Source organism: Aerococcus urinaeequi (assembly GCF_001543205.1).
GTDB classification, from domain to species: Bacteria; Bacillota; Bacilli; order Lactobacillales; family Aerococcaceae; genus Aerococcus; species Aerococcus urinaeequi.
Window position 1 is genome coordinate 1845481 of sequence record NZ_CP014162.1, and the last position, 57671, is coordinate 1903151.

General features: G+C 39.0%; 53 protein-coding genes, 1 tRNA gene, 2 other RNA genes and 1 pseudogene (2 of these 57 only partly in view). 48 read left to right on the forward strand and 9 right to left on the reverse strand.

The genetic code is table 11. The features are described from left to right. The 4 genes from AWM74_RS08525 to AWM74_RS08540 all read left to right on the forward strand — a co-directional run. Positions 1 to 33: the 3' end of a L7Ae/L30e/S12e/Gadd45 family ribosomal protein gene (locus AWM74_RS08525; RefSeq protein WP_016897462.1), read on the forward strand. 255 nt of this gene lie to the left of the window's left edge; the window shows 33 of its 288 coding nt (coding positions 256-288); its start codon lies off the left edge, out of view; its stop codon occupies positions 31 to 33. A gap of 80 nt (positions 34 to 113) precedes the next feature. Continuing rightward, positions 114 to 2375, forward strand: a complete 2262-nt coding sequence (gene infB / locus AWM74_RS08530) for a translation initiation factor IF-2 (protein ID WP_026465961.1) — start codon at positions 114 to 116, stop codon at positions 2373 to 2375. Between the two features lie 12 nt (positions 2376 to 2387). Next, positions 2388 to 2783, forward strand: coding sequence for a 30S ribosome-binding factor RbfA (rbfA, locus tag AWM74_RS08535; RefSeq protein WP_016897460.1), 396 nt, complete (start codon positions 2388 to 2390; stop codon positions 2781 to 2783). A gap of 440 nt (positions 2784 to 3223) precedes the next feature. Next, entirely contained in the window at positions 3224 to 4063 is an 840-nt protein-coding gene (locus AWM74_RS08540; protein WP_051218232.1) for a cell wall hydrolase, read from the forward strand. 226 nt (positions 4064 to 4289) lie between these two features. Here the strand turns inward: AWM74_RS08540 and AWM74_RS08545 are convergent, their stop codons facing one another. Together AWM74_RS08545 and AWM74_RS08550 are read right to left on the reverse strand one after the other, a co-directional pair. Next, positions 4290 to 4649, reverse strand: a complete 360-nt coding sequence (locus tag AWM74_RS08545; protein ID WP_026465962.1) for a DUF1304 domain-containing protein — start codon at positions 4647 to 4649, stop codon at positions 4290 to 4292. Between the two features lie 207 nt (positions 4650 to 4856). Next, positions 4857 to 4928: transfer RNA gene (locus AWM74_RS08550), tRNA-Arg, on the reverse strand. Between the two features lie 293 nt (positions 4929 to 5221). Here AWM74_RS08550 and clpP point away from each other — a divergent pair. From clpP to AWM74_RS08600, 9 genes and pseudogenes are all read left to right on the forward strand, one after another. Further along, on the forward strand, positions 5222 to 5818 hold the full coding sequence (clpP, locus tag AWM74_RS08555; RefSeq protein ID WP_003140760.1) for an ATP-dependent Clp endopeptidase proteolytic subunit ClpP: 597 nt from the start codon (positions 5222 to 5224) through the stop codon (positions 5816 to 5818). Between the two features lie 312 nt (positions 5819 to 6130). Further along, positions 6131 to 7168, forward strand: a pseudogene (locus AWM74_RS08565) (sugar-binding transcriptional regulator). 37 nt (positions 7169 to 7205) lie between these two features. Continuing rightward, complete coding sequence (gene gap / locus AWM74_RS08570; protein ID WP_026465964.1) at positions 7206 to 8219, forward strand: type I glyceraldehyde-3-phosphate dehydrogenase; 1014 nt, start codon at positions 7206 to 7208, stop codon at positions 8217 to 8219. A gap of 101 nt (positions 8220 to 8320) precedes the next feature. Next, positions 8321 to 9514 (forward strand): phosphoglycerate kinase, encoded by a 1194-nt coding sequence (locus AWM74_RS08575; protein ID WP_016897455.1) that lies wholly within the window; start codon positions 8321 to 8323, stop codon positions 9512 to 9514. Positions 9515 to 9563: 49 nt separating this feature from the next. After that, positions 9564 to 10316 carry a triose-phosphate isomerase gene (gene tpiA / locus AWM74_RS08580; RefSeq protein WP_016897454.1) on the forward strand — a complete coding sequence of 251 codons (753 nt, stop codon included), beginning with the start codon at positions 9564 to 9566 and terminating at the stop codon, positions 10314 to 10316. Between the two features lie 3 nt (positions 10317 to 10319). Further along, a complete protein-coding gene (gene gpmI, locus AWM74_RS08585; protein ID WP_026465965.1) occupies positions 10320 to 11852 on the forward strand; it encodes a 2,3-bisphosphoglycerate-independent phosphoglycerate mutase in 1533 nt (510 codons plus the stop codon). A gap of 92 nt (positions 11853 to 11944) precedes the next feature. Continuing rightward, complete coding sequence (eno, locus tag AWM74_RS08590) at positions 11945 to 13246, forward strand: phosphopyruvate hydratase (RefSeq protein ID WP_016897452.1); 1302 nt, start codon at positions 11945 to 11947, stop codon at positions 13244 to 13246. Between the two features lie 287 nt (positions 13247 to 13533). Beyond that, positions 13534 to 15174 carry a peptide ABC transporter substrate-binding protein gene (locus AWM74_RS08595; RefSeq protein WP_026465966.1) on the forward strand — a complete coding sequence of 547 codons (1641 nt, stop codon included), beginning with the start codon at positions 13534 to 13536 and terminating at the stop codon, positions 15172 to 15174. 197 nt (positions 15175 to 15371) lie between these two features. Further along, positions 15372 to 17045 (forward strand): peptide ABC transporter substrate-binding protein, encoded by a 1674-nt coding sequence (locus AWM74_RS08600; protein WP_026465967.1) that lies wholly within the window; start codon positions 15372 to 15374, stop codon positions 17043 to 17045. A gap of 414 nt (positions 17046 to 17459) precedes the next feature. On the opposite strand, the gene AWM74_RS08605 is transcribed toward AWM74_RS08600, so the two are convergent. Continuing rightward, positions 17460 to 17834: a DUF3899 domain-containing protein gene (locus AWM74_RS08605; protein ID WP_003143091.1), complete on the reverse strand. Its 375-nt coding sequence runs from the start codon at positions 17832 to 17834 to the stop codon at positions 17460 to 17462. A 61-nt stretch (positions 17835 to 17895) separates the two neighbouring features. Between AWM74_RS08605 and opp3b the strand changes: the two genes are divergently transcribed. From opp3b to AWM74_RS08665, 12 genes are all read left to right on the forward strand, one after another. Continuing rightward, on the forward strand, positions 17896 to 18840 hold the full coding sequence (gene opp3b, locus AWM74_RS08610) for an oligopeptide ABC transporter permease (RefSeq protein ID WP_034258165.1): 945 nt from the start codon (positions 17896 to 17898) through the stop codon (positions 18838 to 18840). A gap of 1 nt (position 18841) precedes the next feature. Next, positions 18842 to 19882: an oligopeptide ABC transporter permease gene (gene opp3C / locus AWM74_RS08615; protein WP_026465969.1), complete on the forward strand. Its 1041-nt coding sequence runs from the start codon at positions 18842 to 18844 to the stop codon at positions 19880 to 19882. A 14-nt stretch (positions 19883 to 19896) separates the two neighbouring features. Then, positions 19897 to 21078: an ABC transporter ATP-binding protein gene (locus AWM74_RS08620; protein ID WP_026465970.1), complete on the forward strand. Its 1182-nt coding sequence runs from the start codon at positions 19897 to 19899 to the stop codon at positions 21076 to 21078. After that, positions 21071 to 22012, forward strand: coding sequence for an ABC transporter ATP-binding protein (locus tag AWM74_RS08625; RefSeq protein ID WP_026465971.1), 942 nt, complete (start codon positions 21071 to 21073; stop codon positions 22010 to 22012). The genes AWM74_RS08620 and AWM74_RS08625 overlap by 8 nt, the downstream gene beginning before the upstream one ends. A 105-nt stretch (positions 22013 to 22117) precedes the next feature. Further along, the gene (gene secG, locus AWM74_RS08630; RefSeq protein ID WP_003143098.1) at positions 22118 to 22351 is read left to right on the forward strand and encodes a preprotein translocase subunit SecG; all 234 of its coding nucleotides are present in this window, start codon (positions 22118 to 22120) and stop codon (positions 22349 to 22351) included. Between the two features lie 158 nt (positions 22352 to 22509). Continuing rightward, a complete protein-coding gene (locus AWM74_RS08635; protein ID WP_026465972.1) occupies positions 22510 to 23268 on the forward strand; it encodes an alpha/beta hydrolase in 759 nt (252 codons plus the stop codon). A 4-nt stretch (positions 23269 to 23272) separates the two neighbouring features. Further along, positions 23273 to 25783 (forward strand): ribonuclease R, encoded by a 2511-nt coding sequence (gene rnr / locus AWM74_RS08640; RefSeq protein WP_026465973.1) that lies wholly within the window; start codon positions 23273 to 23275, stop codon positions 25781 to 25783. Between the two features lie 28 nt (positions 25784 to 25811). Then, on the forward strand, positions 25812 to 26285 hold the full coding sequence (gene smpB, locus AWM74_RS08645; protein ID WP_016897442.1) for an SsrA-binding protein SmpB: 474 nt from the start codon (positions 25812 to 25814) through the stop codon (positions 26283 to 26285). A gap of 242 nt (positions 26286 to 26527) precedes the next feature. Then, a complete protein-coding gene (locus AWM74_RS08650) occupies positions 26528 to 28498 on the forward strand; it encodes a fructose-1,6-bisphosphatase (RefSeq protein ID WP_026465975.1) in 1971 nt (656 codons plus the stop codon). A 19-nt stretch (positions 28499 to 28517) separates the two neighbouring features. Further along, positions 28518 to 29246 carry a histidine phosphatase family protein gene (locus AWM74_RS08655; protein WP_026465976.1) on the forward strand — a complete coding sequence of 243 codons (729 nt, stop codon included), beginning with the start codon at positions 28518 to 28520 and terminating at the stop codon, positions 29244 to 29246. A 76-nt stretch (positions 29247 to 29322) separates the two neighbouring features. Then, entirely contained in the window at positions 29323 to 30093 is a 771-nt protein-coding gene (locus AWM74_RS08660; RefSeq protein WP_026465977.1) for an NRDE family protein, read from the forward strand. Positions 30094 to 30187: 94 nt separating this feature from the next. After that, positions 30188 to 30379, forward strand: a complete 192-nt coding sequence (locus tag AWM74_RS08665) for a glycine zipper domain-containing protein (RefSeq protein WP_034258169.1) — start codon at positions 30188 to 30190, stop codon at positions 30377 to 30379. A 157-nt stretch (positions 30380 to 30536) separates the two neighbouring features. On the opposite strand, the gene AWM74_RS08670 is transcribed toward AWM74_RS08665, so the two are convergent. After that, on the reverse strand, positions 30537 to 31334 hold the full coding sequence (locus AWM74_RS08670) for a PTS sugar transporter subunit IIC (RefSeq protein WP_051218235.1): 798 nt from the start codon (positions 31332 to 31334) through the stop codon (positions 30537 to 30539). Between the two features lie 245 nt (positions 31335 to 31579). Continuing rightward, positions 31580 to 32851: an amidohydrolase family protein gene (locus AWM74_RS08675; RefSeq protein ID WP_026465978.1), complete on the reverse strand. Its 1272-nt coding sequence runs from the start codon at positions 32849 to 32851 to the stop codon at positions 31580 to 31582. A 378-nt stretch (positions 32852 to 33229) separates the two neighbouring features. On the opposite strand from AWM74_RS08675, the gene ssrA reads away from it, so the two are divergent. The 17 genes from ssrA to AWM74_RS08760 all read left to right on the forward strand — a co-directional run bounded on the left by ssrA (position 33230) and on the right by AWM74_RS08760 (position 47656). After that, positions 33230 to 33594, forward strand: a transfer-messenger RNA (tmRNA) gene (ssrA, locus tag AWM74_RS08680). 315 nt (positions 33595 to 33909) lie between these two features. Beyond that, positions 33910 to 34134, forward strand: a complete 225-nt coding sequence (locus tag AWM74_RS08685; RefSeq protein ID WP_026465979.1) for a CsbD family protein — start codon at positions 33910 to 33912, stop codon at positions 34132 to 34134. A 248-nt stretch (positions 34135 to 34382) separates the two neighbouring features. After that, a complete protein-coding gene (locus AWM74_RS08690; RefSeq protein WP_026465980.1) occupies positions 34383 to 35330 on the forward strand; it encodes a nucleoside hydrolase in 948 nt (315 codons plus the stop codon). Between the two features lie 10 nt (positions 35331 to 35340). Then, positions 35341 to 36051 (forward strand): DNA alkylation repair protein, encoded by a 711-nt coding sequence (locus tag AWM74_RS08695; RefSeq protein ID WP_034258173.1) that lies wholly within the window; start codon positions 35341 to 35343, stop codon positions 36049 to 36051. Positions 36052 to 36148: 97 nt separating this feature from the next. Continuing rightward, positions 36149 to 36493, forward strand: coding sequence for a hypothetical protein (locus AWM74_RS08700; RefSeq protein ID WP_003142778.1), 345 nt, complete (start codon positions 36149 to 36151; stop codon positions 36491 to 36493). Between the two features lie 1082 nt (positions 36494 to 37575). Next, positions 37576 to 37800, forward strand: a complete 225-nt coding sequence (locus tag AWM74_RS08705; RefSeq protein ID WP_003142776.1) for an acyl carrier protein — start codon at positions 37576 to 37578, stop codon at positions 37798 to 37800. Between the two features lie 45 nt (positions 37801 to 37845). Then, positions 37846 to 38802 (forward strand): enoyl-[acyl-carrier-protein] reductase FabK, encoded by a 957-nt coding sequence (gene fabK / locus AWM74_RS08710; RefSeq protein ID WP_026465982.1) that lies wholly within the window; start codon positions 37846 to 37848, stop codon positions 38800 to 38802. A 79-nt stretch (positions 38803 to 38881) separates the two neighbouring features. Next, complete coding sequence (gene fabD / locus AWM74_RS08715) at positions 38882 to 39814, forward strand: ACP S-malonyltransferase (protein WP_026465983.1); 933 nt, start codon at positions 38882 to 38884, stop codon at positions 39812 to 39814. Between the two features lie 3 nt (positions 39815 to 39817). Further along, positions 39818 to 40564, forward strand: a complete 747-nt coding sequence (gene fabG, locus AWM74_RS08720) for a 3-oxoacyl-[acyl-carrier-protein] reductase (protein WP_026465984.1) — start codon at positions 39818 to 39820, stop codon at positions 40562 to 40564. Between the two features lie 12 nt (positions 40565 to 40576). Further along, positions 40577 to 41818: a beta-ketoacyl-ACP synthase II gene (fabF, locus tag AWM74_RS08725; protein WP_026465985.1), complete on the forward strand. Its 1242-nt coding sequence runs from the start codon at positions 40577 to 40579 to the stop codon at positions 41816 to 41818. A 3-nt stretch (positions 41819 to 41821) separates the two neighbouring features. Continuing rightward, complete coding sequence (gene accB / locus AWM74_RS08730) at positions 41822 to 42334, forward strand: acetyl-CoA carboxylase biotin carboxyl carrier protein (RefSeq protein WP_026465986.1); 513 nt, start codon at positions 41822 to 41824, stop codon at positions 42332 to 42334. Positions 42335 to 42357: 23 nt separating this feature from the next. After that, positions 42358 to 42831, forward strand: coding sequence for a 3-hydroxyacyl-ACP dehydratase FabZ (gene fabZ, locus AWM74_RS08735; protein WP_026465987.1), 474 nt, complete (start codon positions 42358 to 42360; stop codon positions 42829 to 42831). Between the two features lie 52 nt (positions 42832 to 42883). Beyond that, positions 42884 to 44254 (forward strand): acetyl-CoA carboxylase biotin carboxylase subunit, encoded by a 1371-nt coding sequence (gene accC, locus AWM74_RS08740; RefSeq protein ID WP_026465988.1) that lies wholly within the window; start codon positions 42884 to 42886, stop codon positions 44252 to 44254. A 27-nt stretch (positions 44255 to 44281) separates the two neighbouring features. After that, positions 44282 to 45181, forward strand: a complete 900-nt coding sequence (gene accD, locus AWM74_RS08745; protein ID WP_026465989.1) for an acetyl-CoA carboxylase, carboxyltransferase subunit beta — start codon at positions 44282 to 44284, stop codon at positions 45179 to 45181. 1 nt (position 45182) lies between these two features. After that, positions 45183 to 46013 (forward strand): carboxyltransferase subunit alpha, encoded by an 831-nt coding sequence (gene accA / locus AWM74_RS08750; protein WP_051218237.1) that lies wholly within the window; start codon positions 45183 to 45185, stop codon positions 46011 to 46013. A gap of 180 nt (positions 46014 to 46193) precedes the next feature. Continuing rightward, complete coding sequence (locus AWM74_RS08755) at positions 46194 to 47204, forward strand: hypothetical protein (RefSeq protein ID WP_026465991.1); 1011 nt, start codon at positions 46194 to 46196, stop codon at positions 47202 to 47204. Positions 47205 to 47236: 32 nt separating this feature from the next. Then, a complete protein-coding gene (locus AWM74_RS08760; RefSeq protein ID WP_026465992.1) occupies positions 47237 to 47656 on the forward strand; it encodes a ribonuclease HI family protein in 420 nt (139 codons plus the stop codon). A gap of 126 nt (positions 47657 to 47782) precedes the next feature. On the opposite strand, the gene AWM74_RS08765 is transcribed toward AWM74_RS08760, so the two are convergent. The 3 genes from AWM74_RS08765 to gpsB all read right to left on the reverse strand — a co-directional run bounded on the left by AWM74_RS08765 (position 47783) and on the right by gpsB (position 49853). Continuing rightward, the gene (locus AWM74_RS08765; RefSeq protein ID WP_026465993.1) at positions 47783 to 48937 is read right to left on the reverse strand and encodes a THUMP domain-containing class I SAM-dependent RNA methyltransferase; all 1155 of its coding nucleotides are present in this window, start codon (positions 48935 to 48937) and stop codon (positions 47783 to 47785) included. 115 nt (positions 48938 to 49052) lie between these two features. After that, positions 49053 to 49414, reverse strand: an RNA gene (gene rnpB, locus AWM74_RS08770) — RNase P RNA component class B. Positions 49415 to 49451: 37 nt separating this feature from the next. After that, positions 49452 to 49853 carry a cell division regulator GpsB gene (gpsB, locus tag AWM74_RS08775; protein ID WP_026465994.1) on the reverse strand — a complete coding sequence of 134 codons (402 nt, stop codon included), beginning with the start codon at positions 49851 to 49853 and terminating at the stop codon, positions 49452 to 49454. A 211-nt stretch (positions 49854 to 50064) separates the two neighbouring features. Between gpsB and AWM74_RS08780 the strand changes: the two genes are divergently transcribed. The 5 genes from AWM74_RS08780 to dtd all read left to right on the forward strand — a co-directional run bounded on the left by AWM74_RS08780 (position 50065) and on the right by dtd (position 55126). Continuing rightward, positions 50065 to 50556: a hypothetical protein gene (locus tag AWM74_RS08780; protein ID WP_026465995.1), complete on the forward strand. Its 492-nt coding sequence runs from the start codon at positions 50065 to 50067 to the stop codon at positions 50554 to 50556. Continuing rightward, a complete protein-coding gene (gene prmA, locus AWM74_RS08785; RefSeq protein WP_026465996.1) occupies positions 50543 to 51502 on the forward strand; it encodes a 50S ribosomal protein L11 methyltransferase in 960 nt (319 codons plus the stop codon). The genes AWM74_RS08780 and prmA overlap by 14 nt, the downstream gene beginning before the upstream one ends. A 1-nt stretch (position 51503) precedes the next feature. Further along, positions 51504 to 52268, forward strand: coding sequence for a 16S rRNA (uracil(1498)-N(3))-methyltransferase (locus AWM74_RS08790; protein ID WP_026465997.1), 765 nt, complete (start codon positions 51504 to 51506; stop codon positions 52266 to 52268). Between the two features lie 110 nt (positions 52269 to 52378). Further along, a complete protein-coding gene (locus AWM74_RS08795) occupies positions 52379 to 54634 on the forward strand; it encodes a RelA/SpoT family protein (protein ID WP_026465998.1) in 2256 nt (751 codons plus the stop codon). A 42-nt stretch (positions 54635 to 54676) separates the two neighbouring features. Beyond that, complete coding sequence (gene dtd / locus AWM74_RS08800) at positions 54677 to 55126, forward strand: D-aminoacyl-tRNA deacylase (RefSeq protein ID WP_026465999.1); 450 nt, start codon at positions 54677 to 54679, stop codon at positions 55124 to 55126. 100 nt (positions 55127 to 55226) lie between these two features. Here dtd and AWM74_RS08805 read toward each other — a convergent pair whose 3' ends face one another. After that, a complete protein-coding gene (locus tag AWM74_RS08805) occupies positions 55227 to 56582 on the reverse strand; it encodes an N-acetylmuramoyl-L-alanine amidase family protein (RefSeq protein ID WP_026466000.1) in 1356 nt (451 codons plus the stop codon). 417 nt (positions 56583 to 56999) lie between these two features. Between AWM74_RS08805 and hisS the strand changes: the two genes are divergently transcribed. Continuing rightward, on the forward strand, positions 57000 to 57671 hold the 5' portion of the coding sequence (gene hisS, locus AWM74_RS08810; protein WP_034258176.1) for a histidine--tRNA ligase. It continues 621 nt past the right edge of the window; the window shows 672 of its 1293 coding nt (coding positions 1-672); its start codon is at positions 57000 to 57002; its stop codon lies off the right edge, out of view.

The following is a 57671-nucleotide window of genomic DNA, read 5'->3' on the forward strand; positions in this document are numbered from 1 at the left end:
GACCGCGGGTTTGTGAAAAGCTTTAAAAAATAATTTAGATTTTTACGTATATTTTTACATCAAATAGGAGAGTAAAAAGTATGAGAGATTAGTAGAATAAGGAAGGTGATGACATGTCAAAAAAACGTGTCTACGAAGTTGCTAAGGAAATTGGCATATCAAGTAAAGAGTTATTGAATGCTGCAGAAAAAGCAGGTTTTAAATATTCAAGCCATATGGCATCAATGACTGATGACGAAGTAAACAAGCTAAAAAGTAGCTTTGCAAATAAATCAGCAGGTAAGGAAGACAACAACAATCAGCCAGCGAAAGCAGCTGAAAGTCAACCAACTAAGAAAGCTGAAAATAAGCCTGCAGGAAAAGGTTCAGCTAAATCAGAACCTGCTAAAGCAAACGCTAAGCAAAACCAGCACCAAAACAAGTCGCAAAATCGCAATAACCCAGCAAAAGAGAATAAAAATATGAATAATCAAAAAAATAATTTTAAAAATAATAGCAATAACAAAAACGGCGGATTTAAAGGTAAAGGCAAAAAAGGGAAAAAAGGTCGTTTTAACAATGACCAAAACCGCCCTCAAGGCAACCCAGTACCACCAAGAAAGAATAAGCCACTTCCAGAAAAAGTGGAATATACTGAAGGTATGACTGTAGCGGATATTGCTAAAAAAATTCACCGTGAGCCAGCTGAGATTATCAAAAAACTATTCTTGATGGGTGTGCCAGCTACACAAAACCAAGCGTTAGATAAAGATGCTATCGAGTTAATTCTTGAAGAATATGGTGTAAAGGCTGAAGAGAAAGTTATTGTTGACCAAGCAGACTTTGAACATTACTTTGAAGAAGCTAAGAATGCAGACGAGAAAGATTTAGAAACTCGTCCAGCAGTTGTAACCATCATGGGGCACGTTGACCATGGTAAAACAACTTTACTTGACTACTTACGTAACGCTCAAGTTGTAGACGGCGAAGCGGGCGGTATCACACAACATATCGGTGCCTACCAAGTACGTGAAAATGACCGTTTAATTACTTTCCTAGATACACCAGGACATGCGGCCTTCACGACAATGCGTGCGCGTGGTGCTGATGTAACGGATATCGTTATCCTTGTAGTAGCAGCTGATGATGGTGTAATGCCACAAACCGTTGAGGCGATTAACCATGCCAAAGCAGCGGGTGTACCAATTATCGTTGCAGTAAACAAAATCGATAAACCAACAGCTAATCCTGATCGAGTAATGCAAGAGTTAACTGAATATGGCCTAATTTCTGAAGAGTGGGGCGGGGACACAATCTTCGTAAATATCTCAGCTAAATTTGGTCAAAATGTAAGTGACTTACTAGAAATGATTTTATTAGTTTCAGACGTAGAAGAATATAAAGCTGTACCAAACCGTTTAGCTTTAGGGTCTGTAATCGAAGCGCGTCTTGACCCATCTAAAGGTGCTATTGCGACATTATTAGTTCAAGAAGGGACATTGCGTGTTGGGGATCCAATTGTTGTTGGTGATACACATGGACGTGTCCGTGTAATGACTAATGATACTGGTCGCCGTATCAAGCAAGCTGGCCCATCAACACCAGTTGAAATCACTGGTTTACAAGAATCACCACAAGCTGGTGACCGCTTTGTAGCCTTTGATGACGAAAAAACAGCCCGTGCTGTTGGTGAAGAGCGTGCGAGCCGTGCCTTACAAGAACGTCGTCAAGCAAATCATGCTGTAACCTTAGACAACTTATTCGAAACGCTACAAGAAGGCGAATTGAAATCAGTTAATGTCATTATCAAAGGGGACGTTCAAGGTTCTGTTGAAGCCTTAGCTGGAAGCTTGAAAAAAATCGAAGTTGAAGGTGTTAAAGTAAATATCGTTCACCAAGCAGTTGGTGCAATCAACGAGAGTGATATTACTTTAGGTCAAGCATCACAAGCCTTAATCATTGGTTTTAACGTTCGACCTACACCACAGGCTAAATTACAAGCAGATGCAGATGAAGTAGAAGTACGTCTATACAACATCATTTACGATGCAATTAATGACGTAGAATCAGCGATGACAGGTATGTTAGACCCTGAATTCGTTGAAGAAGTAACTGGTACTGTACAAGTTCGTGAAACTTACAATGTATCTAAAGTAGGAACAATTGTTGGTGGTTACGTATTAGATGGTACAATCTACCGTAATTCACAAGTTCGTATCATCCGTGATTCAATTGTCATCTATGATGGTCAATTAGGTTCGTTACGTCGCTTTAAAGATGATGTGAAAGAAGTATCTCGTGGATTTGAACTAGGTCTTACAATTGAAAACTACAACGATATCAAAGTAGATGACGAAATTGAAGCATATCGTATGGTTGAAGTGAAGAAAAAATAGAGGTGATACACAATGGCAAAATTTAGAGCTGAACGTGTAAGTCAAGAGATCCTTCGCGATGTTAATGATATATTGAGAAAAACTGTTAAAGACCCCCGCGTTGAAGGTGTTACAATTACTGATGTAGAAGTTACTGGTGACTTACAGCAAGCAACTATTTTCTACACTACATTGAGTGAATTAGCCAGTGAACGTGAAAAAGCGCAAAAAGGTTTGGAAAAATCTAGTGGTTTAGTTCGTTCTGAAATTGGTAAACGCCTAAACATCTATAAAACACCAGAAATATTCTTTGAACGTGACCGTTCAATTGAATATGGTAACCATATCGACCAATTGTTAGCACAATTAAACAAAAAAGACGATTTTGATAGCATGTCTGACGCTGAGTCAGATAAGTTAGTCGATTAATAAGTAGAAAGGCCCCGGGAATTATAGCAAGTATGCTGTAATTCTTGGGGCCTTTTTTGTTGTTTGTGAGGTTGATTTTTAGAATAAATCTTCGAAATGTGGTGCGAAAATGCTGATATATAGACCTTTAGCGTGGTGAAATATACCTATTTTTCAAAAAATAATTGTTACATACAATGTCATAAATATAACTTATTAAAATATGCAAGAATTGATGAAAGTGCTGTAAATGTTGTCATACTGGGAAAACGTTGAATTGTAACAATTGAGATGAAAATATTAAAAATTACAAAACATTTCAGTCCATTTAAAGCCCCTTAACGAATAGGGTTATAGGGTTTTCTTTTGAATCCATACCGTGTAGTATATTGCGTGTAGTCGAAACAGTGGCTAAATAAACAGCTAAGCAACAGCTAAACAAATAAGGAGTTTTACTTAACATGAAATTTAACAAAACAATTTTAGGAACAACATTTGCATTGTCAGCATTATTTGCGACAGCAGGATTTAACACTGAAGAAGCAAAAGCAGCGGAATGGACAGCGCGAAGCGTTGAAGAAGTTTCAGCTGATATGGAAGCAATTGATGAATCAACATCTGAATATACTGTAGTCTACGGTGACACTTTATCTGTGATCGCTAACGCAGTTGGTGTTGATGTGAACACATTAGTACAAATCAACGAAATTGAAAATGCTGATTTAATCTTCCCATCTAACTCTATCTCATTCACTAAAAATGACGAAGGTGAAGTAGACGAAGTTGTTGTTGAAGATGCTAACAAGAAAAAAGAAACTTACAAAGTAGAAGAAGAAACAGTTGAAAAAACTGAAACTGAAGAAGTAGCAGAAGAAACAACTGTAGAACCAGTTGCATACGAAGCTGAAGAAGAAACAGCAACTGTACAAGCAACTTCATATGAAGCAGAAGAAACAACTGAAGAAACATCTTCAACTTCTTCCTACTCAGCAGCAGAAGAAATCCCTTACCAAGTATTACAAGTAGTAGAAACTGAAGCAGGTCCAAGCTACTCTGAAAAAGCAGCAGTATTCTCTGTAATCCTTAACCGTGCAAACTCAGGTAACTGGGGTGGTACTTCATTTTCAGCAGTAGTTAACGCATCTGGTCAATTTGAAGTTGTTTCAAACGGTATGGCAGCTAGCGCTACAGTATCAGAACAAACTTACCAAGCTGTTAACGATGTATTAACTAACGGTGTAACTACATCAGCTGAATCATTCCGTGCTTCAGGTGACGGCGTGACAAACACATTCTTCTAGTTTAAATTCAAATACAATAAACAAAAAAATCGGGAGAGCTCCCGATTTTTTGTTTATTATTTTTTTCAAGATCGATATTAAAGAGTATTGGTTTGTTTAGTTAAGTTTCATCGTTCTAATAATACAAAAACCACCTAATTATTTGTTTACGAATAATGCGTTAAAAAATAGAGAGTTAAACTAGGATTCAAATGATTATCTAACGTGTATTACTCTGTGCATTCTATTATAGAAAGGTTGAGAATAAGGCTAAAATAGATAGTCCACCTTGTGTCAATATAATTTTTTTACTACTAGTGAAGCTACCATATGTGGCCACTAAAATAATGTAGACAAATATCATACGAACAATCTCAATAGAAGCGCTACTGAAAAATAATGCATATAATAGCCCTAAACCAATGAGACCATTATATATTCCCATATTTTTAAATAAGGTATTCAATGAACTTCCTTTCAACTCATCTCTTTCCATATTAAATATTCTACTTGTTTGGGCTGACGTGGTAGTAATAGTTTGTATATACATGATATAAAAGAATTCTAAAGCGACTAAAAGAGTTAATATAGTTGTTGTAACTGACATGGTTAATCTCTCCCCTTAACTGACGAAGTAATCTTCGTTTTTTAAATATAAAACATTTTTATGAATTTTCAAAGGATTAATACGTGCAATGTTAAGCTATATAAACATGAACACTAAAGAAGGGAAATTAAAGAATTCTATAGTTTAAGGGTAAAAAAAAAGCTGTAACTCATAAATAGCAACAACCTAATAATTTTTTTATTTGAATGCGCCCGGAGGGAATCGAACCCCCATCATAAGAACCGGAATCTTATGTGATATCCATTACACTACGGGCGCAAATTTTTGTATATTTTGCTTAAAAAACAATAACAGGATTATTATAGCCTAGTTTTTAGTCAAATTCAAGCGTTTATAGGAATCTGGTGGCATCAATTATTCTTAACAATTGATAATGTCTTAGGTATTAACTAGAGAAAATGTCTCGTTTTCAAGTCATGAAGGCCAGCTATTGGGCAGAATGAACCTTCTATGCTAAAATGATAAGGCAAATCAAAAAAGTTATATTTGTTGACCAATTTTGACCATAAAGGTATAATACCAATATACAAGTTTAAAAGGAGGACATTTAAATGAATTTAGTACCAACAGTTATTGAACAATCTTCTCGCGGTGAACGTGCTTATGATATTTACTCTCGTTTATTAAAAGACCGTATTATTATGTTGAGCGGGGAATTCAATGACGATTTAGCCAACTCAATCATTGCCCAATTATTATTCTTAGATGCACAAGATCCAGATAAAGATATCTACCTATACATTAATTCACCAGGTGGTTCTATCACTTCAGGTATGGCAATCTATGATACTATGCAATTCGTACATGCAGATGTACAAACAATTGTAATGGGTATGGCTGCATCAATGGGGTCATTTATTGCGGCCGCCGGAACTAAAGGTAAACGTTTTGCTTTACCAAATGCTGAAATCTTAATCCACCAACCATTAGGTGGTGCTCAAGGACAAGCAACTGAAATTGAAATTGCTGCACGTCACATCTTGAAAACAAAAGAAAAAATGAACCGTCTATACTCTGAAATGACTGGTCAACCTGTAGAAGTGATCGAACGCGATACCGACCGTGACAACTGGTTAACTGCAGAAGAAGCTTTAGAATATGGTTTATTAGATCAAATCATGACTAAAAACGATGAATTAGAAAAATAGTTAACCAATTTTAAGTCTAGAGAAGTGGGGTAAAACCTGCTTCTTTTTCTTTAAGGCGTTCGATATAGCCCGTGGAAATGTCCTTAAATATATATTCTTTGTAGGGCGTAATAGCTGTCATGGCGTATAGAAGAAAAGTGGGCTTAAAAGCTTGCAAGCGGATAAATTTATTGGTATGATTACTTTTGTAGAGAGATATGATTCGAAGGGATCAAATTTTTTTACCGGAGGGTGGTCAAAAAAAGACGCGCTGGACAATAAAAGTCCAAGTGTTTTTGCACTCAACGTTTTTGTACTAGGAAAGTGGGGACTATGGACGAATTATTTAAAAGTATTACTGAAGTAGTGCCGGAAGTTCAGAAGACCTATTTTGAGAGAATTAGTGTATTACAGCGGATTTTCAAAGATGGTCCGATTGGTCGGAAGGGACTAGCTGAAAAGTTAGGAATTACCGAACGACCGCTACGTACAATTACAGATGTTTTGAAACAACAAGGTCTCATTGATTCTTCTCCCGCAGGTATGACAATTACGCCAAAAGGGGAACGAGCAATTGCTACAGGTCAAGACTTGTGGCGTGATACAAATAAAATTCACCTACAAGAAAAATATTTGGCTGATGTGCTCAACATAGCAGATGCTCGAATTGTTTCAGGAGATATCGACCAAGATCAACATATTCTGTTTGAAATGGGTCTACAAGTTTCAAAATACTTAGACACGAATTTACCAGCGGGGAATCATACGATTGCTGTTACTGGTGGTTCAACTATGCTAGAGGTGAGTGAACATGTTCAATTAGCACCTTCTGCTGACAGACACTTTACTGTTGTCGCAGCCAGGGGTGGGATCGGAGATGCTTCAGCAACCCAAGCCAACACAATTAGCGATATTCTAGCGCAAAAGTTATACGGTCATAATATTTCCTTATATGCTCCTGAGAATTTATCTGAGGTGGCAAATATGGCTTTAATGAATGATCCTGTGATTCAATCAACTTTAAAGCGGTTAAAAGAGGCTAACATTTTACTTTTTAGTGTTGGTAATGCTAAAATAATGGCAAGGCGTAGGGGACTTGATTTAGAAAGTTCATCTAAGATTAAGAGTAACCACGCTGTAGGGGAAGTGTTCGGGTGTTTCTTTGATAAAGAAGGAAACATAGTCCATTGAATCCCTAGAATCGGTCTTCAGCTTGAAGACTTGGCAGATATTGATTTGCCAATTCTGATTGCTGGAGGCAGTGTAAAAGCAGAAGCAATACAGGCTTTTGCGAAACTCGCACCTAAACAGTTAGTCATTATAACTGATCAAGGTGCCTCAAATATGGTTTTAAATGGGGAATCCCATTAAAATAATTTTGTATTCCATTAAGGAGGAATTTTGTAGTATGGCAATTAAATTAGCAATTAACGGTTTTGGTCGTATCGGTCGTTTAACTTTACGTCGTATCTGGGAAGAAAATGAATCAAATGTAGAAATCGTGGCAATCAACGATTTAACAGACAACGAATTCTTAGCTTACCTATTAAAATATGATACAGCTCACGGTACTTTTAACCACGATATCGAAACTACTGAAAATGGTATTTCAATCGATGGTAAAGAAATCACTGTATACTCTGAACGTGACGCAAACGATTTACCTTGGGGTGACTTAGGTGTTGATATCGTTCTAGAATGTACTGGTTTCTACGCTACAAAAGAAAAATCTCAAGCACACATCAACGCTGGTGCTAAAAAAGTTATCATCTCAGCTCCTGCTGATGCTGAAACTAAAACAATTGTTTACGGTGTAAACGAAGATATCATCGAAGCTGAAGATAAAATCATCTCTGGTGCTTCATGTACTACTAACTGTTTAGCTCCTGTAGTTAACGTGTTAGAAAAAGAATTCGGTATCAAACATGGTTTAATGTCAACAATCCATGCTTACACTTCTACACAATCATTACAAGATGCACCTAACGGTAAAAAAGGTAACTACCGTAACGGTCGTGCAGCTGCAGAAAACGCTATTCCAGCATCTACTGGTGCAGCTAAAGCTGTAGGTCGCGTTATTCCTTCAGTTAACGGTAAAGTTGATGGTACTGCTATCCGTATTCCTATCGTTACTGGTTCAATGACTGAGTTCTACTCAACATTAAACACTAAAGTTACAGTTGAAGAAGTTAACGCTGCTATGGAAAAATACGCTAACCCATCATTCTTATACAACACTGATGAAATCGTATCTTCTGACATCGTTGGTGTTCCAGCTGGTTCAATCTTCGACGCAACTCAAACTAAAGTTATCGAATCTGAAGATGGCCAATTAGTTAAAACTGTTGCTTGGTACGATAACGAAGCTGGTTTCGTTTCTCAATTCGTACGTTTAATCGAATTCTTTGCTGCTAAACAATAATTCATTGTTTAAAAGTAAAATCAGTTGAATTTGGGCGGGAAGCTTCGCGCTTCCTGCCCTTTTTTATTGGTTAACAACTTAAGATAAGGAGTGCTATTTTAATGGCTAAGAAAACTGTAAAAGACATCGATTTAAAAGGTAAAGTAGTTTTAGAACGTGCTGATTTTAACGTTCCAATGGACAAAGACCTTAATATTACTGATGACAACCGTATCGTTCAAGCATTACCAACTATTGAGTATATTCTTGAGCAAGGTGGTCGTTTAGTATTATTCTCTCACCTTGGTAAAGTGAAAACAGAAGAAGACAAAGCTTCTAAATCTCTACGCCCAGTTGCAGAACGTTTATCTGAAAAATTAGGTAAAGAAGTTACTTTCGTAGCGCAAACTCGTGGTCAAGAATTAGAAGATGCTATCGCTAACCTTAAAGATGGCGAAGTATTAATGTTTGAAAACACTCGTTTCGAAGATGTAGACGGTAAGAAAGAAAGCAAGAACGATCCTGAATTAGGTAAATACTGGGCTTCATTAGGCGACGTATTTGTTAATGACGCATTCGGTACTGCTCACCGTGAACATGCTTCTAACGTTGGTATCTCAAATAACACAGAAGCTGTTGCCGGTTTCTTAATGGAAAAAGAAATTCAATTCTTGGGCGATGCTGTTAACGAACCAAAACGTCCATTCGTTGCAATCTTAGGTGGTGCGAAAGTATCTGACAAGATTTCAGTAATCGAATCGTTACTAAACAAGGCTGACAAAGTCTTAATCGGTGGTGGTATGGCTTATACATTCATGAAAGCTCAAGGCTACGAAGTTGGTGGCTCTTTACTTGAAGAAGACAAAATTCCATTGGCTAAAGACTTAATTGAACGCGCAGGCGACCGTTTAGTATTACCAGTTGACTTTGTTGTAGCTGATGCTTTTGACAACGATGCAAACACTGATGTTGTTGATGTTGATGGCATTCCAGCTGACTGGCAATCACTTGACGTAGGTCCTAAGACTGTTGAGTACTACGCAGCACAAGTTGCAGACGCGAAAACTGTTGTTTGGAATGGCCCAATGGGTGTATTCGAAATGCCAAGTTTCGCAAAAGGTACTAACGGTGTTGGTGAAGCTATCGCTAACTTAACTGATGCTACAACTATCATCGGTGGTGGGGACTCTGCTGCAGCTGCTTACCAATTAGGTTTAGCTGACAAATTCTCACACATTTCTACCGGTGGTGGGGCATCATTAGAATTCTTAGAAGGTAAAGAATTACCTGGTATCGCTGCAATCGCGAACAAATAATTTTCGTAAATAAATTGAGTAAAACTTTTCGTAAAGGAGTTTTTAATATATGCGTAAGACATTAATCGCTGGTAACTGGAAAATGAATAAAACAGCTACTGAAGCCCACGAATTCGTTGCTGCACTTAAAGAAGGTTTCCCGCAAACGGATGCTGAATCTTTAATCGCACCACCAGCAATCTACATTGAAAAATTAATCGAAGAAGTAGCAGGTACTGACATCCAAATTGGTGCACAAAATGTTCACTTTGAAGATGATGGTGCTTTCACAGGCGAAATTTCTCCGCTTGCTTTAGAAGCATTAGGCGTACCTTACGTTATCATCGGTCACTCAGAACGTCGTGAATTATTCGGCGAAACTGATGAAGATGTACGTAAAAAAGCAGCAAGCATTTTCAGCCACAACATGACACCAATCATTTGCTGTGGTGAAACTTTAGAAACTCGTGAAGCTGGCCAAGAAAAAGAATGGGTTAGTGGACAAATCCGCGCTGCTCTTGAAGGTTTAACTGCTGATCAAGTTGCACAAGCTGTAATTGCTTATGAACCAATCTGGGCAATCGGTACTGGTAAAACAGCTTCTGCTGATGATGCACAAGATATGTCAGCACACATCCGCGATTTATTATTTGAAATCGCTGGTAAAGAAGCAGCAGACCAAACACGTATTTTATACGGTGGTTCTGTTAAACCAGCTAACATTGCTGAATTGCTTGAAAAAGAGGACGTTGACGGTGCGCTCGTAGGAGGAGCTAGTCTTGATGTTACTTCTTACATCGCATTATTAAATGGAGGTAAATAACACATGTCTAAATCACCCGTAGCTATTATTATCTTAGATGGATTCGGTTGGAGAGAAGAATCATATGGTAATGCTGTAGCACAAGCAAACAAACCAAACTTTGACCGTTACTGGAATGAATTTCCACATGCTACAATGAAAGCTTCTGGGTTAGACGTTGGGTTACCTGATGGACAAATGGGTAACTCTGAAGTTGGCCATACAAATATTGGTGCTGGCCGTATTGTATACCAAAGCCTAACTCGAATCGATAAAGCTATTGAAGATGGTGAATTTGCTGAGAATGAAGCATTAAATGGTGCTTATACTCATGTAACTGACAACCATTCAGCTTTACACATCTTCGGATTATTATCTGATGGTGGGGTACACAGCCACTTACGTCATATCGAGGCATTGATTAAAGATGCTAAAGCTAAAGGTGTTGAAAAATTATACCTACACGCTTTCTTAGATGGACGTGACGTTGATCCACATGCAGCGCCAGGTTATATTGAATCACTTGAAAAAGTAATGGCCGAAGAAAACTTAGGTCAAATCGCTTCAATTTCTGGACGTTACTATGCAATGGACCGTGATAACCGTTGGGAACGTGTACAAAAAGCTTATGATGTTATCTTTAACGGTAAAGGCGAAACTGGCAACAACGCAAATGAAGTTGTAAATGCTAACTACGCTAAAGACGTTACTGATGAATTCGTTGAGCCAACAGTAATTGTTGATGCTGAGGGCAAACCAGTAGGCCAAGTAGCCGATAATGATGCTATCATTTTCGCTAACTTCCGTCCTGACCGTGCTATCCAACTTTCAGACGCTGTAACAGCAACTGAATGGGATAACTTCGATCGTGGGAATGTACCAACAAACGTTAAATTTGTATCAATGACTAAATACAAAGATACAATTCCAGCTGATATTGCTTTTAAACCAATCGCATTGAAAAATGTTCTTGGCCAAGTGTTATCAGATAATGGCTTAAACCAATTACGTATCGCTGAAACTGAAAAATACCCTCACGTGACATTCTTCATGAATGGTGGGGCAAATGACGAGTTTGAAGGCGAAAAACGTATTTTGATTAACTCACCTAAAGTAGCGACTTACGACTTAAAACCTGAAATGTCTGCTTACGAAGTAACAGATGCATTAGTTGATGAGATTGAAAATGACCGTCAAGATGCGATTATCTTAAACTTCGCTAACCCAGATATGGTAGGTCACTCTGGTATGTTAGAGCCTACTATCAAAGCGATTGAGGCTGTTGATGAATGTTTAGGTCGCGTTGTGGATGCCTTATTAGCTAAAGACGGTAAAGCCATCATCTTTGCTGACCACGGAAACGCGGATACAGAATTAAATGAAGATGGTTCACCAAATACAGCGCATACGACAGTACCAGTGCCATTAATTGTCACTCAAAAAGGTATTGAATTACGCACTGATGGTCGTTTAGCCGATGTTGCGCCAACAATGTTAGATCTATTGAACGTTGACCAACCAGCTGAAATGACCGGTGAAACTTTAATTAAGCACTAAACAATGAATATCCGTGTCTACCAATCGGTGGGTATGGTATAATATGAATGTAACAAATTTAAAAATTATTTTGAATTTAAAGGAGAGAAATTATGTCTGCAATTACTGATATTTATGCACGCGAAGTCTTGGACTCACGTGGTAACCCAACTGTAGAAGCTGAAGTTTACACTGAAGCTGGAGGTTTTGGTCGAGGAATCGTTCCTTCTGGAGCTTCAACTGGTGAACATGAAGCCGTTGAATTACGTGACGGAGACAAAGAACGTTACTTAGGTAAAGGTGTTCAAAACGCTGTAAACAACGTGAACAACGCTATCGCTGATGCAATTATCGGACTTGACGTAACTGATCAAATCGGTATTGACGCTGCTATGATCGAATTAGATGGTACAGCTAACAAAGGTAACTTAGGTGCTAACGCTATCTTGGCTGTTTCAATCGCTGCTGCACGTGCTGCTGCTGATGAATTAAACATCCCGTTATACAACTACTTAGGTGGTTTCAACGCTAAAGTATTACCAACACCAATGATGAACATTGTAAACGGTGGTTCTCACTCAGATGCACCAATCGCTTTCCAAGAATTCATGATTATTCCAGCTGGTGCTTCTTCATTTAAAGAAGCTTTACGTTGGGGTGCTGAAACTTTCCACGCATTGAAAAAAATCTTATCTGGCCGTGGTTTAGAAACTGCTGTTGGTGATGAAGGTGGATTCGCTCCTCGTTTTGACGGTACAGAAGATGCTGTTGAAACTATTATCCAAGCAATCGAAGCTGCTGGTTACAAACCAGGTGAAGACATGTTCTTAGGTTTCGACTGTGCTTCTTCAGAATTCTTTGAAGATGGCGTTTACAACTACGCTAAATTCGAAGGTGAAGGCGGAGCTAAACGTAACGCTGAAGAACAAGTAGCATTCTTAGAAGAATTAGTTGCTAAATACCCAATCATTACTATCGAAGATGGTATGGATGAAAATGACTGGGACGGTTGGGCATTATTAACTGAAAAATTAGGTGAAAAAGTACAATTAGTTGGTGACGACTTATTCGTAACAAACACTGAAATTTTAGAACGCGGTATTACTAACCACGTTGGTAACTCAATCTTAATTAAAGTTAACCAAATCGGTACTTTAACTGAAACTTTCAACGCTATTGAAATGGCTAAACGTGCTAACTACACAGCTGTAGTATCTCACCGTTCAGGTGAAACAGAAGATTCAACAATCTCTGATATCGCTGTTGCAACTAACGCTGGTCAAATCAAAACTGGTTCATTATCACGTACTGACCGTATGGCGAAATACAACCAATTATTACGTATCGAAGATGAATTAGGCGATTTAGCTGAGTACCAAGGTCTAAACGCTTTCTACAACTTAGAAAACAAATAATTTCTCTTAAATTAGGGCAATTTATTGCACCAATTTAGGTCGCTATGACACTTTCGAATATTCAGACAGTTAACATCCTAGCGCAGGTACTTCGGTATCTGTGCTTTTTTTGTCTTCGTTAACTTCAACTTAAGTGAAAATTGCGCATACAAAGTTGCAGAAAATTTTAAAAATTTGTGCGTGATCGATTTTACTGACAAAAATTATAGCTTGATACCATTGACATAATAAAATAATGAGATAAAATGATATTTATATTAAAAATATGTTAGAGGTGGGAGATTTCTATGAAGATAAAGAAAAGTTTTTTGGTTACGCTAGCAACTGCGGCTTTATTAGGTGCTTGTGGTAGTAATGGTGGGAATACTGAAGCTGCAAATGGGGAAGCAAGTGCGGTAGTCAATTATGTGGCACCAACTGAAATTGCTACAATGGACTCAGTATTAGTAACAGATATGAATAGTGCTAACTATATTGGACATGTTCAAGAGGGTTTATATTGGGAAAATGATGTAAATGAAATCCAACCAGCCTTGGCTGAATCATTGCCAGAGGTTTCTGAAGATGGATTAACTTATACAATCAAAATGCGCGAAGACGCAACTTGGTCAAATGGTGATCAAATTACAGCTCACGATTTTGTATATGCAATTCAACGTTTAGCTAATCCAGATACGGTGGCACCATACTCATACTTATTAGCAGGATTTGAAAATGCTGAAGGTGTTTTGAATGGTGATCAAGCGGTTGAAGAATTAGGTGTTGAAGCTTTAGACGATTATACTATTGAAATTCGTTTAGAAACACCAATTCCATATATTGAAAACTTATTAGCTTTCACGCCATTATATCCACAAAACCAAGCTTTCGTTGAAGAAGCAGGGGATGCATATGGTACTGATTCAGAAAGTCTTGTTTTCTCTGGTCCATTTACTATGACTGACTGGGATGGTACAGGTTTAACTTGGTCGTTAGTGAAAAATGAAGACTACTATAATGCTGATAAAATTGCCATTGATGAAGTAGATGTTCAAGTTATCAAAGAAGTTTCGACAAACGTCAACTTATTTGAAGCTGGTGACGTTGATAACTCATTATTAACAGGAGAATTAGCTAAGCAATATCTAAATCATGAAGACGCTGTACAACAAGCGAAAGCGAGAAACTACTGGGTAGCCTTCAACTATAATAACGAAGTATTCCAAAATAAAAATCTTCGGGAAGCGATCGACTATGCAATCAACAACGAAGAGTTGGCAACTAATGTAATCGGTGATGGATCAAACCCTGTATCTACATTTGTACCGGAAAACTTTATCTTTAACCCAGAAACGGAAGAAGATTTTGTCTCTGAAGTTGCAATTGAAGATAAATACGATCCAGAAGAAGCAGCTAGACTTTGGGCATTAGCACAAGATGAATTAGGTGTTGAAACGTTAACACTGAACTTATTAGGTGATGATGACGAGAAAAGTAAAACAACTGCTGAATATATTCAAGGACAAATTGCAAATAACTTACCAGGTGTCACTTTAACATTGCAAAATGTACCTAAGAAAAACCGTCTAAGCCAAGAAGATGCACGTGATTATGATTTAGTTATTACAGGTTGGGCAGCTGACTTTGCAGATGGTATCAACTTCTTTGAATTATTTGAAACCGATGGCCCATACAACCGTGGGGACTACTCAAACGAATCTTATGATGCAGAAATTACTGCTGCTAAAGGTGAAAATGCCAATGATCCAGTAGCACGTTGGGAAAACTTTATTGCTGCCCAAGAGGTATTAACAGAAGATGCGGCATGGATTCCGTTATACCAAGAGGTAGAAACACAATTAAGAAATCCTAACTTAGAAGGTATCACTTTCAGATCTGTAGGTAATGAATTTGACTTACGTACTGCCAATTTAATTAGTGCAGAATAAAATACAATAATTGAACAAGTGACAAGACAACCGTAGATAAAATTTCAACGGTTGTCTTTGTTTATGAGGGGATTATGAATATTTCATGAAAATAATGAGAAGAAAAGATTGACAACGTATTCAAAATCTAGTAAATTGTCTCCATGTTGTAATAAATATCTAATTAAGCAATTTGCTTAAATATGGAGGATGTTCTTATGGAAAGAAAAAGTTTATTTAAATCACTTGCAGTGATTGGTTTATCAGGTTTAGTTTTAGCAGCCTGTGGTAATGGAAGTGACAATTCAGGTTCAAATGGTTCTGGCGAAAGCGAACAAGTATTGAACTGGACGACAACTTCTGAATTACCAACAATGGATACGACAATGGTTACAGATACAGTTTCATTTGATATGATGAACAACGTTAATGAAGGTTTATACCGTCAAAATGCTGAAGGGAAATATGAAGCTGGTGTATTAGACGGCGAACCGGAAATTTCTGAAGACGGTTCTGTATACACATACAAAATTAAAGAAGATGCTACATGGTCAAATGGGGACCCTGTAACAGCTAATGACTTTGTATATGCATGGCAACGTTTAGTTGATCCTGATACAGCAGCGCCATACTCATACTTAGCGGACGGTATCATCCAAAATGCAACTGAAATCATCGCTGGCGAAATGGAACCTTCAGAGTTAGGTGCTGTTGCTGTAGATGAAAAAACATTAGAAGTAACATATGCGAAACCTGTGCCATATTTGGAAGGTTTATTGTCAATGGCACCATTCTACCCACTTAACCAAACATACGTGGAAGAACAAGGTGACAATTACGCAACTAACTCAGATACAGTTTTATATAATGGACCATTTGCCTTATCTGGTTGGGATGGTACAAACTTGAACTGGTCATTAGAGAAAAATGATAACTACTGGGATGCAGATAATGTTCAGTTAGATACAGTTAAATACCAAGTACTTAAAGAAACTTCAACTGCATTAAACCTATTTGATTCTGGTGAGATTGACTATACTACAGTATCTGGTGAATATGTAGCGGCTCGTGAAGGTGATCCAAACATGGATAATGCGCCAGAATCGACAGTATTCTATATCAAGATGAACCAAGAACGTAACGGTGAAGAAACACCATTAGCGAATACAAATATTCGTCGTGGTATCTCACAAGCGATTGATAAACAATCATTTGCAGACCAAGTGTTACAAAATGGCTCGCTACCTGCTGACTACTTAGTACCAGAAGGATTAGCAAGTAACCCATCAACAGAAGTTGACTTCCGTGAAGATTCAACTGAAGGTACAGGATTTGTTGACTATGATGTAGAATCAGCACAAGAAGCTTTCAATGCTGGTCTAGAGGAGTTAGGTACTGACTCAATTACACTTGAATTATTAGTAGATGATACAGAAAATGCCAAGCGTTCAGCTGAATATATCCAAGGGCAATTACAAACAAACCTACCAGGTTTACAAGTACAAATTGTTTCAGTTCCGTTCAAGAACCGTGTAGCAGCTGATAATAGTCAAGACTACGATTTACAAATCGGAGGTTGGGGCGCTGACTATGCTGACCCAATTAACTACTTAGAGTTATTCGTAACTGATGGAAATAATAACAATTCTGGTTACTCAAATGAAGAGTACGATGCGTTAATCCAAGCTGCATCAGATGAAACTGAAGACTTAGATAAACGTTGGAGCGATTTAGTCGCAGCTGAGTCTTTAATTTTAGAAGAAGCTGGTATCGCACCATTGTACCAACGTTACGGTGCTTACTTAGAGCAACCAACAGTTGAAGGCGTTGTTCACCACCAAGTTGGTGCATCAACTTCATTCAAATGGGCTTCAAAAACAGCAGCAGAATAATTTCAGCTGACATTTGAAACTTATTGAAACAACCCGCCACGGCTTGGCGGGTTGTTTTTATTATGATATGTGAGGAATGTTGACGCTAAATGATAATTGTGTTAGAATTTGTACTGCTTTTGGTGAATGTTTCTAAGAGATTGACTAGATTATAAATAATTCTAGACATGCCACCAAATGGATTTATTTGCGTTTTAAGGCGCGTTAGGCTTATGAAGCCCGGTAGTGCTAATTGGGTAATAAAAAGACCTTAACCGCATATTAAGACCAAATTGAAGGTGGGTTGATAGGGTTTTGCTTACCAGAAGTAAGGTAAGAAAAATAACATGATTAGGGATATAATGTTTCATGGTAATGATAACTAGTATAACATATCATAAAAAGGGCGGATAATTTTGTCCACCCCAGGTAATTCTATATAATGTAATAGGCGATTAGGAAGATTAAACTTATTGCTAATAAGCTGCCACCGATTTTTAGGAAGCCGATGTACCAGTTACCAATTGATTGGGACAAATTTTGTACATTTCTTTCTGAGTCATCATCATTTTTTGAATTATTTTGTGAGAAAACACTTGGTTTCCACTTACGCCAACTGTACTGAAACAGGTCAAAAGTCCCGTCTTTAAAGATTAATCCGAATAAACCAAGGATTAAAAAGGGCGCTGACAAGTAAAAGTAGCTATTGCTCAAGTAAAATAAAGTGATACCTTCTTGCAAAAAAATTGATATAATGAACGGTATCGTGGCAAAAAGCAAAAGGATGCTTTTCCAACGTTTATAAATCATTGATAGATCAAATCCTTTCAGATATGTCAATAATTTAACACAATATAGGAGGTGAAGCAATTTGAAATCGTATTACAAATATCTACTTCGAAGAGTATTTTATATGTTCTTAACAATATTTCTAATTGCAACAATTACATTTTTCTTAATGAAACTGCTTCCAGGTACACCTTTCCAAAATGAGGACCGGTTATCTGCGGAACAAATCATTATTATGAACGAACGTTATGGCTTGAATGATCCGGTGATCGTCCAATACGCACGTTATATGTTAGGTATTTTTACAGGTGATTTGGGTGTATCTTTCCAATTCTCAAATACACCAGTTACTGACTTATTAAGTAGCCGTATTGGACCGTCATTACAATTGGGTGGTCAAGCAATCTTGTTCGGTACATCATTTGGTATCATACTAGGTGTTATTTCAGCTATGTACAAGAATACTTGGATTGACTCTACTGCTACATTAGTAGCTATCTTGGGTCGTTCAATTCCTAACTTCGTTTTCGCGGTATTACTACAACTAGTATTTGCCGTACAGCTAGGTTGGTTCCCAATCGCTTTATGGAACGGTTCATTTGCAGCAACAGTCTTACCGACATTAGCATTGGCCATTTCGCCATTAGCCGATTCGAGTCGTTTCATCCGTACCGAAATGGTCGACGTATTGAATTCAGACTATATTGAATTAGCGCGTGCGAAAGGTTTAAGCAAAACAGCCGTAGCTTTCAAACATGGTGTACGTAATGCCTTAATTCCATTATTAACATTATTAGGGCCATTAACAGTTGCCTTGATGACAGGTTCAATGGTAGTAGAAAACATTTACGCAATTCCTGGTATTGGTGAGCAATTCGTTAAATCAATCCAAACAAATGACTATCCAACAATCATGGGTATCACAATTCTTTACTCATTCATGTTAGTGTCAATGTTATTAATTGTAGATGTGTTATACGGTATCGTAGACCCACGTATTCGTGTAAGTAATGAAGGAGGGGAATAAGATGGCTGAAAACAATCAATCATATAAATCAATTGCAGCTGACAAATTCCGCCCAGCTACGCAACATGACCACGTCGCTGAACGTGAGCAAATTGCTGGAGAATCATTGAACTTCCTTCAAGACTCTTGGCGTCGTTTAAAGAAAAATAAAGTAGCGATTGTATCCCTAGTGGTATTGATCATTATCGTCATTCTTGCTATCTTGGCGCCAGTGATTGCACCTGCAGATCCAAATGCGCAAAACGTAGCCTTTGCCAACCTACCACCAAAGATTCCTGGATTGGAAAACTTTGCTTGGTTTGATGGTAAATCAGAAGTAGCCGGAACTGCTATTGACCAATACGCTACCAATAATGTACCAGAGGGCGTTTACTACTACTTAGGTACTGACGCTTTAGGACGTGACTTATTATCACGTGTCTTATACGGTACACGTGTATCGCTATTTATCGGTATGATGGCTGCCTTATTCAACTTAGTAATCGGTGTACCTTATGGTATTATTTCGGGTTGGAATGGTGGTCGTATTGACAACATCATGATGCGTTTCTTAGAAATCCTATCAGGTATACCGAACTTGGTTATCGTAATCCTAATGTTATTAGTATTACAACCAGGTATCATGTCAATCATCATTGCATTAGCAATTACAGAGTGGATTTCAATGGCTCGTGTAATTCGTGCGCAAACAATGAAAATTAAAAACCAAGAGTACATCTTGGCTGCCCGCTCTTTAGGTGAATCTGCATGGAAAATTTCTTTCCGTCACATCTTACCTAACCTGTCAGGTATCATTATTATCCAAACAGTATTCTCAATTCCGTCTGCGATTTTCTTCGAAGCGTTCTTGAGTTTCATCGGTTTAGGTATTCCAGCACCAAATGCTTCTCTAGGTACATTAATCAATGATGGGTACAAGACATTTAGATTCTTGCCTCATTTAATGTGGTACCCAGCGGGTGTAATCTGTATCGTCATGATTGCATTCAACATGTTAGCAAATGGTTTGCGTGATGCTCTAGATCCAAAAACGAATGATTAAGGAGTTGAGCAGAATTGAGTAATAAAACAGAAAACATTTTAGAAGTAAAGGACTTGGAAATTAATTTCAAAACGTATTCTGGTGATGTTCAAGCCATTCGTAAAGTGAACTTTGACTTGAAACATGGGGAAACGTTAGCAATCGTAGGTGAGTCTGGTTCAGGTAAATCTGTAACCGTTCGTACCGTAATGCGTTTATTAGCCAATAACGCTGATGTTAAAGGTGGTCAAATCCTTTTTAACGGCGAAGACTTATTGAAGAAATCTGAAAAAGAGATGCAAGGTATTCGTGGTAAAGATATCGCCATGATCTTCCAAGATCCGATGACTTCATTAAACCCTACAATGAAAATTGGTAAGCAAATTGCTGAACCGATTATCTTACACCAAAATAAATCTAAAAAAGAAGCCTATGCAAGAGCGGAAGAATTACTAGAATTAGTAGGTATTCCAAAAGCACACGAACGTATGGACCATTATCCACACCAATTCTCAGGTGGACAACGTCAACGTATCGTTATTGCGATTGCCTTGGCATGTAACCCGCGTGTCTTAATTGCGGATGAGCCAACAACGGCTTTAGACGTAACCATACAAGCACAAATTCTTGAATTAATGAAAGAATTACAAGATAAAATTGATACATCAATCATTTTCATCACACATGACTTGGGTGTTGTTGCAAACGTTGCTGACCGTGTGGCCGTTATGTACGCTGGTAAAATCGTTGAATACGGTGATGTGGATGAAATCTTCTTCAACCCACAACATCCTTATACATGGGGGCTAATCGGTTCAATGCCAACATTAGATACTGCAGGTAAATTGGTTTCAATCCCTGGTACACCACCAGACTTATTAGATCCGCCAAAAGGTGACGCCTTTGCCTTACGTTCTGAATACGCGATGGAAATTGATTATGAGGAAGAACCACCGTTGTTCCAAGTATCGCCAACACATGCCGCTGCAACTTGGTTATTACACCCAGATGCACCAGCAGTAGAAGAGCCAGCTGAAATTCAACGTCGTCACAAAATTTACGAAAGCCTATCAAAAGGTATCGTGCCAGAAGGCTACAACGATGGTGCACCTCAAGCTGAGTTAGATGAGCATACTGAAGTGGTTACCTCAGCTGATACTGAAGGTGTAATCGCTACAGGTGGAGTAGATATGGAAGGAGATGACGCAATTGGCTAATGAGCAGGAACCAATTTTAAAAGTTAGAAATTTAAAACAATACTTCAATGAAGGCTCAAAAGGTGAAGTACGCGCCATTGACGATATCTCTTTTGACATTTTCAAAGGTGAAACATTTTGCTTAGTTGGTGAGTCTGGTTCTGGTAAAACAACTACCGGACGTGCTGTTATGCGTTTATACCAACCAACTTCAGGTGAAATCATTTTTGAAGATAAAGATATTGCTTCATTAAAAAATCGACGTGATATGTTAGACTTCCGTAAAGATATCCAAATGATTTTCCAAGATCCGTACGCATCTTTAAACCCTCGTATGAAGGTTGAAGACATTATTGCTGAAGGTCTAGAAATTCACGGTTTAGTGAAGACAAAAACTGAACGTAAAGCGAAAGTCGCTGATTTACTAGAGCAAGTTGGGTTAAACCCACAACATGCTACCCGTTACCCACATGAGTTCTCTGGTGGACAACGTCAACGTATCGGGATTGCACGTGCACTTGCAGTGGCACCAAAAATGATTGTAGCGGATGAGCCAATTTCAGCCCTTGATGTATCGATTCAAGCCCAAGTAGTTAACTTGCTTGAAGAATTACAAAAGGACTTTGGCTTAACATTCCTATTCATTGCCCATGACCTTTCAATGGTGAAATACATTTCTGACCGTATTGCCGTAATGTATATGGGTAAAATAGTAGAACTTGCTGATGCTGACGAATTGTATTACCACGGTCTACACCCTTATACGAAGAGTCTTTTATCTGCAATTCCTTTGCCAGATCCAATCTACGAACGCAACCGCCAACGTATTACTTACAACCATGAACCTTTCAAAGGTGACGAATCAATGGTTGAAATCGCACCAAACCACTTTGTATACTGTTCACCAAATGAAGTTGAATTATATAAGGAAATGCGTGCAAACCAAGGCGAATAATCAAATAGAAAAGGTGACTTCGGTCGCCTTTTTTATTTGCCCACAATTGTATGTCAACCATACTTATGGTAGAATAACTAGGACATTAAAACGGAGGGGTATCTTTTGTATAATATATTATTAACCATTCTAATTATTATCGCCTTTTTACTAATTCTAGTAGTTGTTGCACAACCTTCTAAAGGAAACAGTGCAAGTAACTTAACTGGTGGTGGCGATGCAATGTTTGGTAAAAAGAAAAAAGCACGCGGATTTGAAGCTGTTTTAAATCGATTTACAATCATCTTAGGTGTAGCCTTTATGGTGATTGCCTTACTATTAGCAAACTTATCTTCATAACATTTGGGCGGTTCTGCTAGGGGACCGCTATTTTTATGCCTTACGTTTGCTGATGACAATGCAATTAATTGATTTAAAAGCGAATAAAACTTACAATGGAATAGCGAAGTCATTATGTATAAAGGATGATAATATATTAAGATTGAGAGTGGATATGCATGCAAGCAAAATTACCAGAACCATTTTTCTTTGAAGGTGATGAAAGGGCAGTAATCCTTTTCCACGCTTTTACAGGTACTTCGAACGACGTGCGGATGTTAGGACGTCGGTTAAATCGTGAAGGTTACACTGTTTATGCACCTCATTTAACAGGACATGGCACTATGGACGTATTCGATTTAATTAAGGAAGGCAATCCAGCTGCATGGCTACAAGACGGTCAAGATGCCTACGATTTTATGGTTGAAAAAGGCTATAAGCAGATTGCAGTTTTTGGCTTGTCATTAGGTGGGACAGTGGCTACCTCAGCGATTTTAAATAATCCGGCAATTGGTGGGGGCGTATTTAATACACCTATTGTCACAGATCAAGCTATTACTGATTCCAATGTACCAACATCATTTATGACCTATGCCCGAAAAGTCCAAAAATACGCTGGTAAGACCGAAGCAGAAATTAACCAGTCGGACGACAAAGTAGCCCAACAATTACATACAACCCTTACCGGTGTACATGCCATGAACCGTGATTTAAGCGCACGACTAGATGAATTGAAAGTGCCATTCTACATTGCAGCTTCTGGTCAAGATGAATTAGTTGACCCAACCGCTGGAGAGCAGTTTGCAGATGCCATTACCACTGCACCCGTTTATTTAAATAGCTTTAATTCAGCAAGGCATGTAATCACAGTCGGTAAATACCACCACGAATTTGAAGACACAGTAATAGAATATTTAACCAACCTAAATTGGGAGTGAAATAGTGAGTAGAAAAATTAATTATATGAAAAAAGAAATCCTTGCCGAGTTGGCAAGTTCAGAAGAAAATTACACAGCACAAACTTTAAGCCAAGCCTTGTCTTATGACCAAGCAGACGATTTTGCCGATTTGGTGAAAACCCTCGCTAAATTAGAGCAAGCTGGTGACATTGCCATTACAAGCAACGGTACCTTAAGTATCAAACAAGACAAAGCCACTTATACAGGGGTATTTACCCAGAATGCACGTGGATTTGGTTTCGTCAAAACTGATGAACTTGAAAAAGACATTTTCATTGGTAAAGGCAAAACCAATGGTGCCTTGCAAAGTGATGAAGTGCGGGTGAAAATCACCAGAGAAGCTCATCCTGCCAATGACAAGTCAGCTGAAGGTGAAATTGCTGAAGTATTAGTCCGTCATACAACACGCCTTACAGGTGAGTTTACGCCCTTTAATGATAATGATAAAGCGTCAACAGGTTTTATCGGCAGCGTGAAACCGCAAAACCATGGTTTAGACAATTTAACCGCCTTAGTAAGACCAGATGGCTTACACCCAGTAGAGGGTGAAATTGTTGTTGTCGAATTAGTGGATTATCCAGATGACCAACACCCATTTGCAGTTGCAGGTAACGTCATCCAACAAATCGGTCATAAAGATGAGCCGGGTGTAGATATCCTTGCCATTTTAAACATGTTTGAAATTCCGCATGAATTCCCTAATGAAGTTTTAGATCATGCCAATGAAGTGCCTGAAACCATCTCAAATGATGACTTAAAAGGACGTAAGGACCACCGTGACCTGTTGACTATTACAATTGATGGGGCAGATGCAAAAGACTTGGATGATGCCATCTCATTAAGTAAATTGCCAAATGGAAACTATCAATTAGGCGTCCATATTGCTGACGTGTCTTATTATGTGACAGAAGATTCAGCAATGGATAAAGAAGCCTATGAACGTGGGACGTCAGTTTATCTAACAGACCGCGTAGTCCCAATGTTACCGCAACGTTTATCTAATGGTATATGTTCATTACATCCAAATGTGGACCGTTTAACAATGACAGCTATCATGGAAATTGACCATAACGGCGGTATTGTTGATTATGATATTCATCCGTCAATTATCCACTCAGATTACCGAATGACTTATTCAGATGTAAATGCCATTATCACAGATAATGATTCAGAATTACGGGAAAAATACAGTGAAATCACTGACATGTTAGAAAATATGGGTGCTTTACATGAGATTTTATACAATAAACGTGTTAGTCGTGGTGCCATTGACTTTGACTCTCGTGAAGCGAAAATTATAGTTGATGGTGAAGGTCATCCTACAGCGATTGAAGTACGTGATCGTGGCGTTGGAGAGCGGATGATTGAATCATTCATGTTATCGGCGAACGAGACAGTTGCTGGCCATTTCACAAGGAAAGTATTGCCATTCATCTACCGTGTCCATGAGCAACCGGATGAAGACAGAATGCAACGTTTCTTAGAATTTGTGACGGCCTTTGGTATTGTGCCACAAGGGACAAAATCTTCTATTCGGCCAAAAGATATTCAAAATGTCTTGCGTGAGGTTGAAGGAGCGACTTTCCAACCGGTTGTATCCATGATGTTACTGCGTTCGATGAAACAAGCGAAATATGATATTGAACCAATCGGCCATTATGGTTTGGCGGCTGAAGATTACACTCACTTCACATCACCAATCCGTCGTTACCCAGACTTGATTGTTCATCGTTTAATTCACTTCTATGAAAGTCATGCACGTCCAAATGCAGACAAACAAGAGAAGATGAAGATGAAATTATCTGATATAGCAGAACATTCTTCCAAGATGGAACGTCGTAGTGTGGATGCTGAACGTGAAACGGATAGCTTGAAGAAAACAGAATTTATGCTGGATAAAATTGGCATGGAATTTGAAGGAATCATTTCGTCGGTTACTGGTTTTGGTTTATTCGTTGAATTACCAAATACAGTTGAAGGTTTAGTCCATATTTCTATGCTAAAAGACGATTACTACAACTTTGTAGATAGCCAGTTAGTGATGATTGGGGAGCATACTGGAAAAACTTACCGTATTGGGGACAGAGTGACTGTTAAAGTTATGGATGTTAACACAGATACACGTGACATCGATTTTGTCATTGTGAAGAGTGAAGATAACGGTGAATCAACTAGTTTACAGCGTCAAGATAACCGTAAAGGTGGACGTGGCAATAATAAAGGCCGTAAAGGCAACAATAGAAGCCGTAGACGTCAACAAGATAAAGAATCAAATGGTGGCAACCGCCGAAATGACCAATCTGGTGCTAGCAAGTCTCATAAGGAGAATAAGAACAAGCACACAGGTAAACCTCATCAGAAGGGTAAGAAGTCTGGTAGCAAGCCACAGAACGGCAAAGCTGGCGGTCAAGGACAAAATAATAAGCAAAATAGCAATAGTAAAAAATCAAATCAGAAACGGAGCTTTGTCATTCGTCAAAGTAAACGCAAATAAAAGATTTGAACAGTTAGAAGGTGACTAAATGGCAAAAGGCAAGAAAGTGCAGAAAAATGACGATAACGTCGTTGCACGTAATCGAAAAGCCAATCATGATTTTACGATTTTAGATACAATCGAGTGTGGTGTGGTCCTAACAGGGACTGAAATTAAATCTGTCCGCCAATCACGCTTGAATTTAAAAGATGGGTTCGCAAGAATCGATCGCGGAGAAGTCTGGATGTACAATGTCCATATTTCCGAATTTGAGCAGGGGAACATGTTTAACCATGACCCACTACGCCCACGTAAACTTCTATTGAAGAAGGCTGAAATTAATAAGTTACTAAAAGAGACTCAAAGGGAAGGTCATACCCTAGTACCACTAAAAGTTTATATTAAACGCGGTTACGCAAAAGTGCTATTAGGCGTAGCTGAGGGTAAGAAAAAATATGATAAGCGTCGTGCTTTAAAAGAGAAAGATATGAAACGAGAAGCGCAACGAGCATTGAAAATTTAATCAGGAAGCATACCTATGTGAAAAACTGCAAAGTTTATGGGTATGCTTTTTTGCTATTTTGTCATTAGTTAATGATAGCAAGTTAATAGATTATTTAATATAATTATAAAAGCGAATTAAGAAGGGCTTAAATAGCCAATTTTTTGAAAAAATCTCATGAATTTGTTAGAAATAGTAATATTGCAATTTTTATCTTCTGCGAGACATGGTATGATGGTTGAAAGAAAGTGAGTGAAGTAGTGATGGACTACAATGAACGTTATTTATTATTATTATCTGAGCAATTTCCAGATATTGCCTCAGTAACAACAGAAATCATTAATCTAGAAGCGATTATGGAATTACCTAAAGCCACAGAACATTTTATTAGTGACCTCCACGGCGAGTATGATGCTGTTTCGCATGTGTTACGTAATGGGTCGGGGAATATTAAAGAAAAGATTCGAGAGGTATTCCAAAACCGGTTATCGACGAATGAAATGAATCAGTTGGCAACCCTTGTCTACTATCCAGAAGAGAAGCTAGACCGAGTGTTAGCGGATATTACAGATGTAGAGGAAGAGCATGAATTCTATACGTTAACAATTTCTAGAATGGTGGAGTTGGGACAATTTGTTGTGTCTAAATACACCCGTTCAAAAGTGCGCAAGGCTATGCCAAAAGACATGTCTTACATCCTTGAGGAGTTGTTATTTAAGGATTCTGTCTTGACCAACAAGGGGTCTTACTACTGGAATATCATTCAAAATGTAATCGAATTAGGGGCAGCAAACCGTCTAATTGAAGCCCTGTCTGAATTGATGCAGGAACTTGTTGTCGATCATTTACACGTTTTAGGGGACATCTATGACCGTGGGCCGTCACCTGATAAAATTATTGACTTGTTGGCTGCTCAGAAATCCATCGATATCCAATGGGGGAATCATGACGCCATTTGGATGGGGGCTGCTTCAGGGTCACGCGTTTTGATTGCCAATGTATTACGGATTTGTGCCCGTTATGACAACTTAGAAATCATCGAGGATGGCTACGGTATTTCACTGAGACCCTTGGTGGCATTCGCGGAGGCTACATACCCGGATGACACTATCGCGGAATTCATGCCTAAGATTGACGATGCGGTGGACCATTTTCCAGAAGAAGTAAAACAAATTGCCAAGATGCAGCAGGCAATCACGATTATTCAATTTAAATTAGAAGCGCAAGTCATTAAACGCCACCCTGAATTTCAAACCGACAACCGCCTATTCCTTGATAAATTAGACTTGGAAAAAGGGACTGTACTCGTTGATGGGAAGGAATATGACTTGAAGAATACGACGTTCCCTACGGTAGACCCGGCAGACCCATTCAAATTAACTGAAGATGAAGAATATGTGATGGGGAAATTGCAAGCTGGTTTCTTAAATTCAGACCGTCTGCAAAAGCATATTGCCTACCTATATAGTAAGGGGTCATTGTATAAAGTTTACAATGAAAATCTGTTATATCACGGTTGTATTCCGATGAATGAAGATATGTCATTTAAGGCGGTTGAAATTCACGGCCGTTCATATGCAGGACGGGAATTGTTGGATCAATTTGAGAAGGCTATGCGTCAAGCTTTTGCGGCTCAAGGACCAAATGAAGATGAAAACCCTGATTTGGATTACATGTGGTATATCTGGCAAGGGGAAGGGTCGTCGCTATTTGGAAAGACCAAGATGACGACGTTTGAGCGTTACTATATTGAGGATGCTGAAACACATCATGAGCCAAAAAATATTTATTATACTTTACGTAATGACAAAGAGTGTGCTGAATTGATTTTAAGCGAGTTTGGTATTCGTCCAGATCGAGGGCATATTGTAAACGGCCATACACCGGTTAAAGAGCGTAAGGGTGAAGACCCAGTTAAAGCGGATGGTAAACTCTTAGTGATAGACGGTGGTTTTTCAAAAGCTTATCAACCAACCACAGGCCTAGCAGGTTATACCTTACTATATAATTCGTTTGGTATGTTATTAGTGAGCCACCAGCCATTCTCTAGTATTGAGGATGCAGTGGAACATGAAACAGATATCGTATCTACACGTCGAATTATCGATAAAGAGCTAGAACGATTACAAGTGCGCCAAACCGATGTAGGGGTTAAACTGGAAGACCAAGTTGCCCAGTTAAAAAAATTACTTCATGCCTATAGAAATGGTACAATAAGACCAAGAGTAGTGTAATTTGAGGAGGAATTTATTCATGTCAAAAGGTGTGACGATTTACTTCATGCGTCATGGAGAAACGTATCTAAACTATTATGGACGTATGCAAGGGTGGGCTGATGCGCCACTAACGCCACGCGGAGAAGAAGATGTACGTAGTAGTGGTCGTGGATTGGCCGATGTAGAATTTTCAGCAGTATATACGAGTGATTTACAACGTACGGTAAAAACAGCGGAACTGATTCTAGACGAAAATAAGGCAACTGCTAAAGATATTGAAATTGAGAAACGTCCAGAGTTCAGAGAAGTCTTCTTTGGTTCTTTTGAAGGATTAGACGCAAGAGGTTTATGGGACAAAGTAACAGAGATTGCTACAGGTAAAGATGGTTCCTATACTGGAGCAACTTCAGATGAAAGTGTTCGTTTAGAATTGAATGCTTTTAAAGAAATGGATCCTTACCACGATGCAGAAAACTTCATGGAATTTTGGATGCGTGTGGAATTAGGTTTGATTGATGTGATTACTAAACACAGAGAAACTGATAAAACGATTCTAATTGTGAGTCATGGGATGACTATCCGTAATATGATCCACGAATTAATCCCACAATTTGAAATTGATTCAATGCTAGATAATGCTAGTGTGTCCGTGGTTAGATATCAAGATGGTTTATACCACCTAGAAGCCTTTAACCAGACAGACCACTTTGCCCGTAAAGAAATCAATGACGAAGAAACAGATTTGGATCATTCAGATATTTCATAAACAATAAAAAGCATGACAGAATAGGCGAGTGCGTCTACTTTGTCATGCTTTTCTTTTAAGGATTGAGAGGTTACCTATGTGTTTAATTACTTTTTCTATTCAAACGGATACTGAATACCCTTTCGTTCTGACCGCAAATCGCGATGAGGCTTATTCAAGAGCGAGTTTACCTATTCATGAATGGGAAGAACCTGCTAACATTATTGGCGGTCGTGACTTGAAACAAGGCGGGACTTGGTTGGCATTTTCTAAGGCGGGTAAATTTGCTGCGCTAACTAATTATCCCTTTGTAGACCGCCAAGTAGCTGACCCGATTAGCCGGGGGTTCCTGATTATGGACTACCTGGATTCGGAAATCAGTGCTAGTGACTATGTATCTAATTTACGTTACCATAGAGAACAGTTTGAAGGGTATCATCTACTAGTTGGTCGAATTCATCCTAAAATAGAACTCAAAATGTACAATAATGTAGATGATAGCTTGACTAATTATGCAGCAGGTATTCATTCAATATCTAACACCTACGATGATTTGTCAGCCTACCGGAAAAGTCAGTCGGTGAAAGATTTAACGCATTTAATGCAAGGTGAAATTGATTTAAATAAAATGCTAAAAAACTTTCAAAATACCGAGTCGAATCCCCGTTTAACAGATTTTCCTAGCTTTTTGACTCTAGATCAGGCCAAAAAGGCATCAGGCATTTTTATCGAAGGCCAAGGAGACTTTGGGACAGTTTCTACAACCGCTATCGCCTTGGATAAATCAGGGCATTTAATCATAAAAGAAGTCCGCTATTTAAAAAATAAGACGAATGAAACGACAGAAATAAAATACAATTTTAACTAATTGGTCCCTTTGCGTGTAAATGACTTTTAATTTGCTAAATTTTCTTAGTAAAAATTATCATGAATGTTAATAAGTAAAAACAGGAGGTAGAATTATGAATTTCGGTACAAGTATCGCGGTTGGTGTATCAATCGGTGTGGGATTAGGTGCAGCATTTAATAATATGTTACTGGGAATTCTGATAGGTTTAGCTATTGGAGTAGCTTTAGGATCAGGTTCTTTAGCACAGAAAATGAGAAAAGATAAAGAAAATCAAGAAAATGAAGAGAATAAAGAAGATGTATAATGGCTGGTAAGTAAGTTCGTGAACCATCAACTAAAGAATAAAAAGCATGAAATGATTTACAGAAAAACTGTATCGTCATTTCATGCTTTTATTTTGTACGAATTATACCATTCATAGATTGATTACTAAAATTCACGATTAACTGATTATGCTCGAGTTATAATGCTAACTTTAAGTCTCCTGATTTAATCCAACCTATATTTCTAAATGCTTTGTTAAAGAAATAAGCAAGTACACCAGGGATCACAAATAACAGAAGGATAATTTTAATAATAATAAAGAATAACGGCTCAGATCCTATCATACCTGTTAATACACCGATTGGGGTAACTAGTCCTGATGTTCCAGAACCGGATGCACTTGGCGTACAGATAATGGGGATGAGTGTAGTTGCTAATGCGCCACAAATAGCACAGATGATAGTTGGTGGTACTAATACTTTTGGATTTCGCATGATATTCGCAACTTGAATCATTGGTGAGCCAGGAATTTGCGCCCAAATCCCTTTCCAACCATTTTCTTCAAAACTCATAATGCCAAAGGCGACACAGACAGCACAACAACCAGCAGCAGTTGCACCTGAAGCTGCACCCGTCAAGTTAATCATTACAACGATTGCTGTAGAAGATGTTGGTAAAACTAATAAAATCCCCATTGCTGCACCTATGACTAGGCCCATCAATAAAGGTTGTAAATTCGTTGCTTCATTAATCATAGCACCAATACCTTGCATGGCTGAATCAATTGGTGGCCCAACGAAATAGCCAACTGTTGCACCTGTAGCTATCGTTGTAAGAGGTGTTAGTACTACGTCTATAGAGGTTTCACCCGAAACAAGTTTACCAAATTCAGCACCAATTACCGCTGCAATATATGCGCCAATTGGTCCCCCCAACTGGTAGCCAACCCAACCTGTTATTGTAGAAGCAAAAATGACTAAATTGGGTGCTTTCAATCCAATCCCTCCCATAACTTAAAACTAATTAACAAGATAAGTTAATGATAGCGTATACATAAAAGGTTATCGATAGCTAAACTAGACAACAAAGTTTCGAATTTTATCTAAAGGTTATAATAATTGGTCTATTACATTGCCAAATAATATATCTTACTATGCAATGCAATATAAAAAGGTAGCCAGCACATGCTCGCTACCTAGAATAATTCTTTTAAAACACTATTGATTTGAGTATAGAGTAGTTATTTTGTTTTACGGTGAATATTTAATGATGTTGTATAAGTTGGCAATGACTTTTGGAATAGAAACTCGCCATTTCGCACAGAGGCTAAACATTCTACCCGACGACGTTGTGCATCAAAGGGTGAATCGGCATCTAGAATAATAAAGTTAGCGTCTTTTCCTTCATCTAAACCGTAAACATCATCTAATTGCATCAGATGCGCACCATTATAAGTTACTAAATCAAAGTTGCGGTCAAAATCTTCTTTACGCATCAATTGTGTCGCATGAATACCATTATCAAGAATGTTCATCATATTCCCTGAACCAGCCGGATACCATAAATCGACAATAGAGTCTTGACCAAATGCGACATTGATATCATTATCAACGAATTCTTTTACACGTGTTAATCCACGACGTTTTGGATAGGTATCTTGACGCCCCTGTAAAAATAAGTTTTCTGTAGGGCAGGATACGAAATTTAAACCTGATTGACGGAAAAGACCAACCATACGAAAAGCATAAGCATCATTAACTGATCCAAACGAACAAGTATGAGAGGCTGTTGTATATTGGCCATAACCTTGTTTCATAGCTTCTGCGTTTAATATCTCTAAGAACCGAGCTTGATCATCGTCAGTTTCATCACAATGAACATCAATTAATTTATTATATTTTATTGCTAGTCGCACAATTTCTTTTATAGATGCCATCCCATCTTCACGGGACCATTCGTTGTGTGGGATTCCTCCCACGCAGTCAGCACCTAATTTTAATGCTTCTTCAACTAAATCGCGGCCTGTTTTGCCATCTTCAGAAAATGAAAACATACCATTCTGTGGAAAAGCAACTACCTGAATAGTAATGTTATCTTTTAATTCATCACGAATTTCTAAAGCGGCTCTAATTCCGGTTAAGTTAGGATCCGTACAATCTGTTTGTGCACGAATGTATTGGGTGCCATAACTAGCTACGTCTTCAACTGCTTGACGAATACGTGCTTTCATTTCTTCAATGGTAGTGCCTTTTTTATAATCATTCCATAGGTCAATGGCTTCAAATAATGTGCCAGAATTGTTATTCACCTTATCATCTTGACCTGTAAAATAATAATCAAGATGTAAATGAGCATCAACATATGGGGGTAACACTAAGCGCCCATTAAGATCAATTGTTTCATCAGCTTGTCCGAGATATTTACCAAATTTTTTGAACTTACCATTTTCTATTAAAATTTCACTAGCCTCGGGATGTTTATAAATAGTTGCATTTATCAATTTTTTTCTCAATTTTAAATACCTCCTAAAATATTGCATAAATTAACTTTACGACTAAACCCCTACAAAAAGCAAGGTTAATAGGAGAGATTTACAGATATTATAAATGTTAGAAAAAAGTTTAATGATATTCAGGATATTCTGATGATTAAATTTACAAATATACATTACAAGGTTCATTGCAAAATTTCACTTTTTCTACAAAAAATAGATAATCGGCTTCAGTAGTAATTCATATCCATAAAAGGCAGAGAAGGAGAAGTATTAATTGATAAAAATATTTATCTATATTATTTTATATATTTATAAGTCATAAAGAGTTGATAAGTGTGAAAATACTATTATTTGAAACGATCGCCTTTTATATGTTATAATAAAGAATACAAAAGCGGGGGTGTTATTGGATTCGACAGGCATAGCCCGGTGTACAACTACTGCTCGGAGGTTACGGCTTCGCAACAACGTTACCAGTTTAAAATTAACTGACAAACAAGAAACAAACACTTTAGCTTTCGCTGCGTAAAAACAGTGAGCTAAGATTCGCCTAGCGTCACCTATGCGTTAGTTCCGAGTCCTATTATAGTAGGTTACGTTCTAAGCTTCCGTCTGGAGTAAGGAAAAGAGATTAATCAGACTAGCAATCTAATTGGTTTGTTTATTCACCATTAGTGCGCGAATCCGAGAATGAACTATAGTGGTAAAAGTTGTATAATCGGAGTGTTTGGACAGGGGTTCAAATCCCCTCACCTCCATTTTGAGTATATTAAAGCTCATCATATAGACTCAAGAACGTTGATATATCAATGTTCTTGAGTTTTTGCTTATCAAAGAAAATTATAGAAAATCAAAACATTTTGCACTTATTTTGCACTCTAGTCATCTTAAATTCCCGTATATGTATATGGTACGCAAGTATAGTTACGATAGACATTAAAATATTTCGCTTTTTATAAATAGCCTAAATTTATAAATGGATATTGTAAACGCACTTATTAAAGAGAGCCTCTTCGTTTGTATTCAATTATATATATGCTATAATATATATATTATAAATGAAAGAGGTTGATATCATGACAGAAGAAAACAACGGTACTTTCGATAAAATTAAAGGTTCAGTAAACGAAGCAGTCGGAAAAGTGACTGGTGACAAAGAGCAAGAAGGTAAAGGTAAAGGCCAACAAGCTCGCGGTGAAGTTGAAGAAAAAGTAAACGACGCTAAAAAAGCTTTTGATGATGCAAAAGAAGATGTGAAAGGTCGTTTAGATGGTTTCGCCAATAACGACGAAGATAAATAAGTTTCTCAAATAAATGAAAGTGAAGATGTGGCTTTGAAACCACATCTTTTTTATTGCTTCAATAATATTTGAATGAATTATCTGTTTATTGATATAGGCAACTGCTTCGTTGTTGGTTTGAATAAGGAGTACAGTTTGTGCCTATACTAAGTTCATAAATTAAGTTTCAGCCAACTTCTTGTATCTCCTATTCATAAGATAGGCTATAATTTGAGATAGAGAAGTGAAACATATTAGGAGGTTTACGGATGAGACGTGTAATTATTGATTCAGATACTGCTGGGGACGATACAACGGCCATATTGATGGCGATGAAATACTTTAAGGTAGAAGGGATTACTATCGTTGCGGGTAATGTGGCTTTTGACCAAGAAGTAGATAATGCTTTGACAACGATTGAAACCTATCAACCAGGCTATAAGATTCCAGTGTTTAAGGGTTATCAAAATCCGATGACTGCACTGCCAAATGAAACGCACGATACGGTAGAGGAGATTCAAGGTGGCAATGGAATGGGTGATGCTGTATTTCCTAAACCAACACAAACTGCTGAAGATGGACATGCGATTGATTTTATTATTGATACGGTGAAGGCAAATCCAGGCGAAATTGAAATTTTAGCTCTAGCGCCTTTAACCAATATTGCAATGGCAATTAAAAAAGCCCCAGAAATTATGAAGGATATCAAGCATATCTGGATTATGGGTGGGGTAAACAACCGCTTAGGGAATATGAATGTCTCGGCTGAATATAACTTCTATGTGGATCCAGAGGCAGCACGAATTGTCCTAAATGCTTCTACGCCTAAGACCATGGTGACTTGGGACGCCAGTTTAGACTTCGGTGTGATGTACGAAGAAGATATTGAAGAAATTCAAGCACTGAACACTAAAGGGTCTAAATTCTTCCTAGATATTAATATGTTTGTCCGTGAGTTTGAACTGGCAAAACGAGGAATCGACGGGATTACTTGTACAGACTCATTATTGGTTGCAGTTGCTGCGGTACCAGAATTGATGCTTCAAGCGACTGAATATTACGTGGATGTTGAAACTCAAGGTCAATTTGCCCGTGGCTACAACATTGTTGACTGGGAAGAGGAATTCAAACGTGCGCCGAATTGCCGAGTTGCAGAGAGGATTTCTAGCCAAGGATTTAAAGACCAATTGGTGAGCTTGTTAGCGGAAATTCAATAGGGAGAATTCGATGGTGAATTGGCAGTACTTAATTGAAGAAATGTATGATCATGCAAGCGATGATGCTGAACCGATGGCCAAGTACCAACGTAACCAGTTTCCATTTCTTGGTATCAAAAGCCAAATGCGCCGGGATATTTTTAAACCCTACCTAAAGGAAGCGAAAGCAGAAGCAAAGTTGCGCTTCATGGAAAATCCTAATCAAGCAATAATTGACTGGGCTTTTGTTGACGAATTTTGGTCATTTTCCGAAAGAGAATTTCAATATATTGTTTGTGATTATTTGAAAGAAATGAAGAAATATTTGCAGCCGGATGATTTATCTAGATTAAAAACATTGATTGTCCAAAAATCGTGGTGGGATTCGGTGGATGCCTTGGTTAAAACAATCGGTTATTTAGTCCATAAGAATCCTGATTTGAAGTCGGAAATGGCGGCGTGGAGCTCATCGGATAATATCTGGTTGAAGCGGACTTCAATGATCCATCAACTGGGGATGAAGGGGCAAACAGATACTATTTTATTAGCTGAAACTTGTGAAAATTGCTTGCATACAGATGAATTTTTTATCAATAAGGGAATGGGTTGGATCTTGCGTGATTATGCGAAAACCAACCAAACTTGGGTGGAAAATTTCTTAAAAAACCATGAGAGTGACTTATCTAACTTAACCTGGCGCGAGGCCACAAAATACTTTTACTTAGAAAAAAACCAGATATAATGGCGTTTTTCAACGGGTAAGCCTTTAAATTATTATTAAAATACAAAATATGGTACAATGGTGATTAGAAGGCGCATGGTTAACTAGGAGGCTATATATGAGTATTAAAGTCACAGATGAAATGCAAGAACTAGTTGGAACTGAATTACGTCGTGGTACAAGTAAGTCGAGAATTGCATCATTACTAGATTTACCCTACGATGAGGCAGTAGAAGTTATTAATACTGTAAAAGAGTCTGTACGACCAGATATAGGAGACGAAATACGCTTCACCTTCCGTGAACGCAACATGGTAGGAAGAATTGAAAAATTATTAACAAACTCAGCAGTTGTTAAAATTTATTGGGATTATTCTGATGAAGAGATGCGAGAAATTTGCGAATCAAAAACAATTGTCAATTTTAAAGACATCGATGAGTATGTTAAAGTGCCTTCTAGCTAATACATACACGTATAAATAGTAAGAAAGAGAGTCGGGGTGAAAATCTCGGCTTTTTCTTTTTTTGTCCAATGACCATCACTAAAATGATGACGCATATGTGATGCAATGGGTATATAAAGTTTTTTGCTTGCTATCCATATTTCTATAAGTTAGGTGACTTGCTAATAGAAATAGCAATTTAGCAAAATTCCGGGTAAACTTTTACGAGGGATAAAAATGGAAAGATTTTTGACTACAAAATAAAAATGTATACGTCGCTATTGTTATTGGCATATATCTTACTTATCATTTTATCAGCTGTATGGGTAACCAATTCACAAGGTCAACCTTTCGCCAGTGAGCATATCACTGCTTTTATATCGTATATCTGTACTGGTCATCTATTCTATCAGCAAGATCTTTTTAGCAAAAAATCCGCAACAAAAATTTGTTGTGATGATTATTCTGGTGCAGCTTTTCCTCCATTTTGCCTTTGAGGCAATAGGTAGTTTGTTTGCCATCTAAATAAGGCCAGTTGATTGCCTTGTAAGCAACCAATAATATACTAGAGAATATTGAAATAACAACAGGGATTTTAAAGGCTCTAAGACAAACATTTTTTTATCTTAGAGCTTTTTTACGTATTTAGTTCTTTACTAGAAATGCTAACTAGACTTTTGCGTGACAGAATCTTCTTTCTTCTTGTCCTTTATAGATAGCAGTATTTTTGAAGCTGATGATAGTAAGAAAATCCCAGTTTATTTGTTAGGGCAAGCAACCATCCGATTACCATCAAATCATTAGAATAAATAGTCAAAATACAATTTTTGTTTCACAAAAAATCAAGTTTTTAAGCGCCTGTCATAATCTTAAAGGCTTGAATGCAAGTTTTGTAACGCTTACATCGGATTTGTTTCTTAAAAATGAATAAACTAGTTTCGATAACTAGTTGACAAAGTTATATATATAATTTAATATCTCGTTATTGACTTTATTACATGTCAAACAAAATTAAACTTTATCGTATTCATAAATCGATATCCTTTTTATAGGGATAGGCGACCTAATATATGATTACGCAAATTATGGAGGAATATAAAATAATGACAACTTTTGAAAAAATCCAAGAATTGATCACTGAACAATTAGACTTAGAGGCTGGCGAAGTGAAAGCAACTACAAATATTCGTGAAGATATTGACGCTGACTCTTTAGACTTATTCCAAATCATTAATGACATCGAAGACGAATTCGATATCGAAATTGAAGATGAAGAAAAAATTAACACTGTTCAAGATTTAGTTGACTACGTAGAAGCAAACAAATAATTTCTGCCTACAAACTAGTCGATTAAGAGAGGAAGTAATCCTTTAGTGAAAACAGATTTTTGGGAACGCATAGGTGTTGAATACCCAATTATCCAAGGTGCTATGGCTTGGGTTGCCGATGCGGATTTAGCATCAGCAGTTTCCAATGCTGGCGGACTTGGTGTAATTGGTACTGGGCATGATCCTGTTGATGTTGTAAAAGCCAAAGTTGAAAAGATGCAACAATTAACAGATAAACCATTCGCTGTAAATGTCATGTTGCTAAATGAACATGTCGAGGAAGTAGTGGATTATATCTGTCAATCTGGTGTGAAGACAATTACAACTGGTGCTGGATCTCCAGGTAAATATATGGATAGATTCAACGCAGCGGGAATTTCAGTCATTCCAGTGGTCGCTTCTGTCGGACTTGCAAAACGGATGGAACGTGAAGGCGTGCATGCGGTGATTGTTGAGGGGATGGAATCAGGTGGTCACGTGGGGCGACAAACTACCATGGCTTTATTACCACAAGTAACAAAAGCTTTGGATATCCCAGTCATTGCGGCTGGAGGTATTGGTGACGGTCGAGGAATGGCAGCAGCACTTATGTTAGGTGCGGTTGGTATTCAAGTAGGGACACGTTTTGTTGTTGCAGATGAATCAAATGCCCATGATAACTTTAAAGAGCGTATCATTAAGGCAAAAGATATCGACACTGTATTAACTGGCGAATCTACTGGACATCCAGTCCGTGTATTACGGAACAAATTGACCAAAGAATATCTTAAAGTAGAAAAAGAAGAAGCAAGTAAGGCTAATCCTGATTGGGACAGACTTGAAGCGCTTGGATCAGGTGCTTTACGTCGTGCTGTTGTTGAAGGGAATTTAGACACGGGTTCATTTATGGCCGGCCAAATTGCCGGATTAGTGGATAAACGTGAAACAGTTTCAGAAATTATTCAATCATATATGACGGAATGTAAAGAAACAATTGCTGCTCGAGCAAGTGAATGGCTTTAAAGCTGAGAATTAAATTGACATATGTGAGCAGTGAGATGGTTTGTGCATTTCACTGCTTTTCTATTAAGAGGAGACGAACATGGCAATAGCTTTTTTATACGCTGGTCAAGGCGCACAGTATTCAGGGATGGGGCAAGACTTACTCAACCATCATCCTGAGATTGCAACTTACTTTGACAAAGCCTCAGAAGTTCTAGGCTATTCAATGAAAGACCTATGCTTTCAAGAAGATACAGAATTAAATCAAACAGAATACACACAACCCGCTATTTTAACCGTATCAACAGCCTTTACAGCCCTTCTAAGGGAGGCAGGCATTACAGCCGACTACCTAGCTGGATTAAGCTTAGGCGAGTACACAGCCCTTGTTGAAGCGGGCGTATTGTCCTTTGAAGATGCGGTTGATTTAGTGAGCCATCGTGGTCGTTTTATGCAAGCAGCTGCGCCTGCAGGTGCCGGCAAAATGGTAGCCGTGATGAAAGCTGAACGCGCTTTAATAGAAGAGATTTGCCAGCAAGTGCGCGAAGCTTCTGGTCAATACGTTGCACCAGCAAACTACAATACACCAAAACAAATCGTAATCGGTGGTGACGCTTCGGCAGTAGATACTGCAGTTGCTAAGTTGACTGAAGCAGGCGTGAAGAAAATGGTGGAATTAAACGTTTCTGGTCCTTTCCACACGGCCTTATTATCACAAGCAAGTGACCAATTAGCTGATTATTTAGACAAATTTGATTTTAAGCCACAAAGAGTACCGGTTATTTCAAATACAACAGCTACAGCGCACCAGGATGGACAAGTAAAAGACTTGTTAATCCAACAAGTGATGAAGCCAGTTAAATGGTCAGATTCAATTGAACACTTAATTGAACAAGGGGTAGATACGGTCATTGAAATTGGCCCTGGTAAAACCTTGTCTTCATTTATGAAACAAATCAATAAAGAGATTAAGATTTACCGAGTTGAAGACGAAGAAACCCTGCAGGCAACTATCGCAGGATTGAAAGGATAAGCTATGACTGAGAATACACAAGAATTAAAGAAAACAGCCCTTGTCACAGGCGGTAGCCGTGGTATTGGTGCAAGCATCGCTCACAAGTTTGCAGACCAAGGATACAATATTGTCATTGTTTCCCGCTCTGGTTCTACTGAAAACCATATCCAGGCTTTAGAAAGCAAAAATGTTGTTGTGAAGGATTTCAAGGGTGACGTAACGGATACCGATTTTGCCAAAGAAATCATGACTTTCATCAAAGCAAATTTCCAAACCATCGATGTATTAGTGAATAATGCTGGTATTACCCGCGACACGCTACTAATGCGTATGAAAGAAGCAGATTTCGATGCAGTGATCGATATTAACTTAAAAGGGACATTCAATTTCATTCAAGCAGCTAGCAAACTAATGATGAAGCAACGTCAAGGTGCCATTATTAATATTGCATCAGTGATTGGTCAAATGGGTAACGTTGGTCAAGCTAACTATGCAGCTTCAAAAGCGGGGATTCTTGGATTAACGAAGGCTGCAGCACGTGAATTAGGTATGCGTGGTGTCACAGTTAATGCCATTGCACCAGGCTACATTGAAACTGAAATGACAGATGAAATTCCAGAAAAAGCCAAAACGGCTATGCTGGAAAATATTCCTTTACAAAAACTTGGACAACCATCGGACATCGCTGAAGCCGTGTACTTCTTAGCTAACCAAAGCTATATCACAGGTACAACGCTTGATGTCAACGGTGGCTTGTATATGAATTAGGAGGCAATAAATATGACAAACAGAGTAGTCGTAACAGGTATGGGTGCTATTACACCTATCGGAAATGACGCAAAAACATTTTGGACCAATTTAAAAGCCGGCGAGCACGGCTTTGGGCCAATCACAAAATTTGATGCCAAAGATTTAAATGCGAAATTAGTGGCTGAAGTAAAAGACTTCAATCCAAAAGATTTCATGGACCGTAAAGAAGCAAAACGTATGGACTTATACAGTCAATACGCAGTAGCTGCAGCCATCGAAGCTGTTGCGGACGCGAATCTAGACGTTGAAAATGCTGACGTTGACCGTATCGGGGTTTACTTAGGTACTGGTATCGGTGGTATTCAAGAAATCGAAAAAGGTGTGTTAAAAATGCAAGATAAAGGGATCAAACGAGTGAATCCTTTATTCGTACCTGTTTCTATTTCAAATATGGGTGCTGCCAATATCTCTATGCACTTTGGCTTAAAAGGGCCAGCTTTAACTATGGTTACAGCTTGTGCTTCTGCTAACAATGCCATTGGTGAAGCTTTCCGTTATATTAAACATGGTTATGCAGATGTCATGATTGCTGGTGGTGCTGAAGGTGCGATTAACGAAATCGGTTTAGGTGGTTTCGACAACCTAACAGCGACAAGTGATTCAACTGATCCAAACCGCGCTTCAATCCCATTCGATAAGGACCGTAATGGTTTTGTGATGGGTGAAGGTGCTGGTATCTTGGTATTAGAATCCTTAGAATCAGCGCAAGCTCGTGGCGCAAACATCTATGCTGAAATCGGTGGTTACGGTTCTACTTCAGACGCTTACCACTTAACTGCGCCATCTGAAGATGGTTCTGGTGCAGCGAAAGCGATGTTAAACGCTTTAGAAGAAGGTAACATCGCTAAAGAAGAAGTTTCTTACATAAATGCTCACGGTACAAGTACCCCAGCAAATGATTCTTCTGAAACAGTTGCGATTAAACGTGCATTTGGTGAAGAATTGGCTTATAAAATTCCAGTTTCTTCTACAAAATCATCAGTTGGTCACTTACTAGGTGCTGCTGGTGCTGTTGAAGCCATTGCAAGTATCATGGCTATCCAAGATTCATTTATTCCAGCTACATTAGGCTACAAGAATCCAGATCCATTATGTGATTTAGATATCGTACCGAATGTTGGACGCGAACAAGAAGTAAACGTTGTTGTCAGCAACACTTTAGGTTTTGGTGGACACAACACAGTTATTGCCTTTAAAAAGGTTGGTGAATAAGGCTTGAAACACGAAGAAATTAAAGATTTAATCAGCCAGATTGATTCGTCTACGATTCAAGAGTTTTCATTCCAAACACAAGCGGATTCTTTATATATTTCCAAAATTAAAGAACGCCAAACACAAACTGAACACACTGCAAGCACAAGCGCGAATCAACAAGCTACCACAAACGCAGAAGCTACACCTCCTGCAGTAGCCCAAGAGACGAAGAGTAATGAAACTATAGCGCCTGCCACAGAAGCAGCAGCAACACCTAGTGCACCTGCTACGTCAGCTGGCAAAACGATTGACAGTCCTTTAGTTGGTGTTGTTTATCTAGCTAAGAACCCTGATCAACCAGCCTTCAAGAAAGTAGGCGACAGCGTTGAAGCTGGTGAAACTGTGTGTATCGTTGAAGCGATGAAAGTGATGAACGAAATTCCAGCTGATATTTCTGGAACAGTCGTGAACGTCTTAGTTGAAGACGGCCAAGTTGTTGAATTCGGCCAACCATTATTTGAAATTAGCGAATAATTATTCTAAAGGAGTATTAAAAAATGACTGAATATGCAGAACGTAAAGAACCTGTTCTAACAGCTATGCAGGTACAAGAAATCATCCCTAACCGTTTCCCAATCTCATTTGTGGACCGAGTGGATGAAATTATCCCAGGTGAAAAAGTTGTTGCCCGTAAAAACGTGACGATCAACGAAGAATTCTTTGTTGGTCACTTCCCAGGAAACCCTGTAATGCCTGGTGCTTTACAAGTAGAAACAATGGCACAAGTCGGCTCAATTCCATTATTATCTCAACCAGATTTTAAAAATAAAATCGCTTATTTAGCTGGTTTAAACAACGTGAAATTCCGTAAAAACGTTGTACCTGGTGACGTACTTGAAATCACAGTTGAAATTGTGAAATTGAAGAAACGTATGGGTATCGGTAAAGGAACTATCCGTAATGAATATGGCGAGGTTTGTTCAGAAGCAGAAATGACCTTTATCATTTCTAACGTAGATAAAGTCGACTAGTTTGCTGGTCCAACCTGAAATAGGGCGAACGGCATAGAATAAGAGGTATTTGATGATTAATAAAGTATTAATAGCGAATAGGGGCGAAATTGCCGTCCGCATTATTCGTACATGTATTGAATTGGGAATCGAAACAGTGGCTGTGTATTCAACCGCTGATAAGGATGCCCTACATGTGAAATTGGCTGACGAAGCAGTCTGCATCGGAGGGCCAAAATCAGTCGATTCTTATTTGAATATGCAAGCCATTCTTTCGGCAGCTGTGGTCACGAACGTGCAAGCTATCCACCCAGGTTTTGGTTTCCTAGCAGAAAACAGCAAATTTGCCAAATTATGCGCAGAAATGAATATTGAGTTTATCGGGCCAAGCCCAGAAGTGATTGACTTGATGGGGGACAAGCAAAATGCTAGAGATACCATGAATGCAGCCAAAGTACAGACCGTTCCTGGTTCTGATGGTATCTTGGAAAGTCCTGGAGCTGGAATTGAGATTGCCAAAAAAGTTGGCTACCCAGTCTTATTGAAAGCAACTTCTGGTGGTGGTGGTAAAGGGATGCGGATGGTACATGAAGAAAGCCATTTCGCAGATGCATACTATGAGGCATCACGTGAAGCAAAAAATGCTTTTGGTGATGACCGTTTATACATGGAGAAAGTTATTTTCCCAGCCCACCATATCGAGGTTCAAATCTTAGGGGATAAATTCGGCAACGTCATCCATTTAGGTGAACGTGAGTGTTCAATGCAACGGAACCATCAAAAGGTGATTGAAGAGACGCCAAGTCCCTTTATTACTGAAAAGACGCGGGCCCAAGTGACTCAAGCAGCGGTTCGAGCGGCTGAGCAATTAAATTATGAATCTGCTGGTACCATTGAGTTTTTAGTGGATGCAGATCAAAATTATTATTTCATGGAAATGAATACGCGTATTCAAGTTGAACACCCAATTACGGAAATGGTTACGGGTGTTGATATTGTAGCTCAACAGCTACGGATTGCTTCTGGCTTACCTTTAGCCTATGAACAAAAAGACATTACCTTTACTGGTCATGCCTTGGAGTGCCGGATCAATGCAGAAATGCCAGAAAAAAACTTTATGCCATCTTCAGGCACGTTTGAATTTGCGCATTTTCCAGCGGGCGGTTTAGGCATTCGTGTGGATTCTGGCATTTATGCTGGCTACAAGTTGCCACCTTACTATGATTCTATGGTAGCGAAACTGATTACGCATGGTGATAATCGTCCACAAGCCATCAACCGTATGCTGCGTGCTGTGTCAGAAATGACCATTAAGGGTGTAGCGACAAACCAACAATTCCAATACGACCTACTATTTGATGAGGCCTTTGTAAAAGGGAATTATACCAATGATTATCTTGAAGCCAACTTCTTACCTGAATGGGCGAAGAGTCATCAAGCATAAATTAGCACGAAAGAAAGTAGATGAATTATGGCATTAAAACGCAGAAAAGCATATATTCCTATGCCAGAGGAAGATCAAGCAAAATCGAGCTTGCCTACAGATCCAAATAACCAAGCCTTCGTGCCAGATGGCATGTGGCAAAAATGTCCGCAGTGTCACCAAACGATTCTAACGGATGACTTGGGTGCTGAAAAAATCTGTCCACATTGCCAATACCACTTTAGAATTTCATCTAGTGAGCGATTAGCAAACGTAGTGGACAAAGGCACTTTTGTTGAAATGTTTCAACTAAGGGATAACCGCAATGAAGATCCTCTTTCTTTTCCAAAGTATCTGGAAAAGAAAGAAAAAGCGCGCGCTACAACTGGTTTAGACGAAGCTGTCGTAACTGGTGTGGGTGAAATCTTCGGCTACCGAACTGCCATTGGTGTGATGGACTCATTTTTCATGATGGGGTCTATGGGGACTGGTTTAGGTGAGAAAATTAAAAACTTGTTTAACTATGCAACTGAACACCAGTTACCAGTCGTCCTGTTTACCGCTTCTGGTGGTGCCCGGATGCAAGAAGGCACACTGTCTTTAATGCAAATGGCTAAGATTTCCATTGCTGTTCAAAATCATTCTAAGGCTGGTTTATTATATATTCCCGTCTTAACTGACCCAACGACTGGTGGTGTAACGGCATCGTTTGCTATGGAAGGGGATATTACCATTGCTGAACCAGGGGCCTTAATCGGTTTCGCTGGTAAACGGGTAATTGAACAGACGATTAGACAACAATTGCCTGAAGGTTTCCAAACGGCTGAACACCAACTGCAACACGGTTTTATCGATATGATTGTTGAACGTTGGCGCCAAAAAATCGTAATTGCTGAGCTATTACAAATGCACGGTGTCGCTAAAGGAGGTGCTCGATTTGAGAGTTAGTATGAAACAATTATTAAAAACCGTTGAGCAACCTAATGCGAAAATTACGCAAAAAATCCCTGCAGAAGTGGTAACAGCTTCACGTGATATCAACCGATTAACCACGTCTGAATTGGCTAAGAAAATCTGTGACGTCTTTTATGAGATGCATGGTGACCGTCGTTATGGTGATGACGGTGCGATTGTTGGTGGTGTCGGACAAATTAATGGCCGCGCAGTTACAATTGTTGGAACTGAAAAAGGCCACTCGGTTCAAGAAAATATCAAGCGTAACTTTGGGTCGCCTCATGCTGAGGGTTACCGTAAAGCCATTCGTTTGTTTGAACAAGCAGAAAAATTCAACCGTCCGGTGATTACCATTGTTAATACTTCCGGCGCCTTTTGTGACGTTGAAGCAGAAGACCGGGGGATTGGACAAGCCATTGCTGAATCTATGCAAACAATGGCTGGCTTAACTGTACCAACTATCACGATTTTAATGGGTGAAGGTGGGTCTGGTGGCGCGTTAGCCCTAGCTGTTTCAAATAAGGTATGGATGATGGAGAATGCCATGTATTCAGTCTTATCGCCAGAAGGGTTTGCAACAATTTTATGGAAAGACCCGAGTCGTGTACCTGAAGCTGCTGAATATATGAAATTCACGGCGCCTGACTTGCTGAATTTTAAGGTTATCGACCAAATTATCCCAGAGCATTACGGGAAAAAGGCTTTAGACCACGATGTTCAAGCACAATTGATTAAAGAAATGGTCTTGGAAGAATTTGACCAGCAATTGGCCATGTCAAAAGCAGATTTAATTGCTGCCAAAGAAGCACGCTTTAATCAATTCTAGTCAACTGACATCTTGAAAAAATAACTACTGTTGAAAGAAGGTGTGTCCTATGGTCGCATCTTCTTTTTAATTATTGGATAAAAATTTTCATGGATATGATATTGTGATAAGATAGGCTTAGAAGGAAGGGCGTTTACAGCCTGCATTTCCAACAGAAAATAAGATTTAAGAGGACATATAATGAGAAACCAAGATAATGATTTTGAACGATCATTTAAATTAGATATTGAAGAAGCGATTCAGCGTATTAAAGCGGGCGAAATGAGTGAATCGCTGAAATTGTTGCTGATTGCCCGTAAGAAAAGAAAGAGTGTCGTTGATTTTAGAAATTATATCATCGGCGTTTTATATGAAGAAGAATTAGAAAATGATTTGGTGGATATTTTCTCATTATTGATAGAATTTTATGGCGAAGGGGTTATGGCTAATCCTGATTTAATTGATGTCGAGGCAGAAATTGACTGGAAGTCTTTCTACCAATTTGTACAAAAAGCTATTCAAGGCCAAGTCAAATTGAACCTCCCTCAACACGGTCAAATGACACCCATTATGCAAATTATCATCGTGCCAGAAATGATGGAAAAGCTGGCCCAATTTGAGGCGACTTCAGACGATGATGCAAGTAATGTGGAGGTCTTACAAGGCCTACAAAAGTTATTCGACCAGTTAGTGGCTAGAGATAAACCCTTGACTATCCTTGAGAAGGCGCAGGTCAACCATCTGCTGGAATTGAGCGACAAGGTATCCATCGATAAATTGTTAAGTCTCTTAAATCGGGACCGGGATTTTGTCTTCCAATCGGATATTTTGCTTTATATTTTCCACCATCCACACGCAGACCAGGAAATTACTTTAACCAATGTCTACGATGAAACGACGACTATTTCACTCAGTGACTTATTTGAAATTGAAACCAATAGTCACTTCTTAGATTTGGTCTCCTACGTGGAGGAAGTTTATATCCACGAACCCTATCGAGTGGCCTATTTGATGGAGAATATTTTTGATATATATACCGTCATGTACCCATTTGTCGATGATTTAAACCAAATTGACCCGGAAGATATGGTAGAAGCCATTGGCCAATTAATGGAAAATGGCGACCCACTTGCCATTGACAATCAAGTCGTACAAGATATTTATCAATATTGGTTTTATGAGTATATGCAGAACTTTGCGAGTTTTGAATAAGAAGATGTAATGGATGATTAAAGGGTGAGCGGATGATAAAAATAGCCATAGACGGGTCAGTGGATGGGCAATTTGGGCCAGCAGGCGTTGGTATGGTCATTGTCCATGACGGGCAACAGCGACAAGAGAAATACCCTTTAAGTGGGGAAATGGACAACCATGAGGCCGAATTCCATGCTCTGCTATTATTGTTAGAAAAATTGCAGGCTGAGGGATTGAAAAATGAGTGGATCTTGTGTCAAACAGACTCCAAAATCGTCTTTGATGCCGTTAATAAGAGATTCCATAAACGCGACCCCTATAAAAGTTTGTTAAAGGCCATTTTAAATCAACTAGACCATTTTCCCATGTTTAATCTAAAGTGGGTGCCGGACCAAGCCAATAGGGGGGCAGATAACTTAGCCCGTCAAGCCATGCACCAGGCCAAGAAAATAAGCAACCAGCAGGACTAATTAAGGGATAAATGCAGACTGTCAATCGCATATACTGGATTTAAATTCGAATAACAGACACAAAAAAACCAGGTAGCAGGCGAATAAAGCCGTTTACCTGGTTTATTTATTATGATCGTAAATAACTTATTCTGCCTCTACTTTTTTAGGACGTGGTTTGCGCGCGCCCCAGTATTGGAATAGGTCAGTACGGATAGCCCCATTGTATAATTTACGTTTCTTAGTAGCTTTCTCACCGTAGTATTCTTCAAAGGCTAAGTCAGACGTCAGGATGTATTTACTCCAAGTTTTCATTGGACGGTAAAGATCTCCCATTTGTTTGTATAACTTATGCACGTAATCTTCGTCATTCAAACGCTCACCATATGGTGGGTTGGCTACGATCACGCCGTATTCTTTCGTCGTTGTGAAGTCAGATAATTGCATTTGTTTGAATTCAATTTGATCCCCAACACCAGCTGCTTCTGCATTGGCTTTTGCGATTTCAATCATCCGGTGATCAATATCTGATCCCATGATATCTAATTGAATGTCATGACGGATAGCCGCTTTAGCCGCTTCGCGGGCTTTTGAATATTCGCGGTTATTGAAGATATCCCATTCCTCAGAAATGAAGGCGCGGTTAATCCCTGGGGCAATATTTTTCCCGATTAATGCTGCTTCAATGGTTAGGGTACCTGAACCGCATGTTGGATCGTAAAATGGCTTGTCAGGGAACCAGTTAGTTAATTTAACAAGAGCTGCAGCCATGTTTTCTTTAAGTGGTGCGCCACCTTTTTCAGTACGGTAACCACGCTTAAATAGGGAAGAGCCAGACGTATCAATAGTTATCAAGGCTTCGTCCTTGTGGATGCTCACTTCGATAGGGTATTTAGCGCCTGTTTCAGGTAGCATACCACGGCGGTGGTAGTGGTCGCTCAGACGGTTAACAATCGCTTTTTTCACGATTTTTTGCACGTTAGGAACAGAATGCAATTTTGAATTGACTGATTTACCTGATACTGGAAATTCTGCGTCCATTGGAAGAATGTCTTCCCAAGGGATGGCCTTAGTCGATTCAAACAATTGGTCGAAGGTGATGGCTTTGAAATCGCCCATGACGATTTTGATACGGTCCGCAGTCCGTAAGTTAATATTTGTGTGGGCTACGTCATCAAGACTTCCTTCAAAGCGGGCACGGCCATTTTCTACTTGGACCTCGTAACCCATGTCACGTAATTCTTTACCGACTAGGGCTTCAATCCCTGCGGCAGCTGTTGCGATAAGTGGATATTTTGTCATATTGTACTCCTTTTGGGTGGTAAGGCTTCGTCTTATATTTAAGACTATTTTACCATGATTTCATCTCAATAAAAAAAGGTTGGAAAAGAATCCAACCTTTTGCCTGTTTGTAAATTTCGATAAGCCATGTTCTGTTCCCCGATATTACAGGTTTAATACCGGTTCGGTAATCATCTGTCTACTAAATAATTAGTCTCTTATTCCGTTTGTTTCCAGTCAAAGAGCGCCCCTACCAATGTTTGGGTTGCTCGCTCGAGGGGTTTACCGCGTTCCATTCAACTACTTTCATAGTTGACTCGTCTCTGTGGCACTTTCAAACTTACTAGCACATAGTCCAAAGACCTTAGTGGGTTCAGTTGCCGTCAAATTAATGCTTTAGCTTATTTTTTCGCTAAACACGAACACTACAAGCGTTGCAGCTTGTGCGAGCATGGACTTTCCTCAAGTATAAATATATACCCGCGATTACCTGAAATTTACAACTTCTAATGATAACACGAAAGTGATCAAATGACTAGTTATTTTCAAAAATAATAGTATGATCTTTCGTATCGTCTTCGTTCTCTTCGCTAGCATCTACTGTATTTTCGGCTTTGGCGTTTTGGCCACCGAATACAGCTTTTTCTAACTTAGACAAGCGACGTAGAATATCGTAGTTGGTTGTACCTTTTGATTGAGGTACTGTTGTAGATTTTGAGCGTTGGTTAGTGGCTTGGCGTCCACTTTCACTTGTACCAGTTGAGTGTTTTGCACGTTCTAACTCATTCTTAAGTGAGGCAATTTCTTTTTCATATGACTCATAGTCACGAATAATTAAATCTAAGAATTCATCTACTTCCTCTGTGTTGAATCCACGAAGGGCAGGTTTAAATTCTTTCTGTAAAATATCTTTTGTCGTCAAGTTACGATCAGCCATTTAAATAACACCTCATCATTTATATTTCTAAGTTCTATTATAGCATAGCTTTCATTATTTGTAATAAATGTAATATAATAATAGTTTAAGATTCTATCAAATTCAACAGCAAGCATTAGTCTAATTTAAACCATCAGAACATTGGCGCGGTAGTTATTTTCGTGTGGGTATATTATAATAATTAAAAAAGACGAAAGTGGGGAATCAACAGATGCAAACCGTATACACTTTTCTTGAAGAAACGTTAGAGAATAGCCATATTGATATTCCTTGGCGTTTATCCTATGTATCAGTATCCAAACAGGTGGTATTGCAAACATATCTGCCAGTGGTTGCCAATGATGAAATCACTTTTTTAGACAAAAATAACCAGCCTTTAGAAGGCATCGATTACTTAGAATTGAAGTTTATTTTTACAGCTGACCACCGTGCTAATGAAACAGAGAGTGGGATTTTTATCATTCAACCAAAAGACACTGAACACTTTCAAAAAGGGCACTTAGATATTCTAGCACAAGAAATTAGCCATCTTTTATATGAAGCCCGCTTGCAAATTAAAGAATTAATTAAAGGGGAAAGAATGGCGGTTGATTTGAAATGGCAAGCAGAAGAAGTGGACCAAATGATCACAACAAGGAGAGCCATTAAGCGCTATGACAATAGCTTATTATATTTAGGAGATGATACGAATGACTTGGTATGAGTTAATAATTGAAACAGACAATAAAAGTGAAAACCTATTAACCGAAATTTTGTGGGGCTTAGACTCTGCTGGGGTGTCCATCAAAGACGAGCAAGACTATATTGACTGGTCAGATGACGGCTTTGGTTCAGTGAAGAATGACCAGCCGGCACCAGGGTCATATGAAGTTAACCCGGTAGTTTTAGGTTACTTTTCAGATGATAAAAATATCGAAGACATCATCTCTGAAATCAAAACCTACCAAGCAAACTACAATAAGGAATTAGCGGCAGATCAACAAATTGTCATCCATGACATCCGCTATAGTCCCCTAGAAGATAAGGACTGGGAAACTGCTTGGCAGGCTTACTATGAACCAATCCATGTATCGCGCTTTATGGATATTGTGCCAATTTGGGAGAAAGACGATCAAGTAGCTGATCCGAAGAAAACCACTTTATTCCTAGATCCAGGTATGGCCTTTGGGACCGGTTCACATGAAACCACTAAGCTGGCATTACGTTTACTGGAAATCGCTATGGCTGGCGGGGAAGATGTCATTGATGTGGGGACTGGGTCTGGTGTCTTAGCCATCGCTGCGAAGAAATTAGGCGCTAATGACGTCGCTGCTTATGATTATGATGGGGCAATTTTAGATATTACCCGCAATAATTTTGCTTTAAATGACGTAGAAGACGCTATTTCCGTTGCCCAAAACAACATCCTAAACGACATCGATACTCAAGTGGATATTATCACAGCCAATATCCTATTTGAAATCCTGGAACCCCTGATCCCGCAAGCTTACACTAACTTAAAAGCAGATGGGCAATTGGTGCTATCAGGTATTTTCCATGACAAGAAAGACGACATGTTGGCCTTACTTGCTGCCAATGATTTTACCGTTGAAATCGTTATGAACATGGGTGAATGGTACGGTATTTTAGCCCATAAAGGAAAAGAATAAGATGCAAAGATACTTTATCGAAGAGGAAACCGCCCAATTAAATGACCAAATTGAGATGGATAAAGACGCCTACCATCATATGATTAACGTTATGCGGATGCAGATTGGGGACCAGGTAATTCTAGTCACCCAAACTGAACAAGTATTTATCGGTGAACTTGTTTCTCATGAAGGGAAAAGTGCAGTCCTTCGCCTAGTTGAATTGCGGGAAGAAAATAAAGAAATCCCGGTCGACACCACACTCTTTGTCGGCCTACCTAAGGGAGACAAGCTTGATTTAATCGTACAAAAGGCGACCGAATTAGGGGTCCGTCATATTGTGCCAGTTGCCATGCGGTATTCCGTCACTAAATGGGACCAAAAGAAAGCGGGCAAAAAAATTGACCGTTTGAAAAAGATTGCCAAGGAAGCTGCTGAGCAATCTCATAGAACTTTTGTTCCAACCGTCGAAGACTTGCATAGTGTTAGCATGGTAAGAAATAGAGTGGGCGAATTTGATCAAGTTTGCGTGGCTTATGAAGAGGTTGCCAAGTCGGGTGAAGCGGCCCTTTTGGCTAAGACTTATGCATCACTAAAAGCTAAGGATCGTATTGCCTTCATTACCGGACCTGAAGGGGGCATTCATCCAGATGAAATCGTCGAATTCACTGACGGATTCGACCATGTGCATTTGTGCGGGTTAGGGCCGCGGATTTTACGGACAGAAACAGCACCCTTATATTTATTATCAAGTCTGTCATTTGCAACAGAATTATTAGGTGACTAACAAAGGTTTGATAGGGTTTCTAGTCCATTTATATGGTAAGATAGGAGAAATATACAATCTAAATATTGATGCCAACCATATAAGTTATATCAAGGAAAGTAGGTGGTAACATGCCAAATAAAAAGAATTATACAAAAGCAGAAGTTTTAGCCTTATGTGCTAGCTATATGTCTGAAGCGAGGGTGGACTATGTCCAAAAGGCAGCAGACTTTGCTGAACGCGCACATATTGAGCAAATCAGAAAATCAGGCGAGCCTTACTTTGTCCACCCAGTTCAAGTAGCAGGTATTTTAGCCGAATTGAAAATGGACCCGGATACAGTCATTACTGGGTTCTTGCATGATGTTGTGGAAGATACCGGTATCTCATTAGACGATATCGCCTACTTCTTCTCACCGACAATTGCCACCCTAGTAGATGGCGTCACCAAATTAGGGAAGTTTAAATATAAATCACATGAAGAGCAATTAGCTGAGAACCACCGTAAAATGTTGTTAGCCATGGCCAACGATTTACGGGTCATCATGGTGAAATTAGCCGACCGTTTGCATAATATGCGGACGCTAAAATGGCATAAGCCAGAGAAGCAAGTGATTATCTCTACAGAAACGTTAGAAATTTATGCCCCCCTAGCTGACCGCTTAGGTATGAACCAGATTAAATGGGAACTAGAAGATACAGCGCTTCGCTATATGGATCCAGAATCGTATTACTCCATCGTTCAATTAGTAGATTCAAAACGCGACGAGCGGGCAGAATTTATTCAAACGACTATTGACGAATTGGAATCACAAGTAGAGGGGGCTATTACTGGTAAGTTTGAAATTTACGGTCGACCTAAACACATTTATTCTATTTACCGGAAGATGAAAGACCAAGGCAAAGAATTCGACCAGATTTTCGACCTGCAAGCTATCCGAGTGTTAGTGGAATCTGTTCGTGACTGTTATGCAGTACTTGGGATTGTCCACACTAATTGGAAGCCATTGCCAGGCCGATTTAAAGACTACATTGCCATGCCAAAAGCCAACATGTACCAGTCAATCCATACGACGGTTGTCGGTAACCAGCCAAGTCCAGTAGAAGTGCAAATTAGAACCTACGAAATGCACGAGGTTGCTGAGTACGGGGTTGCTGCGCATTGGGCTTACAAAATGGGTAACCATGAAAAGGTGGAGGCTTCACCTTTAGACGCCCAGCTAGATTGGTTTAACCAAATTGCAGAGTTGCAGGACGAATCTAAAGATGCCACCGATTTCATGGAAAGCGTGAAAGAGGACATTTTCCAAGACAATGTCTACGTTTTCACCCCAACTGGCGATGTGACTGAATTACCAGCGGGTTCCTACCCATTAGACTTCGCCTACTCAATTCACTCAGAAGTAGGGAATAAGACGATTGGTGCTAAGGTCAACGGCAAGATTGAGCCTTTGAACTACCAATTGAAAAACGGGGACATTGTGGAAATTCTGACATCACCGAATTCGGCAGGACCATCGCGGGACTGGGTAAACTTGGTGAAAACCTCGCGGGCCCGCAACCGAATCAAGCGATTCTTTAAATTGCAGGACCGTGACCAAGCGGTAGAACAAGGTCGACATGCGCTTGAAGAAACCCTTGATAATCTAGGCTTCAAATTAAAAGATGTCTACAAAAAAGAAGATATCAGTAAAACCCTAGACCGGTTCAACTTCTCGACTGAAGAAGACTTGTTTGCGGCGATTGGCTTTGGTGAATTATCATCAACTGCAGTCGCTAACCGTTTAACTGAGCGGGAACGCCGGTTACGCGCAGCTGAGAAGAACAGGGAATCTGTTGAAGAGACCCTAAAAGAATCAGGCGAACAGAAGAAACTCAGCAAGACTCAAAAGCAATCTAGTCATGTGCGCCGTAAAGCGTCTAAATCTAGTTCTGGTGTCATTGTTGAAGGTTTGGATTCACTCCTAGTCCGTCTAGCCCATTGTTGCAATCCTGTACCAGGAGACGATATTGTGGGGTATATCACTAAAGGGAGAGGAGTTTCCGTCCACCGCAGAGACTGTAAGAATGTGCAAGTCCCTGAAGATCAACAAGACCGCTTGATTCCAGTTGAGTGGGAAGATGCCAACAAGAATGTGGACAACCAATATGAAGTGGAAATTGTGGTTGAAGGTGAGGACCGGTCTGGTTTCTTGAATGAAGTTTTACAGATCATCACGCCGATTGCTGGATCAGTCACTAATATTAACGGGAACGTGAACCATGACGATAACTCTGTCAAAGTGAGACTTCGTTTTGTCATTCAAAACGTCAATCAACTAGATAAGATTATCGACCGGGTGAAAAATATACCGGATGTTTATACTGTTACCCGTGCTAAGGAATAAAGTAAAAATTGATAGTAATGAGTAATTTAATGGAGGGGTTGGATGCGAATTATCGTGCAAAGAGTTAGCCAAGCTAACGTTGCCATCGATGAAAAAGTTGTTGGTGAAATTAATAAAGGGTTCGTGCTTCTAGTAGGTGTTCATGATGAAGACACGCCGGAAACGGTGGCATATATGGCTAGAAAGATCGCTAATATGCGGATTTTCGCTGACGAGGATGATAAATTGAACCTAAACATCGACCAGGTGTCAGGTGAGATATTATCTATTTCGCAATTTACTCTTTATGCCAGAACTAAAAAAGGCAACCGTCCATCATTTATCGATGCCGCCAAACCAGACCATGGCGATAAAATGTACCAATTATTGAATAAAACATTAAGCAATGAGTATGGGTTAAAGGTTGCTGAAGGTGAATTTGGTGCTGATATGCAGGTATCATTAATCAATGACGGTCCAGTGACCATCATATTAGACTCGGATGAAGCTTAGAATAAAGCTTTATTAGATTCAACAGAAAAAAATACCGACTGCTAGAGAATTTCCGGCAATCGGTATTTTTCTTATTTTGGCATCAATGATTAAAAATCAATTATTGATAGTATATCACTAAAGCGTTGTATATGGCGTCGGCAACTTGGTTCCAGTATTCTTCTTGACTGAATACGGCCACGTCACTTGGTGTTGACATGTAGCCAAGTTCTAGTAGGACACCTTCGCCAGCTAATTCCCGGATGACTTGGAAGTCACCGAATTTAACACCGTTAGATTCTAAAGGTAATTGTTCCATTAATTGAGCTTGAATCTCTTGGGCTACAGGGATGGAATCATCGCCGTAGTAGTAAGCTGTTGTTCCGGATGCACCTGTTGATTCAATTGCATCATAGTGGAAGGAAATCAATAGGTCAGCATTTGCTTGGTTGGCTGTATATGGAATATCAGCTAAAGCAACATCTGAATCATCATCTCGGGTTAAAATCACATTTACGCCGGCTGCTTCAAGTTTTTCCTTAACGGTTAGGGCAGTTTGTAAGGTGACTTCTTTTTCATATAGACCGTCTGTTACAGCACCTGGATCGATACCACCGTGACCTGGGTCTAATACAATGGTCCGGCCAGCTAATGTACTGGTTGCTTCCGCTGCTTGTGCCTTATCTACCATGGCAGTTGAATCACTTTCTGATAACCAGTTAACGATATAACCCTCTGTACCATCGACTGAACGTACATGGTAGTATTCATTTTCTTGACCAAGGTAGGCAAACTGTTCGTTCAAGGCACCTTTGGCTAAGATTTCAGAATCTTTATTGGCTTCGCTACGAATATTTACGCCATCAGCAGTTGCTTTGACAGTGAAGTCGTAATCAGATAGAAATTCATCATAAGTTGATTGTTCTTCTTCTGTAATTTCAGTATCTTCCTCGTAGGCAATTGTTCCTGGTGTCACATCGATTTCTGTTTGTTTCACCCAACCAATTTCACCAGAAAGTTGAATTTGGGCCCAACCATCCGCTTGGTGTAAGATTTGGTATTTTGAATTCTTTTCGGCAGATGTTAAGACCGTCGCGTCCTCTGAGTTTTCTTCGTAGATTTGAATATCATCTATTAAGGTTGTGGCAATGAAATCAGAGGAATCGATATCTTGGTTATCAGCTAACCAAGTTGGTATCCAACCTACTTCATTGTTATCGAGTAGGACGTAGTACCAATTATTTTCTTGTCTGAGTATTCGATAAGGATTATTGCCGTCAAGTTGGTCTTTAATATCATAAGTTATCCCAGGTCCTTCACGAAGGTTGACAACATTGGTAGATAGTTCCTTATAGGATGCTTTGTTGTATTGATACAATTGTAATGAGGAGAAACCAACGATTCCTGTTACAAAAATAAGGTAGAGTAGGTAGACTACTTTATTTTGTTGGAAGTGGTTCTCAGAATGATCTGTCAATTCGCGTACACCTCAATAGTTCACCAGAAATTCCGGTAGAAAAAGTTTATATTTTTGCTAAAATTTGGCATTATTATAACTCAGTTTACCTTTCTTGTGACAAATGAACAACTAGAAAATATACTATCTTGACACTTTTTTTGTTTTGATATAAGATATGGGATGAATGATCCAATGAAAGAGCAAGAATAATTGTCGACATTTCTAGAGAGAGCTAACGGGTGAGAATGCTCAATGTCATTTATTTGCAAACACTCTGGAGGAGAATAGTGCAAAGCTATTCCGTCACGCACGTTACGCGTCGAGCAACAGCCATAGCTGTTGAAATTAAGGTGGTACCACGAAGTTAACTCGTCCTTATATTCCTATTATCGGAATGTAAGGACGTTTTTTTATTTTTATTTTTAAAGGAGGGTTATTGTGATTCAACGACCAAAAGGGACTGCAGACATCTTACCTGAAGATATGAATCTATGGCATTATATAGAAGAAACTGCCAGAAGAGTTCTAGACCAATATCGTTATTTTGAGATTCGTACACCCATGTTTGAAAGTTATGAATTATTTTCCCGTGGTGTAGGAGAAACAACAGATGTAGTGTCTAAAGAAATGTATGATTTTTATGACAAGGGTGACCGTCATATTGCCTTGAAACCTGAGGGGACAGCACCAATTGTCCGGGCATATGTGGAAAATAAATTATACGCACCTGAACAGGTGAAACCTTATAAAGTCTATTATATGGGACCAATGTTCCGTTATGAAAGACCACAAAGTGGTCGCTTACGCCAATTCCATCAAATTGGTGTTGAAGTATTTGGTGAAGCAAATGCTGCCAAAGATGTAGAAACGATTGCTTTAGCAATGGATCTATTTAAATCGCTAAATATCCAACATATCAAGCTAGTGATCAATTCATTAGGGGACACCAGTTCGCGTCTTGCTTACCGCCAAGCTCTAATAGACTATCTAACACCATTTACGGATGAATTATCTGAAGATTCGAAAACACGTCTACATAAAAATCCGTTACGCGTATTGGATTCAAAAGATAAAAAAGATATCGAAATCGTGGCCAATGCGCCGTCA

Bases quoted from the DNA above. Each gene is read 5' to 3' on its own strand.
- infB (WP_026465961.1), top strand. From the start codon at position 114: ATGTCAAAAAAACGTGTCTACGAAGTTGCTAAGGAAATTGGCATATCA.
- rbfA (WP_016897460.1), top strand. From the start codon at position 2,388: ATGGCAAAATTTAGAGCTGAACGTGTAAGTCAAGAGATCCTTCGCGAT.
- AWM74_RS08540 (WP_051218232.1), top strand. From the start codon at position 3,224: ATGAAATTTAACAAAACAATTTTAGGAACAACATTTGCATTGTCAGCA.
- AWM74_RS08545 (WP_026465962.1), bottom strand. From the start codon at position 4,649: ATGTCAGTTACAACAACTATATTAACTCTTTTAGTCGCTTTAGAATTC.
- clpP (WP_003140760.1), top strand. From the start codon at position 5,222: ATGAATTTAGTACCAACAGTTATTGAACAATCTTCTCGCGGTGAACGT.
- gap (WP_026465964.1), top strand. From the start codon at position 7,206: ATGGCAATTAAATTAGCAATTAACGGTTTTGGTCGTATCGGTCGTTTA.
- AWM74_RS08575 (WP_016897455.1), top strand. From the start codon at position 8,321: ATGGCTAAGAAAACTGTAAAAGACATCGATTTAAAAGGTAAAGTAGTT.
- tpiA (WP_016897454.1), top strand. From the start codon at position 9,564: ATGCGTAAGACATTAATCGCTGGTAACTGGAAAATGAATAAAACAGCT.
- gpmI (WP_026465965.1), top strand. From the start codon at position 10,320: ATGTCTAAATCACCCGTAGCTATTATTATCTTAGATGGATTCGGTTGG.
- eno (WP_016897452.1), top strand. From the start codon at position 11,945: ATGTCTGCAATTACTGATATTTATGCACGCGAAGTCTTGGACTCACGT.
- AWM74_RS08595 (WP_026465966.1), top strand. From the start codon at position 13,534: ATGAAGATAAAGAAAAGTTTTTTGGTTACGCTAGCAACTGCGGCTTTA.
- AWM74_RS08600 (WP_026465967.1), top strand. From the start codon at position 15,372: ATGGAAAGAAAAAGTTTATTTAAATCACTTGCAGTGATTGGTTTATCA.
- AWM74_RS08605 (WP_003143091.1), bottom strand. From the start codon at position 17,834: ATGATTTATAAACGTTGGAAAAGCATCCTTTTGCTTTTTGCCACGATA.
- opp3C (WP_026465969.1), top strand. From the start codon at position 18,842: ATGGCTGAAAACAATCAATCATATAAATCAATTGCAGCTGACAAATTC.
- AWM74_RS08635 (WP_026465972.1), top strand. From the start codon at position 22,510: ATGCAAGCAAAATTACCAGAACCATTTTTCTTTGAAGGTGATGAAAGG.
- smpB (WP_016897442.1), top strand. From the start codon at position 25,812: ATGGCAAAAGGCAAGAAAGTGCAGAAAAATGACGATAACGTCGTTGCA.
- AWM74_RS08650 (WP_026465975.1), top strand. From the start codon at position 26,528: ATGGACTACAATGAACGTTATTTATTATTATTATCTGAGCAATTTCCA.
- AWM74_RS08655 (WP_026465976.1), top strand. From the start codon at position 28,518: ATGTCAAAAGGTGTGACGATTTACTTCATGCGTCATGGAGAAACGTAT.
- AWM74_RS08660 (WP_026465977.1), top strand. From the start codon at position 29,323: ATGTGTTTAATTACTTTTTCTATTCAAACGGATACTGAATACCCTTTC.
- AWM74_RS08665 (WP_034258169.1), top strand. From the start codon at position 30,188: ATGAATTTCGGTACAAGTATCGCGGTTGGTGTATCAATCGGTGTGGGA.
- AWM74_RS08685 (WP_026465979.1), top strand. From the start codon at position 33,910: ATGACAGAAGAAAACAACGGTACTTTCGATAAAATTAAAGGTTCAGTA.
- AWM74_RS08690 (WP_026465980.1), top strand. From the start codon at position 34,383: ATGAGACGTGTAATTATTGATTCAGATACTGCTGGGGACGATACAACG.
- AWM74_RS08695 (WP_034258173.1), top strand. From the start codon at position 35,341: ATGGTGAATTGGCAGTACTTAATTGAAGAAATGTATGATCATGCAAGC.
- AWM74_RS08700 (WP_003142778.1), top strand. From the start codon at position 36,149: ATGAGTATTAAAGTCACAGATGAAATGCAAGAACTAGTTGGAACTGAA.
- AWM74_RS08705 (WP_003142776.1), top strand. From the start codon at position 37,576: ATGACAACTTTTGAAAAAATCCAAGAATTGATCACTGAACAATTAGAC.
- fabD (WP_026465983.1), top strand. From the start codon at position 38,882: ATGGCAATAGCTTTTTTATACGCTGGTCAAGGCGCACAGTATTCAGGG.
- fabG (WP_026465984.1), top strand. From the start codon at position 39,818: ATGACTGAGAATACACAAGAATTAAAGAAAACAGCCCTTGTCACAGGC.
- fabF (WP_026465985.1), top strand. From the start codon at position 40,577: ATGACAAACAGAGTAGTCGTAACAGGTATGGGTGCTATTACACCTATC.
- fabZ (WP_026465987.1), top strand. From the start codon at position 42,358: ATGACTGAATATGCAGAACGTAAAGAACCTGTTCTAACAGCTATGCAG.
- accC (WP_026465988.1), top strand. From the start codon at position 42,884: ATGATTAATAAAGTATTAATAGCGAATAGGGGCGAAATTGCCGTCCGC.
- accD (WP_026465989.1), top strand. From the start codon at position 44,282: ATGGCATTAAAACGCAGAAAAGCATATATTCCTATGCCAGAGGAAGAT.
- accA (WP_051218237.1), top strand. From the start codon at position 45,183: ATGAAACAATTATTAAAAACCGTTGAGCAACCTAATGCGAAAATTACG.
- AWM74_RS08755 (WP_026465991.1), top strand. From the start codon at position 46,194: ATGAGAAACCAAGATAATGATTTTGAACGATCATTTAAATTAGATATT.
- AWM74_RS08760 (WP_026465992.1), top strand. From the start codon at position 47,237: ATGATAAAAATAGCCATAGACGGGTCAGTGGATGGGCAATTTGGGCCA.
- AWM74_RS08765 (WP_026465993.1), bottom strand. From the start codon at position 48,937: ATGACAAAATATCCACTTATCGCAACAGCTGCCGCAGGGATTGAAGCC.
- gpsB (WP_026465994.1), bottom strand. From the start codon at position 49,853: ATGGCTGATCGTAACTTGACGACAAAAGATATTTTACAGAAAGAATTT.
- AWM74_RS08780 (WP_026465995.1), top strand. From the start codon at position 50,065: ATGCAAACCGTATACACTTTTCTTGAAGAAACGTTAGAGAATAGCCAT.
- prmA (WP_026465996.1), top strand. From the start codon at position 50,543: ATGACTTGGTATGAGTTAATAATTGAAACAGACAATAAAAGTGAAAAC.
- AWM74_RS08790 (WP_026465997.1), top strand. From the start codon at position 51,504: ATGCAAAGATACTTTATCGAAGAGGAAACCGCCCAATTAAATGACCAA.
- AWM74_RS08795 (WP_026465998.1), top strand. From the start codon at position 52,379: ATGCCAAATAAAAAGAATTATACAAAAGCAGAAGTTTTAGCCTTATGT.
- dtd (WP_026465999.1), top strand. From the start codon at position 54,677: ATGCGAATTATCGTGCAAAGAGTTAGCCAAGCTAACGTTGCCATCGAT.